This window comes from Mycobacterium sp. NGS58 (genome assembly GCF_059812385.1).
Map to the genome: position 1 here is coordinate 57672 of NZ_JCALCO010000003.1, position 57671 is coordinate 115342.

The window sequence follows — 57671 nt, forward strand, 5'->3', positions numbered from 1 at the left end:
CACCAGCGGCGACAGCGCCCTGTTCTTCGTCGGCGTCCTGCTGGTCGGGCTGCTGGGAGGCGTTGCCCCGGCGGTGGTTTCGGCGGTGCTGTCCAGCCTGTTGCTGAACTATTTCCTGACCGCGCCCCGACACACGTTCACCATCGCCGAGCCCGATGCGGCGGTCACCGAACTGGTGCTGCTGCTGATCGCGGTCGCGGTCGCCGTCCTGGTCGACGGCGCCGCCAAGCGCAGCCGCGAGGCCCGGCGCGCCTCGCAGGAGGCCGAGCTTTTGACCCTGTTCGCGGGGTCGGTGCTGCGGGGGGCCGATCTCGAGACGCTGCTGGAACGGGTACGAGAGACCTACTCGCAACGCGCGGTCAGCATGCTTCGTGGACCCAGCGAGGAGGAGCGCGGCGACGGCAGGAGGGGTGACGTGGTCGCGTGTGTCGGCAGGGATCCGTGCGTCACCGTCGATTTGGCCGACACCGCGATCGAGGTAGGTGACGACGAGTTCTGGATGTTGTTGGCCGGCAGGAAGCTGTCCGCGCGGGACCGCCGGGTATTGGGCGCGGTGGCCAAGCAGGCCGCGGGTTTGATCAGACAGCGTGAGCTCGCCGAAGAGGCGAGCCGCGCCGAGGCGATCGTCCGGGCCGACGAACTTCGGCGCTCGCTGTTGTCGGCGGTCAGCCACGATTTGCGCACGCCGCTGGCGGCGGCCAAGGTCGCCGTCTCCAGCCTGCGCGCCGAGGACGTCGCCTTCTCCCCCGCCGACACCGCGGAATTGCTTGCCACCATCGAGGAGTCGATCGACCAGCTGACCGCGCTGGTCGGAAACCTGCTCGACTCATCGCGTCTGGCCGCCGGGGTGATCCACCCGGAGCTCAGCCGGGTGTATCTCGAGGAGACCGTGCAACGGGCCCTGGTCAGCATCGGCAAGGGCGCCACCGGGTTCTTCCGGTCCGCGATCGATCGAGTCAAGGTCGACGTGGCCGACGCCATGGTGATGGCCGACGCGGGGCTGCTTGAACGGGTGCTGGCCAACCTGATCGACAACGCGCTGCGCTACGCACCCAACTGTGTGGTCCGGGTGAACGCCGGCCGGGTGGGTGATCGCGTGCTGATCAACGTCATCGACGAAGGCCCCGGGATTCCGCACGGGGCCGAAGAACAGATCTTCGAAGCGTTTCAACGACTCGGGGACAACGACAACACCATCGGTGTCGGCCTGGGAATGTCGGTGGCGCGGGGCTTCGTCGAAGCGATGGGCGGGACGATCACGGCCACCGACACCCCGGGCGGCGGGCTGACCGTGATCGTGGATTTGGCTGCGCCACAGGCGGTGGATGCGTGATGACCCGCGTGCTGGTGATCGACGACGAGCCGCAGATCTTGCGTGCGCTGCGCATCAACCTGTCTGTGCGGGGCTATGAGGTGATCACCGCGTCCAGCGGTGCCGGCGCATTGCGCGCGGCCGCCGAGCACAAACCCGACGTGGTGATCCTCGACCTCGGCCTGCCCGACATCTCCGGCATCGAGGTGCTGGCCGGTCTCCGCGGCTGGCTCACCGCACCTGTGATCGTGTTGTCGGCGCGCACCGATTCGTCGGACAAGGTCGAGGCGCTCGACGCCGGCGCCGACGACTATGTGACGAAACCCTTTGGCATGGACGAGTTCCTGGCGCGGCTGCGGGCGGCGGTGCGCCGCAACACCGCCGCCTCGGAGCTGGAGCAGCCGGTGATCGAAACCGAATCGTTCACCGTCGACCTGGCCGCCAAGAAGGTCACCAGGGACGGCAGCGAAGTCCACCTCACCCCGACCGAATGGGGAATGCTCGAGGTCCTCGTCCGCAACCGCGGCAAGCTGGTCGGCCGCGAGGAACTCCTCAAAGAGGTGTGGGGCCCGGCGTACGCGACCGAAACGCATTACCTGCGTGTATATCTCGCGCAGCTGCGCCGCAAGCTCGAGAATGACCCGTCGCACCCCAAGCACCTGCTCACCGAGTCGGGCATGGGGTATCGCTTCGAGGCGTGAGCATCATCGGCCGTGCCCGCGCGTTCCGGAATGCACCACGGGCGTCGTGCCACCGGCTCCGTCCGACCCGCTGCATCCCACCTGCTGCGTCCCACCCGCTGTGTCCCACCCGCCACTTTGACCTCCGCGCAGTTGGGTTAGTCACGTGCCCGCCTCATAGCGACAACCGGGCGGCCTCGCGTAATGCCAGCACGCGCTGATGGATTCGATGTTCGGTGCCGCGCGGCATGTACCCGGGCCCGTACCGGCCCCGTCCGAGTCTCCGCACCCTGCCGCGTTCGATCTCCCACCGCAACGCATCCGAGATCGCCTTCGATGGTCTTCCGCGCACCCCAAAGCTGTGCCATTGCAGCGCGTCGATCAATTCGGCGATGGTCGCCGGCCCATGCACCGCCAGTTGCATCGAGAGCACGTAGCGCAATTCAATTCCGCGAAGGTTCATCCCCGGACGGTCGCACACGGGTACGACACCGCCGAAGTTGTCGCTACGAGGCGGGCTAAAGGTGTGCCCACTGTTCTAGAGGCCGGTGTGGCGTGTGTGATCTATTCGACGACGGACAACACGATGCCGTCCAGGATGTCGTGCTCGCTGACCATCAACTCGTCGATGCCCGCGCGGGCGCGCAGCTCGCGCGCCAGCTCCTCGACCACGATCGCGCCCCCGCCGATCACATCGGCCCGGCCCTCGTGCATCGGCGGCAGCGCCGCGCGCTCGGCGCGCGTCATGCCGATCAGCCGTTCACACACCGACAACAGGTCGTGGCCGGGAACGCGCGAAAGATGAATGGCCGCAGAGTCATACGCCGTCATGTTACGGGCCAGCGCGGACAACGTGGTCATGGTCCCGGCCAGTCCGACCCACGTGTTCGCGCCCTCGACGGGCACCACCCCCAGCGCAACCTCGAGTCGTTCGCGCACCACCAGGCGCGCCGTCGCGACCTCCTCGGGCGTCGGCGGGTCGGAATGCAGGCAGCGTTCGGTCAGCCGGACGCAGCCGATGTCGGCCGAGTAGCTGGCCGTCACTCCGCCTTCGACACCGGCGCCGACCGCGATCTCGGTGGAGCCCCCACCCAGGTCGACGACGACGAAAGGTCCCGCCGCACTGTCCAACTCGCTGACGGCTCCGCGGAAAGAAAGCTCGGCCTCTTCGGCGCCGGTAATCACCTCCGCCACCGCTCCGGGCAGCACCGCACCCAGCACCTCGGCCGTCATCGCAAAGAAGGCGTCGCGGTTGGCGACATCGCGGGCGGCGGATGTCGCCACCATTCGCACCCGCCGCACGCCGTGCTCGTCGATCAAAGCCGCGTAATCGGTGAGCGCCGCGCGGGTGCGCGCTATCGCTTCCGGCGCAAACTCACCGGTCGCGTCGACACCCTGACCCAGCCGCACGATCCGCGTCTCCCGATGCACCTCGCGCAGCCGGCCACTATCGAACTCGGCGATCAGCAACCGGATTGAGTTGGTACCGCAGTCGATTCCCGCCAGCCTGCCGTTCACCACTGGCCTGCCACCAAAATGCCGTCCATCGCGGGCTCGCCCGCCAGGATCGCCAGCGCCTCGTCGCCGAACGGATTGACGCCGGGGCCCTTGGCCAGCGAATGGGCGATCAGCACGTGCAGACACTTGACCCGGTCGGGCATTCCGCCGCCGGAGAAGGTGGTCCCCAGTGATTCGATCGCGTCTCGTTCTGCCAGATACGACTCGTGGGCGCGCCGGTAGGCGGCGGCCAACTCGGCGTCCCGCGCGAGTCGCTCGGTCATCTCGCGCATCAACCCGGTGGTCTCCAGCCTGCTGGCGGCGGCCGTCAGCGCCGGATGGGTCAGGTAGTACAACGTCGGAAACGGCGTGCCGTCAGGCAGTTTCGGCGCGGTCTTCACCACGCCGGGTTCACCATTGGGACAGCGGTAGGCGATGTCGAGTACCCCGCGCGGCTCGCGCCCGAGCTGGCGCGCCACCGCTTCCAGGTCGGCATGCTCAGCCACCGGGACCCGGGGGATTCGGGGCGGGTGCCGGACCGGGCGATCCCGGTTCGGCCGGAGGCGGTGGTGGCGCAGGCGAATTGGCCGGTGGCAGGTGCGGGGCGTCGGCGATGGTGTGCCACAGCGATGTGTACCAAGGATCGCCGTTGGCCGGCTTCGCCGACGGGGATCCCGGCTGCGTGGGTTCGGCAGCCGACGGCGGAAGCTGAACCTGGAATGGGATGTCTCCGGGCTTGACGAATCCGAGCCGCTCGCGGGCCTGCGCCGCAATGTAGGCCGGGTCAGCGAGTTTGGCCTTTCGCTGCTCCAACTCCGCGACCTGGCTGCGCAGCGCAGCCTCGGTGGCGGCCAGCTGATTCATCTCGGTGCGCTGAGCAAAGTAGGTGCGGACCGGTCCGGCGATGGTCAACGTCAGCACACAGACCACCGCCGCGAGCACCGCCGCGCGGCGCGCCGTGAAGCCCAGCCGTTGCTCGGAGCGCTGCTCAACGGATTCGGCGGCTTGGCGCGCGATGGGTTCGACGACATGCTCTTGCTGCGTTCGGGTGGGGGTCCGGCCGGCCTGGTTCGCGGTGGGCGACGTCCGCGAAGACGGCTTGGAGGACGGCTTGGCGGTGCGACGGCCCCGACCCGAATCGCCGGCCTTCCCCGGGCGGGATGCCGGGGAGCGCCGCTTCGAGTCGGACCGTTTCGCGTCAGCCATGTCAGCCGTTGAACGTCAAGCTATTTCGCCTCCACGGCGTACCGGGGGAAGGCCAGGTCACCGGCGTAGCGGGCGGCGTCACCGAGCGCCTCTTCGATTCGCAGCAGCTGGTTGTACTTGGCGACACGCTCGCTGCGGGCCGGCGCGCCGGTCTTGATCTGCCCGCTGCCGACGGCCACCGCCAGGTCGGCGATCGTGGTGTCCTCGGTCTCGCCGCTGCGGTGGCTCATCATCGTGCGATAGCCGCTGTGGTGGGCCAGCGCGACAGCGTCCAGGGTCTCGGTCAGCGTGCCGATCTGATTCACCTTGACCAGCAACGCGTTTGCGACGCCCTTGTCGATGCCCTCTTCCAGCCGCTCGGGATTGGTGACGAAGATGTCATCGCCCACCAGCTGCACCCGCTCACCGATCGACGCGGTCAACGTCACCCAGCCGTCCCAATCGTCTTCTGACAGCGGGTCTTCGATAGACACCAGCGGGTACGAGCCGAGCAGACCGGCGTAGAACTCCGCCATCTGCTCGGCGGTGCGGGTCGCGCCCTCGAACTTGTAGCCGGTCCCGTCGGTGAAAAACTCGGTGGCGGCCGCGTCGAGGGCCAGCGCCACGTCGGCGCCGAGCTTGAAACCGACCGACTCGATGGCGCGGCTGATCAAATCCAGGGCCGCGGTGGTGCCCGCGACGTCGGGGGCGAAACCGCCCTCGTCGCCCAGGCCCGTGCTCAGACCCTCCTTCTTGAGCACCGACTTCAGCGCGTGATATACCTCGGCGCCCCAGCGCAGCGCCTCGGCGAAGCTGGGCGCGCCGATCGGCGCGACCATGAACTCCTGGATGTCGACGGCGGTGTCGGCGTGCGCGCCGCCGTTGAGGATGTTCATCATCGGCACCGGCAGGATGTGCGCGTTCGGACCGCCGAGGTAACGGAACAGCGGCAGCTCGGCGGAATCGGCAGCGGCCTTCGCCACGGCCAGGGACACACCCAGGATCGCGTTGCCACCCAGCCTCGACTTGTCGGGCGTGCCATCCAGGTCCAGCAGCGCCTGGTCCACCAACCGCTGATCATCCGCGTTCAGGCCGATCACCGCGGGACCGATCTCGTCCAGCACGGCCTGCACCGCTTTCCGCACACCCTTGCCGCCGTAACGCTCTCCGCCGTCGCGCAGTTCGACGGCCTCGTGCTCACCCGTCGACGCGCCGGACGGCACCGCCGCGCGGGCAAAGGTCCCGTCGATCAGGGCTATCTCGACCTCGACTGTCGGGTTACCGCGGGAATCGAGGATCTCGCGGGCCCCGACCTGCTCGATAATCGGCACTGAGTTCTCCTTGCCTAGACTTGCCCGGTCGCCGGTGCGTGCTTTCGCCGGTCAGCGATACATCCTGCTACAGCGGGTGACCCTTCGCGTAGGCGGTTGCCCAATCGCGGACCGCCCGGGCGTAGACACCGGAGTTGTTGTAGGCGCGCAGCGCGGTGATCCAGCCGCGGGGGGTTCCGAGATCCTTTCCACGCCAACACAGATAGCCGGCCGCCGCGAGGGCGGCGTCGTCGATGTTGTCCGGGCTGACCCGGCCGTCATTGTGAGCGTCGACACCATAGAGCCGCCAAGTCTCCGGGATGAACTGCATCGGCCCCATGGCGCGCGTCACGCCGTCCCCGTCGGTGACCGCTTCCTCGCTGTCGACGATGCGCAGGGTGCCGCCGCTGCCGTCGAGGCGGACGCCCCGAATCGGGGGGCTCACATCGCCGTTGGGGGCCAGTCGCGCGCCGCGATAGGTGCCGTGGTGACTCTCGACCTGGCCGATGCCGGCCAGCGTGGTCCAGGCGATGTGGCATTTCGGGTTTTCGACTTCGGCGACGCGGGCCGCGTAGGCATAGGCCTCGAGCGCGATCACCGGGATCTCCAGCGCCGCCGACCGCTGCGCCGCCCACTCGCGCAACTGATCCGCGGGCCGGCCGCTGGCATGGGTGTCGACCGCCGGCACCGGATCCCCGGCCGGCGGCGGGACGCCGTCGGGAATGAACAGGCTGAGCTGCCAGGTACAGCTAGAGGCCAGCACGATCGCGGTCGCGCCGATCACGGCGGCCGCGCGCATCCAACGCCTCGGCGACACCATGCTTTCCTGAGCTCCCCTAAACTCGCCTGCACCAACTTCCGCCACACCATCGTCCCATGCGTTCGGCGGCTACCCGGTTGACGCGGGCCTCGACGCACCGAACCCTCGCCGGCCTCAGCTAATCATTGGTTAGCTGCTGGTCGCCTTGGCTAGCGCGCCCAGACCGGTGCCGACCACGGGAATTCGCAACCTCATCCACGATATTACCGACCCCACAACGGCAAATTCGGCAAACATTTCGGTGATCGCTCGCAGCGACGGGCGAAAGTGTGAAATTAGGCGCGGCGGGGCCGCGGTAAGGGCGTTGCCGTTCGGTCAGCTATCACCCGCCGCGGCGTCGGCGCTGGACTCCACCTCGACCAAGTCGGGGTCGGCCGCACCGTCGTCGTCGGCCACCGACTCCTGCGGCCGCTCGTCTACTGCCGCTGGGACCGCAGGCCAGTTCTCACGCCACTCCTCTTCGGAGATCTCGCCGAGCGGGGCCAGGTCGAACTCCTCGGGAACATCGGTGCCGCGGCGAGCGGCCGAGATCGTCCGCTCGACTTGGCGGACCGTCTCGACGAAATCCAGAACGGCGGCGCGCAGGGCACTTTCGGCATCAACATCGGCCGACACTGAAATCGAACTGATCGCCTCGGGAATCAGGTCGGCCGGCAGGCCCGCTCTGCCGGCGCGCGCAATGACCTTCTGGGCCAACGCCAATGCGGGCTGCCCGGTGTGCACATCGTCCATCACCGATTTGCGTGGCTTTTCGGCCGCTTTGCGCTCTTCCCACTGGGCCAACTGTTCTTCGAGCGAAATAGATTGTCCCGCAAGCACTCCCGGCACCCGATTGCCCAGTTTGCGCATCAGGGTAGCGGCGACGTCGTCGATGGTGAAGGGGAACTGCGACGCGTCCTCGGCGATGCGGGCGTGGAACAGCACCTGCAGCAGCACGTCGCCCAGCTCTTCGCGCAACTGGTCGGCATTGCCGCTGCCGACCGCGTCCAGCAGTTCGTAGGTCTCCTCCAGCAGGAATCTGCGCAGGGAGTCGTGCGTTTGCTCGCTCTCCCACGGCCCGGCGGTGCGCAGTTTGTCCATCATCGCCACGGCATCGACCAGCCGTTCACCGCGCGGCGTCTCGGGCGCCGAGATCAGCCGGGCACCGGCCGCCAACCGGGCGACGACGGCGGGGTGGTCGCGGTCCGACGACAGCAGCACCGGGGCGTCTTCACCGGAGTGCACCGGGCGCGCCGCGGGCAGCGACCAGGGCACCGCGACGGGCATTTCTTCGGTGTATTGCACCTCACCGCTGATGTGCTCGATCGCTTCGACGGGCACCAGCGAGGGGCGGCGGGGGTCGAACAAGACGACGATCATGTGCGCCCCTCCTTCTCATCGCTTCGTCCCCCGCAAGCGGGCGGGGGTCCCCCCAGCCGCAGCGCGTTGAGAAGGAGTACCCCCACTGCGTCGTCGCGGGCGCTGATCATCGCTCACTTGCCATCGACGCAGGCAGTTCACTCGTTATACCAATGTCGGTCTGCGGTTTACCCTGCAGTGCCGTCACCAGGTTGGCCACCATCTGCACCAGCTCGACATCACGCAGCCGGGGTGCGCCGACCCCGCCGGCCCGCGGGATGGGAACCTGCACCGTCGACGTCGTGGCGCGGTAGCTCGCGGCCGGATACATCCGCTTGAGCCGCACCTGAGCGGAATCCGGCAGCGTCATCGGCGAGAGCCGCACGGTCGACGCCGACGCCGCCGACACCTCGGTGATGCCGGCGCCGCGGCACAGCAGCCGCAGCCGCGCCACCGCCACCAGCCGCAGGGCCGGTTCGGGCAGCGGCCCGTACCGGTCGATGAGCTCCTCGACGACCGCGTCGATCTCGCCGTCGGTGGCCGCCGCGGCCAGCCGCCGGTAGCCCTCCAGGCGCAGCCGGTCACTGGCGATGTAGTCCGGCGGCAGATGCGCGTCGACCGGCAGGTCGATCCGCACGTCCTTCGGCTCCTCGGTGGTGGTGACGGTCTGGCCGTCGGCGGCCGCCCGGTAGGCCTCCACCGCTTCGCCCACCAACCGGACGTACAGGTCGAACCCGACCCCGGCGACGTGCCCGGACTGCTCGACTCCCAGCACGTTGCCGGCGCCGCGGATCTCGAGATCCTTCATCGCAACGGCCATGCCCGCGCCCAGCTCGTTGTTCTGCGCGATGGTGGCCAGCCGGTCGTAGGCCGTCTCGGTCAGCGGCGAGTGCGGCGGATACAGGAAGTAGGCGTAGCCGCGCTCTCGGCTGCGGCCGACCCGGCCGCGCAGCTGGTGCAGCTGCGAGAGACCGAAGGTGTCGGCGCGCTCGACGATCAGCGTGTTGGCGTTGGAGATGTCCAGCCCGGTCTCCACGATCGTGGTGCACACCAGAATGTCGTATTCGCGGTTCCAGAACCCCTGCACCGTGCGCTCGAGCCGTTCTTCGGGCATCTGTCCGTGCGCGACGACCACCCGCGCCTCGGGCACCAGCTCCCGGATCCGGGCCGCCGTCCGGTCGATCGAGCTGACGCGGTTGTGCACGTAGAAGACCTGCCCGTCGCGGAGCAGCTCGCGCCGCAGGGCGGCCGCGACCTGCTTGTCGTCCTGCGGGCCGACGTAGGTCAGCACGGGATACCGCTCCTCGGGCGGCGTCAGGATCGTCGACATCTCGCGGATCCCGGCCAGGCTCATCTCCAGCGTCCGCGGTATCGGGGTGGCGCTCATGGTCAGCACGTCGACGTGGGTGCGTAGCGACTTGATGTGCTCTTTGTGCTCGACGCCGAACCGCTGCTCCTCGTCGACCACGACCAGGCCGAGGTCCTTCCACCGCACCCCGGTCTGCAGCAGCCGGTGCGTGCCGATCACCACGTCCACCGATCCGTCGGCCAGGCCCTCGATGACGGCCTTGGATTCGGCCGCGTCGGTGAACCGGGACAGGCCCTTGACGGTCACCGGAAATCCGGTCATCCGGTCGCTGAAGGTCTGCAGATGCTGGTCGGCCAGCAGGGTGGTGGGCACCAGCACGGCGACCTGCTTCCCGTCCTGGACCGCCTTGAACGCCGCCCGCACCGCGATCTCGGTCTTGCCGTAGCCGACGTCGCCGCAGATCACCCGGTCCATCGGGATCGGCTTTTCCATATCCCCCTTGACCTCGGTTATCGCGGTCAGCTGGTCAACGGTCTCGGTGTAGCCGAACGCGTCCTCCATCTCCGCCTGCCAGGGGGTGTCCGGGCCGAACGCGTGCCCGGGGCTGGCCTGCCGCTTGGCGTACAGCGACACCAGCTCGCCGGCGATCTCGCGCACGGCGCGGCGGGCCTTGGTCTTGGTGTTGGTCCAGTCGCTGCCGCCCAGTTTGCTCAGCGCGGGCGCCTGCCCGCCGACGTACCGCGACAGCTGGTCCAGCGAATCCATCGGCACGTAAAGCTTGTCCGATCCGCCGCCACGCTTGCTCGAGGCGTATTCGAGCACCAGGTACTCGCGCCGGGCGCCGCCGACGGTGCGCTCCACCATCTCCACGAACCGGCCGATGCCGTGCTGATCGTGCACCACCAGATCGCCGGCGGTCAGCGCCAGCGGATCAACGGTGTTGCGCCGCTTGGCCGCCAGGCGCTTGCCCTCGACGGCCGTCACCCGGCTGCCGGTCAGATCCGTCTCGGTGATCACCACCAACGAGGCGCCCGGGATGATGACGCCGTCGTGCAGCGGTCCCTTGAGCACACCGACCACGCCGGCCTTGGGCGCCGCACCGGATTCGAGCATGGCGGCGGGGGTGTCGCACTCGGCCAACCGCTCCACCACGCGATGCGCGGTCCCGGTGCCCGGCGCGACGACGACGGCGTAGCCGCCCGTGCTGACGTGCGCGCGCAGCATCGCGAAGATGCCGTCGATGTCGTGCTGGTGTCCCCGGGCCGACGGCGCCGAGCGGATCTCCAGCTCTACGGCCGACTCGTCGGACAGCTGGCTCAGCGTCCACCACGGATGCCCGCCGCGAGCCGCCGCGGCTCGCACCTCATCGAGTTCGGCGAAACCCGATCCGCCGAACTGCGCTACGTCGACCGGGGCGTCAGTACCCAGCGCGGCGACCGACCACGATGCTTCGAGGAATTCGCTGCCGGTCTTGATCAGGTCGGCGGCGCGGGTGCGGACCTTCTCCGGGTCACAGAGCAAGACCGGTGTGCGCTCGGCCAATTGGTCGGTCAGCAGCACGTGCTCGCCGGGCCGAAGCACCGGCAACAGCGCCTCCATGCCGTCGACCGCGATGCCCTCGGCGATCTTGGCCAGCATGTCGGTGACGCTGCCGGTGATGGCGGGCTCGGTGGTGCGGTGCCGCGCGGCCAGTTCGGCGGCGCGCTCCCGCACCTCATCGGTCAGCAGCAGTTCGCGGCAGGCCACCGCGATCAGGGTGTCGACCTCGATCTCGGGGATCGAGCGCTGGTCGGCGACCGAGAACATCCGCATCTCGCTGACCTCGTCGCCCCAGAACTCGATGCGCACCGGGTGCTCGGCGGTCGGCGGGAAAACGTCGAGAATGCCTCCGCGCACGGCGAATTCGCCGCGCCGGCCCACCATGTCCACCCGGGTGTAGGCCAGCTCGGCGAGCCGGGTGATCACGCTCTCGAATTCGATCTCCGCGCCAACGCTCAACGTGACCGGCTCCACCAGCCCCAGCTGCGGCGTCATCGGCTGCAGCAGCGAGCGCACCGCGGTCACCACCACCCGCAGGGGCGGACCCAGCCGCGGGTCGTCGGGATGGGCCAGCCGGCGCAACACCGTCAAACGGGCGCCGACGGTATCGACGCCGGGCGAAAGTCGCTCGTGCGGCAGCGTTTCCCACGACGGGAAGACCGCGACGGCATCGCCGAAGACACCGCGCAGTTCAGCGGTCAAGTCATCGGCTTCGCGCCCGGTCGCGGTGACTACCAGCAAAGGACCCAACCGCGCCAGCGCACTGGCGACAAACAGCCGTGCGCTGGCTGGACCCACCAGGTGTAATTCGGCCGGCGAAGCGGCCGCGCTGTCGATCAACTGCTGGAAGGTCGGCGCGGTGAGCGCCAATTCAACGAGCCCCGCGATCGGGGTTTCTGGGCGAGCAGCCCCCGGTGCGGTCATGATGAATTCCATTCTAGGGGCGGCACCGGACACACCGAACCCCGTCAAAATCGGGCTCGCTGCCGTCAAGAGAGCGTAAGGAGTGCACCACCGGGTTACCCGCGGGCGCACGTTGAATTCATGACATTGCTGGACATCCTGCCGTCACTCGGTCAGGCGGCTTCCGCGCGTTTCGATCCCGCGATCTGGCCCATCACCGCCCATCCCGACGAGGAGGGCAGGCTGTGCGTCGGCGGTGTACCACTGGCCGATATCGCAGACGAGTTCCACACACCGGCCTACGTCATCGACGAAACCGACTTCCGGCATCGCGCCCGCCGCTACCGCAAAACGCTGCGCGGCGTCGATGTGATCTACGCCGGGAAGTCGCTATTGAGCACCGCGGTCGCCCGCTGGGCCCGCGAAGAGGGCCTCGGCCTCGACGTCTGCTCCGGCGGCGAGCTGGCCGTCGCCCTCGCCGGTGGAGTCGACCCGGCACGCATCGTCATGCACGGCAACGCGAAATCGCCCGAGGAGCTGCGCGAGGCGGTGCGCGTCGGCGTGGGGCGCATCGTGCTGGATTCCGGCATGGAGATCGCCTACCTCGCCGGCCTGGCGCAGCGGCGCCAGCGGGTGCTCATAAGGGTGACCCCGGACATCGACATCCACGGCCACCGGGCCGTCACCACCGGCATCAGCGACCAGAAGTTCGGGTTCACGCTGCACGGCGACCGGGCCGACGTCGCGGCCCAGCGGGTGCTGTCGCACCCGATCCTCGACCTCGTCGGCCTGCACTGCCACATCGGCTCGCAGGTGTCCGACCCCGCCCTGTACGGGGAGGCGATCCACAGGATGATCGCCGCGATGGCCGACATCCGGGCCCGACACGGCGTCATCCTCACCGAGCTGAACATCGGCGGCGGGCACGCCGTCCCCTACGTCCCCGGCGATCGCGTTCTCAATCTCGAGCAGCTGGCCGACGTCATCGAGAACGCTCTCGACGAGGGCTGCGCCGCCGAGCATTTCCCGCGGCCGCAGATCGTCGTGGAACCGGGGCGGGCCATCTGCGGCCGGGCCGGGGTGACGCTGTACCGGGTGTGCTCGATCAAAACCCAGCCGGGTGGCCGCACGTTCGTCGCTGTCGACGGCGGCATGAGCGACAACCCGCGGGTGTCGCTGTACGGCGCGCAATACACGGCCGCGCTGGCCAACCGGCATTCGTTGGGACTCAAGCAGCGGGTCACCGTCGTCGGCCGGCATTGCGAGGCGGGCGACGAGATCGCCCGCGACGTCGAACTGCCGGCGGACCTGCATCCCGGTGACCTGCTGGCCGTGGCCTGCACCGGCGCCTACCACCACAGCATGGCGTCGAACTACAACATGGTCGGCCGTCCCGCGCTGGTGGCGGTCAGGGACGGGCGTGTCCGCGAACTGGTTCGCCGGGAGACCGTTGCCGACCTGCTGGCCCGCGACTGCGGCTAGTGGCGATCGCAAGCGCGGCGTAGCCGGGCGCAGCGGGTCGCCACCATCGGGTTAGCTGGTTACTCGTCCTGCAGCCGAGGATCGGCCTCCAGGTGGGTCAGCCCGTTCCACATCAGGTTGACCAGGTGGGCCGCCACCACTTCCTTCTTGGGCTCCCGCGTATCGAGCCACCACTGCGCCGTCATCGACACGGAGCCGACGAGTGCCTGGGCGTACAGCGGCGCCAGCCCGGGATCGAGGCCACGCCGGGAGAAATCGCCGGCCAGGATGGAGCTGACCTGGTTGACGGCGTCATTGAGCAGGCTGGAGTACGTGCCCGAGCTGATCGCCGCCGGCGAGTCGCGGATCATGATCCGGAAGCCGTCGGTGCGCTGTTCGACGTAGGTGAGCAGCGCCAGTGCCACCCGCTCGACGCGCACCCGGGACCGGTTGTTGGTCAGCGACGAGGTGATGCCGTCGAGCAGCGCCGACATCTCGCGGTCGACGACCACGGCGTACAGGCCTTCCTTGCCGCCGAAGTGCTCGTAGACGACCGGTTTGGACACATTAGCGCGCAGCGCGATCTCCTCGATCGAGGTGCCTTCGTAGCCGCGTTCGGCGAACAGCGTGCGCGCGATGCCGACGAGCTGTTGGCGGCGCTCGGTGCCGGTCATCCGCGCGCGCGGCGCCCGCGCTTCCTTCTCCACCTTGTCCGGGTCACGGTCCAGCACGGCCACGTCAATCAGCGTATCGGGCGTCCGGCGGTTCAGCGGCCGACAAGCGGCCTGCATCGTCGTCAGACTAAAGTCTTCATGGCGCGGTCGGTGTCAACCCGCCGCTCGCCATGGGTCAGCGATCCGTCGTGGTGTAATCGGCAGCACCTCTGATTTTGGTTCAGATAGTTCAGGTTCGAGTCCTGGCGACGGAGCTTCACATTGTCATTGCGAAATGTCTCGTTTTTTGCCTTCACCGCAGATGAAGTGACACGCTTGACGGCGTGTCGGCGCCTGCGCGCGCAGCGCGTGCGGGACATACCCGAAGAGGAGGGTTGATGTCGTCTCCCGGTGATACCGCGGTCCTGGTGCTGGCGGCCGGGCCCGGCACCCGGATGCGGTCGGACACCCCAAAAGTCCTGCACACCATCGGCGGGCGCAGCATGCTGGCCCATCTCCTGCACACCATCACCAAGGTGGCTCCCCAACACCTGGCCGTGGTCCTGGGCCACGATCATGAGCGCATCGCGCCACTGGTGGCCGACTGGGCCGACGCCCTGGGCCGTCCCGTCGAGGTCGCGCTGCAGGACCGCCCCCGCGGCACCGGCGACGCCGTGCTGTGCGGCCTGTCGGCGCTGCCCCCCGACTACGCCGGGGTGGTCGTCGTCACCTCGGGCGACACCCCCCTCCTCGACGCCGACACCTTGGCCGACCTGATCGCCACCCACAGCGCGGCCCCGGCCGCGGTCACCGTGCTGACCACGACGGTGAGCGACCCCAGCGGTTACGGCCGCATCCTGCGCACCCAGGACAACGAGGTGATGGCAATCGTGGAACACGCCGATGCCACACCCTCGCAACGCGAGATCCGTGAGGTCAACGCCGGCGTCTACGCCTTCGACACCGCGGCGCTGCGCTCCGCGCTGAACCGGTTGAGCTCCAACAACGCCCAGCACGAGCTCTATCTGACCGACGTCATCGCCATCCTGCGCGGCGACGGCCTGGCCATCCACGCCCGCCACGTCGACGACAGCGCCCTGGTGGCCGGCGTCAACAACCGCGTCCAACTCGCGCAGTTGGGCGCGGAACTGAACCGCCGCATCGTCGCGGCCCACCAGCTGGCCGGCGTCACCATCGTCGACCCCGCGACCACCTGGATCGACGTCGACGTCAGCGTCGGGCGCGACACCGTCATCCAGCCCGGTACGCAGCTGCTCGGCCGGACTCAGGTCGGGAGTCACTGCGTCGTCGGCCCGGACACCACCCTGACCGACGTCAGCGTCGGCGATGGCGCCTCGGTGGTGCGCACCCACGGCACCGCGTCGTCGATCGGTGCCGGCGCGACCGTCGGGCCGTTCACCTACCTGCGGCCCGGGACCGTGCTCGGCGACGACGGCAAGCTCGGCGCGTTCGTCGAGACGAAGAACGCCACCATCGGCACCGGCTCCAAAGTGCCGCACCTGACCTACGTCGGGGACGCCGACATCGGCGAACACAGCAACATCGGCGCGTCCAGCGTGTTCGTCAACTACGACGGCGAATCCAAACGGCGGACCACCATCGGTTCGCACGTGCGCACCGGCTCGGACACCATGTTCGTGGCGCCGGTGACCGTCGGCGACGGCGCCTACACCGGAGCGGGCACGGTGGTGCGCGACGACGTCCCGCCCGGAACGCTGGCGGTATCCGCGGGTCCGCAACGCAACATCGAAGGTTGGGTGCGCCGCAAGCGCCCGGGCAGTGCGGCCGCGCAGGCGGCTGAGGCCGCCGAGAAAGCCGCCGGTCAGAGCGCCCCACAGGTCTCCGACGCCGGCCAAGCACCAGAAGCCGAATCGACACCGTGAATTTGCTAGCTGGCAACCCGGCCATCGTTCCGTACGATTCGCTTCGTACGATGGGGCCTTCCATCCCCCACCCCGATTTGGCGAGGGCAGTGCGTTGAGCCACGACTGGACCGATAACCGCAAAAATTTGATGCTTTTCTCCGGCCGCGCGCATCCGGAGCTGGCCGAGCAGGTGGCCAAAGAGCTCGACGTCCACGTCACCGCACAGACCGCGCGGGAGTTCGCCAACGGCGAGATCTTCGTGCGGTTCCACGAATCGGTGCGCGGCTGCGACGCTTTCGTCCTGCAGTCGGCCCCCGACCCGGTCAACAACTGGCTGATGGAACAGCTGATCATGATCGACGCCCTCAAGCGGGGCAGCGCAAAGCGGATCACCGCGGTCATGCCGTTCTACCCGTACGCCCGGCAGGACAAGAAGCACCGCGGCCGCGAGCCGATCTCGGCTCGGCTGGTTGCCGACCTGCTCAAGACGGCCGGCGCGGACCGGATCGTCACCGTCGACCTGCACACAGACCAGATTCAGGGCTTCTTCGATGGACCCGTCGATCACATGCGCGGGCAGAACCTGCTGACCGGCTACATCCGCGACAACTACCCCGACGGCAACATGGTGGTCGTCTCCCCCGACTCCGGCCGGGTACGCATCGCCGAGAAATGGGCCGACGCGCTGGGCGGCGTCCCGCTGGCCTTCATTCACAAGACCCGCGACCCGCGGGTGCCCAACCAGGTGGTGTCCAACCGCGTCGTCGGTGAGGTGCAGGGACGGACCTGTGTCCTGATCGACGACATGATCGACACCGGTGGCACCATCGCCGGCGCGGTCAAGTTGCTGCGCGACGAGGGCGCCGGTGACGTGATCATCGCGGCAACGCACGGCGTGCTCTCCGATCCGGCCGCCGAGCGCTTGGCCGCCTGCGGCGCCCGGGAAGTGATCGTGACGAACACCCTGCCCATCGGCGAGGAGAAGCGTTTCCCCCAGCTGACGGTCCTGTCCATCGCGCCCCTGCTGGCCAGCACCATCCGCGCGGTATTCGAAAACGGTTCGGTCACCGGGCTGTTCGACGGAGACGCCTAGATGGCGGCCAAGCCAGACGACGCCGTTATCTTCCACAACCCACGCTGCAGCACCTCCCGTAAGACGCTGGACCTGCTGCGCGACAACGGCTTTGAACCCACCGTGGTCGAGTACCTGAAGACTCCGCCGTCGCGCGCCGAGCTGGTGAAGATGATCCGCGAAGCGGGCGTCGACGTGCGCACCGCGGTCCGCAAGCGCGAGTCGCTCTATGAAGAGCTGAATCTCGCGGAGGCGAGTGACGACCAGTTGCTCGACGCCATGGCCGAACACCCCATCCTCATCGAACGACCCTTCGTCGTCACGCCGAAGGGCACCCGGCTGGCCCGCCCGATCGACGCGGTCCGCGAGATTCTGTGAATCGGCCCTGCCGCCTGCTGACCGCTGCCGCGATGGTTGCGACGGCGTGCTTCGCCGCGGGTTGCGCGCCAAAACCGCCTGACTATCAATCGATCTTGTCGACGACGTCGGCGGCCACGACAACCAAGCCGGCGGAGAAGCCGGTTCCGCTGTCGCAGTATCTGCAAAGCATCGGGGTGACCGGAGAGCCGGTGGCGCCGGGATCGCTGCCCGACCTGACCGTGTCGATCCCGACTCCCCCGGGCTGGTCGCCGTTCACCAGCCCGAACATCAGCCCGCAAACCCTGATCATCTCGCAGGGCGGCAAGTTCCCGACGGCGCGGCTGGTGGTGTTCAAGCTCAACGGCGACTTCGACCCGGCGCAGGTCATCAAGCACGGCAACGACGATGCGCAACTGTTCGAAAACTTCAAGCAGCTGGACGCCTCGGGCGCGCCCTACAACGGCTTCCCCTCGTCGATGATCCAGGGCAGCTACGACCTCGAGGGCGGCATGCGGCTGCACAGCTGGAACCGCATCGTCATCGCGACGGGCTCACCGCCCGCGCACCAGCGTTATCTGGTGCAGCTGACCATCACCGGGTTCGCCAATCAGGCGGCGGCGCAGTCGAGCGACATCGACAAGATCATCCACGGATTCGTCGTCGCGGCGAAGTAGGCAATCGACCACCTTGCCCCTGGGCGGTCCGGCGCGCCTCGCGATTAGTGTTGTCTGCCATGACTGGCTGGACCGCCGCAGACCTACCGTCGTTCGCCGAACGAACCGTCATCATCACCGGTGCCAACAGCGGGCTGGGCGCCGTGACCGCCCGCGAGCTGGCGCGACGAGGGGCCACGATCGTCATGGCCGTCCGCGATATCCGCAAGGGCGAGACCGCGGCCCGTCGGATGGCCGGCCAGGTCGAGGTGCGCGAGCTCGACCTGCAGGACCTCTCGTCGGTGCGCCGGTTCGCCGACGGGGTGGGCCAGGCCGACGTGCTGATCAACAATGCCGGAATCATGGCCGCCCCCTTCGGGCTGACGGTCGACGGCTTCGAGACCCAGATCGGCACCAATCACCTCGGTCACTTCGCGCTGACGAACCTCTTGCTGCCCAAGCTGACCGATCGGGTGGTGACGGTGTCGTCGATGGCGCACTGGCCGGGAAGCATCAACCTCGATGACCTGAACTGGCAGAACCGGCGCTACTCCCCATGGCTGGCCTACAGCCAGTCCAAGCTCGCCAACCTGTTGTTCACCAGCGAGCTGCAGCGCCGTCTCACCGCCGCCGGTTCCCCGCTGCGCGCGCTCGCCGCCCACCCCGGCTACTCGCATACCAACCTGCAGGGCGCCTCCGGCCGCAAGCTGGGTGACACGCTGATGTCGGCGGTCACGCGGGTGGTCGCCACCGACGCCGATTTCGGCGCCCGGCAAACCCTCTACGCGGCGTCGCAGGATCTGCCGGGCGACACCTTCGTCGGCCCGCGATTCGGTCAAATCGGCCGCACGCAGCCGGTCGCGCGCAGCCGGCGTGCCCGGGACGCGGCCACCGCGGCCGCGCTGTGGTCGCTATCCGAGCAGCTCACGAAGACCCAATTTCCCCTCTGAAGTGCAAATGCGCTAGCCTGACCGGGCGTCACGGCGAGGGTGACTGGCTGGCCAGCACCGTTATCGACGGAGACCGACGAATCGTCGCGACCCTGGCCGTGCCCCGAAACACAGGCGAGCACACAGGAGCGACAAGATGGCCAAACAAGCACTCAACCAGTTGAAGGTCGCGGTCCGCGGCGAGACCGGCAAGGGTGCGTCGCGGCGTGCCCGCCGCGACGGCAAGATCCCGGCCGTCCTCTATGGCCACGGGTCCGCCCCGCAGCACCTGGAGTTGCCCGGCCATGACTTCGCGGCGGTGCTCCGGCACGCGGGCACCAACGCGGTGCTGACCCTCGACATCGAGGGCAAGGAGCAACTGGCGCTGACCAAGTCGCTCGACATCCACCCCATTCGACGCACCATCCAGCACGCCGACCTGCTGGTCGTGCGTCGCGGCGAGAAGGTCGTCGTCGAAGTCCGCGTCGTCATCGAAGGCGACGCCGTGCCCGGGACCCTGGTGACCCAGGACGCCAGCACCATCGAGATCGAGGCCGACGCCCTGTCGATTCCCGAGCAGTTGACCGTGTCGATTGAGGGCGCCGAGCCCGGCACCCAGTTCTCGGCCGGACAGGTCACCCTGCCCAAGGGCGTCAACCTGATCTCCGACCCGGAGACGCTGGTGGTCAACGTGGTCACCGCGCCGACGGAGGAGGAACTGGCCGAAGAGGGCGCCGGCGAGGTCACCGAGGAAGCAGCGGCGGCCGAAGGCGAGGAGGGGGCCGAGGCCGGCGAAGAAGAGGCCGCCGACGCCGAAGCCGAGTCCGAGTAGGCGGATCACAACGTGGCCGAGCCGTTGCTGGTCGTCGGCCTGGGCAATCCCGGAGACAACTACGCCAGGACCCGGCACAACGTCGGGTTCATGGTTGCCGACCTGCTCGCCGCGCGGATGGGTTCGAAATTCAAGGCGCACAAGCGTTCCGGCGCCGAGATCGTCAGCGGCCGGCTCGCCGGTCACCCGGTGATCGTGGCCAAGCCGCGCTGCTACATGAACGAATCCGGCCGGCAGGTAGGCCCTTTGGCGAAGTTCTACTCGGTGACACCGGGCGACGTCATCGTCATCCACGACGATCTGGACTTGGACTTCGGGCGTATCCGCCTCAAGATCGGCGGCGGCGAGGGCGGCCACAACGGTCTGCGTTCGGTCGGAAACGCTCTGGGCAGCAAGGACTTTCAGCGTGTTCGGATCGGAATCGGCCGTCCGCCCGGACGCAAGGATCCGGCGGTGTTCGTGCTGGAGAACTTCAGTGCCGCTGAACGCGCCGAGGTTCCCACCATCTGCGAGCAAGCAGCGGATGCCACCGAGTTGCTGATCGAACTCGGGCTAGAGCCCGCCCAGAACCGCGTCCACGCCTGGTAACGAGCGGCGACGCCGGACTCTAGGTGACCAGGTCCAGCGACGTGGACCGGCGCAGCTTGCCCGACGGCGTCTTCGGGATGGTCCCCGGGCCGAGCACCACCACGTTGCGCGGCCGGACGTCGACCTCGGCCACCACCTCACGGGCGACCCGGTGCTCGATGCGGCGCACCTCCGCCTGGTCCTGGAAGGCGTTGGACTCCACGGCCACGGCGAACGTTTCGCGGGAATGGCCGGCGTCCAGGCGTACGGCGACCGCGCAGCCGGGCCGCACACCCTCGACGCGGCAGGCGGCGCGCTCGATGTCGGTGGGATAGATGTTGCGGCCCGCCATGATGATGACGTCCTTGACGCGGCCGCACACCACCACGTGGCCTTCCTCGGTCAGGTAGCCGAGGTCACCGGTGTCATACCAGCCGTGCTCGTCCTGCGCCGAGATGAAGCCGCCCATGGTGAGGTAGCCGGGCGTCAGGGACTCACCGCGCAGCTCGATGACACCGACGCCGCGCGCCGGCATCACCTCGCCGTTCTCGTCGATGATGCGCGCCTCGAGGTCCTTCAGCAGCGGACCGAGCGTGGCCAGCCTGCGGGTGTTGCCCTTGGTGGCCGGTACGGCCCGGCGCAGGGCGGCCAGCAGGTCGGCGTCGACCTCGTCGACCACCAGACCGGCGTTGCACTCCGAGAACGACACGGCCAGCGTGGTCTCTGCCATGCCGTAGGCCGGCAGGATCGCCGACGGCCGCAGGCCGAACGGCTTGCCCGCATCGAGCAGGTCTTCGACGTCGGCGGGTTCGACGGGCTCGGCGCCGGACAGCGCGAACCGCAGGGTCGACAGGTCGAAGTCGCCGGGCTTGGCCTGGCGGCGCAGCCGCTTGGCCAGCAGCGCGTAGGCGAAGTTGGGCGCCGCGGTCATGGTGCCCTTGTACTTGTCGATGAGCTTGGCCCACAGCAGCGTGTCCCGCAGGAAGTCCATCGGGGTGACCTTGACCAGCTCGGCTCCGAAGTACATGGGGATGGTGAGGAATCCGACCATGCCCATGTCGTGGAAGCAGGGCAGCCAGCTGACCATGACGTCCTTATCGACGTCGTACTGGGCGCCGATGAACATCGCCTCGGCGTTGGAGTAGATGTTGCGGTGGGTGATCTGCACCGCCTTGGGAGATCCGGTGGATCCCGACGTCAGCTGCATCAGTGCGAGCGCGTCTTCGCCGACCTCGACGGGATCGATCGGCTCCGCCGCGAGCAGATCGGCGACGGTGAGGACGTGGATGCCCTTCTCCTCCAGGACCGGGATGGCCACCAGGAAGGGCTCCGAGACGACGACGGCCTTCGCCTCGATCATGCCGATGACGTTCATGGTGTCCTCGGCCCATACGGCCAGGTCCGTGCGTGGCGTGGGCTGGTGCAGCATGGTGAGGCTCGCCCCGCGCATCCAGAGGCCCTGCGCCGTCGGCGCGATCTCCACTGGATAACCGGCGAGCACACCGACCGCGTCCCCGGGCCCGATGCCCGCCGCGGCCAGGCCACCCGCGATACGGCGCGCGCGTTCGTGGACCTCGCCCCAGGTGTGGCGGACCGGTTCGTGGGGTTCACCGGTGACCATGCCCGTCGTCACGGACCGGGCATTGCGGTACATCTTCTCGGTAAACCTGCTCACAAAGTCCTCCTCCGTTGCAGCCCTCGTACCAACGCCCCGGATTTCATGGTCCGCCCGGCCGGTAGCGCTTCGCCGCAAGCACGCCAACACAGTTGGGCGGCGGTTAGGTCTCGGATCGGTGATGCGCCCGCGTCCGCCGCAATCCGGCGGCGTTCGGTCGCTTCATGAGCGCGAAACGGGCCCGAGAAACCGTGGCGGGTCCGATTCGCCGATCGTCCGCCGGAATGCCCGGCGCACGATCGAACTATGTGATCCTGCTCAACGCCTCCCGCCACCGCGTCATCTTAAACTCCTCTTAGGGAAGCGCCAAACCAACGCACACGAGTGGGAAAAAATTCACACTTCGGTGGGTGTGGGCACCACGCGCGCGCCCACGACCGGCCCACTGGCGACCCGCACCGTGCGGCACACACCCGCCCCGGACACCTCGGTGCCGATGTCGACCGCGGCGGCCGCCGACGAGCACAGGAAGGCGCACGTCGGGCCCGAACCGGACACGATGCCCGCCAGCGCCCCGGCCTGGACACCGGCCCGCAAGGTCCGCCGCAGGGCTGGGCGCAGGCTCACCGCGGCCGCCTGCATCTCATTGCCCAGCAGGGGCGTCAGCTGCTCGGCGTCGCCGGCGGCCAGGGCGGCCAGCACCGGCCCGGGAGCGGGCAGCCGGGGCGGATCCCCCGCCTCCCGCAACCGGTCCAGTTCGGCGAAGACGGCCGGGGTCAGCAGCTCACTGTCGGCGAACGCCAACACCCAGTGGAAGGTGTTGCGGGACAACACGGTCGCCAACTCCTCACCGCGGCCGGTGCCCAACGCCGTCCCGCCGTGCAGCGCGAACGGCACGTCACTGCCCAAACGGGCGGCCAGCGCGCGCAGATCGCGGCGGGGCACGTTGAGTTCCCACAGCGAGTTCATCGCGACCAGCACGGCCGCCGCGTCGGCGCTGCCACCGGCCATACCGCCGGCCACCGGAATGGTCTTGTCGATCATGATCGACACGTCCGGCGCCCGGCCGACGTGTTCGGCCATCAGCTCGGCGGCCTGCCAGGCGAGGTTGCGTTCGTCGGTGGGCAGCGTCTCGGCGCCCTCGCCGACGATCTCGAGCGAGAGCACATCCGCGTTACGAACCGTCACCTCGTCGAGCAGCGAGACGGCCTGGAAGATGGTGTTCAGCTCGTGGTAGCCGTCCTCGCGGCGGTCACCGACCGCCAGGTAGAGGTTGACTTTTCCGGGCACCCGGACCGTGACCGAGCCGGTGGGAACCCACTGCGCGGCGGTGTTGCCATCAGACGCTGACACCGCAGCAGACTATCGCTGCTACCGGCCGATCACACGCAACGGTGCCCAGGTGCCCCGCCGTCAGCCGGCCGAGGCCTGCCGCTCGGCGGCGGGTGCCGTCGTCTCCGCGGTGCGGTGGGGCCGATCGGCGGATCGCTGCCACAACCGCACGAAGTCGTCGATGGAGAGCGTCTCGCCCCGGCGGGCGGGGTCGATACTGGCGGCCAGCAAGCGATCCGCGGACTCGTTGCCCGAGCCGGCCCAGTCCACGAACGCATTGCGACATGTCTTGCGCCGCTGCCCGAACGCGATGTCGACCAGTTCGAACACCTGGCGGCGGAAGGCTTCGTCGGTGGGCCACGGCGAGGTCGCGTACCGGTCGATGCGAACCAGCCCGGAGTAGACACGGGGAATCGGCCAAAAGACGGTCGGCGAAACCGTGCCGCAGCGACGAACCCGACCGAAGAAGCGCACCTTGACGCTGGGCACGCCGTATTCCTTGCCGCCCGGCTCGGCGGCCAGGCGCTCGGCGACCTCGGCCTGCACCATGACCGTCACGGTGTGGATGGACGGGAACTCGGCGAGCAGGTGCAGCAGCGCCGGGACGGCGACATTGTAGGGCAGGTTGGCGACCACCGCGGTCGGCTGGACGGCCAGCTCGTCGCGGCGAAGGGTCAGAACGTCGCGGTTGACCACCGTCAGGCGCTGGCTCTCGCTATTCGAGTGCTCGGCGACGGTGTGGGGCAGCCGTTCGGCCAGCACCGGATCGATCTCGACGGCGGTGACGGGCGAGCCGCGGTCGAGCAGTGCCAGGGTCAGCGATCCCAGACCAGGCCCGACTTCCAGGACGTGATCAAGAGGGCTTACCCCGGAGGTCGAAACTATCCGGCGCACCGTGTTGGCATCGTGGACGAAATTCTGGCCGAGGGATTTCCGTGGCCGAAATTCAAGTTCTTTCGCCAGCCGCCTGATCTCGGTACGTCCGAGTAGCCGAACGGTCAGCGTGCACCAGCTCTTCCGCTGCACACTGGCCACGCGCCCCAACCCTGGCGCTCTCGGGTCACCTCGGCAACGGTGATCTGCTCCTCGCGGGTGGCGAGGTCGGCGCGAGAGGCGAACCGCAAACCGCCGTTACGCTCCCACGTGCCCTGGTCGAACTGCACACCGCCGTAATACCCGTTTCCGGTGTTGATCGCCCAGTTTCCGCCGGCCTCGCAGCTGGCGATCGCATCCCAGATCGAGCCGTCGCTGACCGGAGGCACCTCGGTGCCGGGCTTGGTGCCGATGCGGACCACCGAGTCGCGGGCGGGCGTGATCACCGTGTTGGCGATCGGCAGCCGACCGGTCTCGACGCCGTTGACGGTGGCCACCGAGAAGGTCACGTCTTGGGTGCCCGGGCTGCCCGGATCCTCGACGACCTGACGGCTGATGTTCATGCCCGGGTCTTCGATGCGACGGGCGTTGGGTGGCAGCGGGATCCGCTCGGTTACCTGCTGGATCCGGTTGCGGGTCACCTGGACTTCCATCCCGTCGACGATCGGCATGGACGCGGGGGGCGTCACCTGGTCGCTGTCGAGCAGCGGTGCGCCCGCGGCGCTCAGCAGGCCGGCGACGTTGGGTGCCGCCAGGTGCACGTTGCGGACCACACCGGCGTCGTTGATGCGGACGGTCTTGGCGCTGACGACGGGCAGTGCCATTCCGGCCAGCGGAACGCGGCTGCCGCGGTTGGCCGCGGCCGGCGCGGTGTCGGTCATCGCCAGCTGGGCCAGCGCCTCGTCGACAGTGGATGCGGTGGTCCACACCTGCTTGGTGTCATGGCCGTCCAACGAGATCTGCAGCGGGCGGCTGCGTCGCAACACGATTTTGCCGGCGTCGTGCACCGCGACATCACCTGCGGGATACAGGTCGTCACGTTCGTCGATGACGAAACCGTTCTCTTGGACGACGTCGATCACCCGCGACTTCATCGTGGTCACCTGCATCGCGACCCCGTCGACGGTCAATGTCACCGTCTTGCAAGCCGATACCGCGTATCCGCCCGCGAATGCCAGGACTACCAGCAGTCCTCCGACTACGAGCCGCAACATCGGCGAAGGATTCTGATGCAGTCTTGTCAATACATTCAACGCGCGCTACCCAACCCTCAACAACCCACTCATTCAGCAGCAAGTCACAAATTAAGGGCCCATAGGGCCCAACCGTTCGATCACAAGACGGTAACGAACCGGTCAAGGTTGGGCAACTCCGACGCAGCGACTTCAAACCAAATCGCCTGGTCGTTTACCTCACACTGTGACCAATCCGTACACCCGCGCAGCATTGCCCGTCGTTATCGCCGCCAGCTCTTCCGGGTGACGACCCACCAATTCGGCGATCGCCCGAACAGTATAAGGAAGGCAATACGGCTCATTCGCCGTGCCCCGGTACGGATGCGGCGTCAAGAATGGCGCGTCGGTCTCCACCAGCAGCTGCTCCGGCGGTATCAACGGAATGGCTTCGCGCAGGGCATGCGCGTTGCGGAAGCTCGCGGTGCCGGACAGGCTCAGCAGCCACCCGGCGTCCACGCAGCGGCGGGCCATGGCGGCGTCCGAGGAAAAGCAGTGAAAGATCACTGCGTCCGGGGCGCCCTCGGCCGCCAGCACGTCGAGGACCTCGGCGTCGGCGTCGCGATTGTGGATCATCAGCGGCTTGCCGCTCCGCTTCGCCAGGTCGATGTGCCAGGCGAACGCCTCGCGCTGCACGGCCGGCTCGGCGCAGCCATCCAGACGGCCGGGCCAATACAGGTCCAGACCGGTCTCGCCGACCGCCACCACCCTGGGATGGGCCACCAGTCGTTCTATTTCGGTGCGGGCGGCGTCGTCGAGGGCGCCGGCGCGGGTCGGGTGCAAAGCCACCGCGGCGTAGACCCGCGGGTCCCACTCGGCGGCGCGCGTGACCCAACGCGCCGAATCGAGGTCGTCGGCGATGGTGACGACCGCACCCACGCCCACCGCCGCAGCCCGGTCCACGATGGCCCGCACGCCCTCTGCGTCGGCGGCGCCGCACGCATCCAGATGGGTGTGCGCGTCGACGAGTGGGCTCAAAGGCTCGGGGGCCGGCGGCGGCTGACGTTTGGAGCTCACGCGCACACAATAAGGTGCCCACAAATAAGGTTGAGGGCGATGAGGCCCTATTACGTCACCACCGCGATCACCTATCCGAACGGCGATCCGCACATCGGACACGCGTACGAGTACATCGCGACGGATGCGATCGCGCGGTTCAAGCGGCTCGACGGGTTCGATGTGCGGTTTCTGACCGGCACCGACGAACACGGCCTCAAGATGGTCGAAACGGCCGCGGCCGAGGGCATTCCGACGGCCGAGTTGGCCAGGCGCAACTCCGATGTGTTCCAGCGCCTGCAGGAGCGGTTGAACATCTCCTTCGACCGGTTCATCCGTACCACCGATCCCGATCACCACGAGGCGTCCAAGGAGATCTGGCGCCGGATGTCGGCGGCCGGTGACATCTACCTGGACACCTACGCGGGCTGGTACTCGGTGCGCGATGAACGCTTCTTCGTCGAATCGGAGACCAAACTCCTCGATGACGGCACCCGCCTTGCCGTGGAAACCGGCGCCCCGCTGACGTGGACCGAGGAGCAGACCTACTTCTTCCGGCTCTCGGCGTATACCGACAAGCTGCTGGCCCACTACGAGGCCAACCCGGACTTCATCGCGCCCGACGTGCGGCGCAACGAGGTGGTCAGCTTCGTGTCGGGCGGCTTGCGCGATCTGTCCATCTCGCGCACTTCGTTCGACTGGGGTGTGCAGGTGCCCGAGCATCCCGACCACGTGATGTACGTCTGGGTCGACGCGCTGACCAACTATCTGACCGGGGTCGGCTACCCGGACACCGAATCCGAGCGGTTCCGCCGCTATTGGCCGGCCGACCTGCACATGATCGGCAAAGACATCATCCGATTCCACACCGTGTACTGGCCGGCGTTTTTGATGTCGGCCGGAATCGAGCTGCCGCGCAGGGTTTTCGCGCACGGCTTCCTGCTCAATCGCGGCGAGAAGATGAGCAAGTCGGTGGGCAACGTCGTCGATCCGATCGCTCTGGTCGACACCTTCGGCGTGGATCAGGTGCGCTATTTCCTGCTGCGGGAAGTTCCGTTCGGGCAGGACGGCAGCTTCAGCGAAGACGCCGTCGTCACCCGGATCAATTCCGACCTGGCAAACGAGCTGGGCAACCTGGCCCAGCGGTCGTTGTCGATGATCGCCAAGAACCTCGACGGGGTGGTTCCCGAGCCCGGTGAGCTGGTAGCGGCCGACTCCGAGTTGCTCGCGGTGGCCGACGGTTTGATGGACCGGGTGCGGGCCAGCTTCGACTCCCAGGCGATGCATCTGGCGCTGGAGGCGATCTGGCTGATGCTCGGCGAGGCCAACAAGTATTTCTCGGCGCAGCAGCCGTGGGTCTTGCGCAAGAGCGAATCCGAGGCCGACCAGGAACGGTTCCGTACCGTCTTGTACGTCACCTGCGAGGCGGTCCGTATCGCCGCGCTGCTGGCCCAGCCCGTCATGCCGGAATCGGCCGGCAAACTGCTCGATCTGCTTGGGCAACAGCAAGACCAGCGAGCATTCGCCGCCGTCGGCACGCGGCTGACGCCCGGCACGGCGCTACCCGCCCCCGCGGGCGTGTTCCCGCGCTACCAGCCGGTCACCGAGCACGACTGAGCAGAACGAACACAGTCGGCGAAGCCTGAATCAATTGCGCCACAATGCTTTTGGGATCGCAATAAGGCAGTGACTCTCGACGCCGCAGGTCACTGACCGTTTGCGCTGCCCGCGTCGCTCGGAATGTCAAGTGTGGCAATCGGATACATGCCGGAGCCGTCGCGGCCATCTCGCGCCAGCGCCATCGGGGCGTAGTTCACGACGTGGGATGCGCCCGGTACGTGCTGTTGCCATTCGACGGCGGCGCGCAGCGTGTAATGGCCGGGCGCCAGGCCCGTCACGTCCAGGTGCACCGACTCGCTGGCCGACTCCGCGATCGGCTCCTCGCGTGACTGACTGGATTCGTCGTGGACCAGCGTCTTGAGATTGACCGTCGCGGGCAGACTTCGAACCACCGCGCCCGAGAAGTCGACCAGCTTGTAGCCGGGCACCCAGTGCTCGGTGGCCGCCGCCGAGCCGTAGTTGGTCCAGTCGACCGAGATCATTGCCACCTTGCCCTGGATCGATTGCGATCCCGGCCTTGCCTCGACCGAATACCGGTAGCCGGCCGAGGTATTGGCCTGGCTCCACAACTGAAACAGCTTTGAGTCCATCGCGGACGTCGCATCGCGGTCCGGGAAGTCGGCGCTCGAGGTCATCGACACGTGATACCGGATGACGTCGTGCAGTCCCTTCTCGTAGTAGGACCGCGCATCGGCTCCGCTGGGCAATCGGCACCACTGGCTGATCACGAGTGCGGTCATCAGCCGCTGCTTGATCGCGTTGACGACCGCGTCGTTGGACCGGACGTACTGCGAGTCATTGGCCTCGGCCCATTCCGGCAACGGGGCCTGCACGCCGAGGCAGTCGGCGCGGATGCCGACCGGTGCGGCCACTTTCTTGGCGACGTCGTCGGCGAACAACTGGCGGACGATCTCCGGATTCTGTGGCGCCACCACCAGTTGGGTGTGGGGGAAGGCATTGACGTTGGCGGCCACCAGCTGGGCGATGGAGGCTTTGGTGACGGTCTGGTCGCGAAACTGGCTGTAATAGCCCAGCTTTGCGGTGCTGTCGTCGGGGGTGGGGCCCGCCGCGCCCAGCGAATCCCGCAGATACGCGAGCTGGTTCTGGCCGAAGTCTCCGTAGCCGGAGAACTCGAACATGGACAGGCGCTCGTCGCCGTCATAGCGGCGGCCGAGCGCGGCCAGCAGCTGGCTGACGCCATTGAGGTAGTCGGGGTCGTTGAAGTTCGGCACCACCTGGGTGACGCCCGGGGTGGCACTGGTAGCCGGTGCGGGGTAGCTGGCCGCCGACGGGCGTAGCCAGTCCGGAATCGCGATGTTGGTGTTGTCGGCGTAGGAATCGTTGCAGCAGGACTTATAGACGTACACGCCCAGGGTAAGGCGCATGTTGCGGGTGCCGAGCTTGGCCAGCGCGTCATCGATGGAGCTGAAATCGAACTTGCGGTCATCGGGCGCATCCGGTGGCAACGTGCGCGGATCGACGGGCTGCAACTGCCGCCACGAGACACGCAAGCTGGCGTCGTAGGACGCGGGCCAGGCGGAGTAACGCTGTTGCGCCGAATTCCCTTGCGGGAAGAGCGGATTCAGCATTTCCTCATACTGGCCACGCAAGGGGTTGGGTATCTCCTGCGCGGTGGGCGGGATCGCCGGGCTGACCATTGCCGACAGCGGCCCGGGGTCGCCCTTACCGCCGCATCCGCTGAGCGCCACCGCCGCGCACACGACAGCGGCCAGCGCGCGTTTCCTCCCTGAGCACACCATGATGGCGTCAGACCGCGCCCGGCGACCACGGGCCGCGAGGCCCGCGCGACTGCGCCGCTGCCGGCGCGGCGCCGGGCCCAGTCAAAACGATCGTCGTCGTCAAGGTTGCTTCTCCCAATACACACCGATGCGCGTGCAAGTGGCCCCGTATTTCGCGCGTTCCAGTGGTGCGTGCATCCGGCCCGGGGCTGGCCACGAATTGGCGTAGCGCAGCGTATCATGCGCGTTTCGGCATAGCTTCGCCGCAGCTCAGCGGGGGTGCGCGCGCAAAACCACCCGCACCGCGCGCCGGCGGGTAGTGAGACGGGTCACAATCGAGGTCACGCCTGTCACGCTCGGCGGCTCTGTGGTGTCTCAAGGGCACAGGTCCTCACGAAAAGGAGACAGCCATGACCGAGGTGGCACGCGAAAGAACCCATGTGGTCGTTGTCGGCGCCGGATACGCCGGGACACTGGCGGCCAACCATTTGCGCCAGCGTCCGGACATCGACATCACCGTGGTGAATCCGCGACCGGTGTTCGTCGAGCGAATCCGGTTGCACCAGTTGGTCGCCGACACCGGCGCGGCGACTGCCGATTACGCGACGCTGCTCGGCGAGGGAATCCAGTTGATCGTCGACAGCGTGGATCACATCGAGACCGCGGGCCGGCGGGTCCTGCTGGCCTCGGGCGCCGCGCTGAACTACGACTATTTGATCTACGCCGTCGGAAGCACCGGTGTCACCGCGTCGACGGTGCCCGGCTTCGCCGAATTCGCGCATTCGGTCGCTGATCTGGAAAGCGCGCAGCGGCTGCACTACGCGCTCACCGATCTGCCGCTGCCCGCGCCCATCACCGTGGTGGGCGGCGGATTGACGGGCATCGAGACCGCCTCCGAACTGGCGGAGGGCGGCCGCCCGGTGACCCTGGTCTGCGGCCCGGTGCTCGGGCCGTCGCTGAGCAGGCGGGGCCGGCGTTCGGTGGCCAAACACCTGCGAGGCCTGGGTGTCAACGTGCTGGAGTCCGTGGCGGTGGCGCAGGTGCGCTGGGATGAGGTGGTGCTCACCGACGGCGTGGTGCTGCCCAGCGCGGCGACCATCTGGACGGCCGGCTTCGCGGTGCCGGATCTGGCCGCGCGTAGCGGCCTGCACACCGACCCGATGGGCCGGTTGCTCACCGACGAGACGCTCACCAGCATCGACGACGAGCGTGTCGTCGCCGCGGGTGACGCCGCCGCGCCGTCCGGTCAGCCGTTGCGGATGAGCTGCCAGGCCGCCGGCCCGATGGGTGCCCAGGCCGCCAACACCGTTCTCAGCCGCATCGCCGGCGACACCCCCGCGGCGCTGAGCCAGGCGTTCGTCGGGCAGTGCATCAGCCTGGGGCGCACTCATGCCACCGTGCAGTTCTCCCGCACCGACGACACCCCGGTGAACATGTTCCTCGGCGGCCGGGCGGCGGCCACGGTCAAGGAGGCGATCTGCAAGGGCACGGTGTGGTCGATCCGGCGGGAGGCGGCGAAGCCCGGTTCGTACCGCTGGATCAAGGGCGGCAAGCGGCCCGCGCAGTTACCCGCGGACGAGGAGGTCGCCGCGCGATGACGCAAGCACCGACCGGCAGCGAGCACGCCGAACGGTTCACCCTGCTGCGGCCACTGCTGTTCACCATCGCGTACGAGATGCTGGGCTCGGCGACCGAGGCCGACGACGTCTTGCAGGACAGTTATCTGCGGTGGGCGGCGGTCGACTTGGCGACGGTGCGCGACACCAAGTCGTACCTGGCCCAGCTGGTCACCCGTCAGGCGCTGAACTCGCTGCGGGCCGGTGCTCGCCGGCGCGAGGACTACGTGGGGCCGTGGTTGCCCGAGCCGCTGTTGCTCGACGAGCAGGATGCCTCGGCCGACGTCGTTCTGGCGGAGTCGATTTCAATGGCGATGCTGGTGCTGCTGGAGACATTGAGTCCCGACGAGCGAGCCGTGTTCGTGCTGCGCGAGGTGTTCGGTTTCGACTACGGCGAGATCGCCGAGGCGGTGGGCAGGCCGGCGCCCACCGTGCGGCAGGTCGCGCACCGGGCCCGCGAACACGTGCGGGCCCGGCGCAAGCGCTTCGACTCGGTCGACCCGGAACGCAACGCCGAGATCACCGCACAGTTTCTGGCCACGGCGGCCGGCGGTGACGTGGAGGCGCTGATGACGATGCTCGCCCCGGACGCCACCTGGACGGCGGACAGCGGCGGCGTGGTGAGCGCCGCCCGCCGGCCGGTGGTGGGCGCCGACAAGGTCGCCCGCGCGATTGCCGGCCTGATGCGCCGGGCAACGGCTCTGGGTGCGATGCGGGTGGAGATGGTGACGTGCAACAGCGCGCCGGCGGTGCTGCTCTACCTCGGCGAACAGCTCGAGGGCGTGATCACGCTGGAAATCGCCAGGGACAAGATCACCAACTTCTATGTGATGCGCAACCCCCAGAAGCTGGCCGCGCTGGCCACCGCCCGCGACATCAGCCGCGGCTGAGCCATGCGGGCACCGCGGGTGCGAAACGCCGCCGCTCTGTCAAGCTAGGGCTGTGCGAATCGACCCGCTCGGCGACCTTGGCGCAGCACCCCGGGTGCTGAGCGCCGTGGGTGACGCGACCCGCCGGCTCGGTCTGCCGCCGCCGGCCGCGCTGACCGGCGAGTGGTTCGGCGCCCTTGCGGTGATCGCGCCGAGCCTGTCGGTGCGCCCGGTGCATGCGCACGACGTGTTCGCGGTCCCCGCGCCGCGGACGCCGGAGCCGCACGCGGTGGGCGGCGGCTGGATTGGTTACCTGTCCTATCCCGACCCCGGCGCCGACGCGCAGCCCAACCGGATCCCCGAGGCCGCCGGTGGTTGGACCGACTGCGTGCTGCGCCGCGACCGCGACGGTCACTGGTGGTACGAGAGCCTCTCCGGCGCGCCGATGCCGCACTGGCTCACCACCGCGCTCGCCGCCCCGACGGCCGCGGCGCGCGAATGCCACATCGATTGGGGCATCGCCGACCGGGCCGCACATCGTGACGGGGTGCTGGCGTGTCTGGAAGCCATCCGCGCCGGCGAGGTCTACCAGGCCTGCGTGTGTACGCAGTTCACCGGCACGGTCACCGGCGCCCCACTGGACTTCTTCATCGACGGCGTCGCGCGCACCTCCCCGGCCCGGGCGGCCTACCTGGCCGGCGCGTGGGGTGCCGTGGCGTCGCTGTCGCCGGAGCTTTTCCTGCGGCGGCGCGGCACCCTCGTCGCGTCCAGCCCGATCAAGGGCACGTTGCCGCTGGATGCCTGGCCGTCTGCGCTGCGCGCGTCGGCCAAAGACGTGGCCGAGAACATCATGATCGTCGACCTGGTGCGCAACGACCTCGGCCGGGTAGCGATCGTCGGCACCGTCACGGTGCCCGAGTTGTTGGTGGTGCGGCGCGCCCCTGGCGTGTGGCACCTGGTGTCGACGGTGTCCGCGCAGGTTCCCGCCGAGCTGGCGACGTCGGCGCTGCTGGACGCCACCTTCCCACCGGCTTCGGTCACCGGGACGCCCAAACACCGTGCCCGTCAACTTCTTTCGCAGTGGGAACCGAATCGCCGTGGAATATATTGCGGCACAATTGGATTAGCTTCACCCGTGGCCGGTTGCGAGTTGAACGTCGCGATCCGCACCGTCGAATTCGACGCCGCGGGCGGCGCGGTGCTGGGTGTCGGCGGCGGGATCACCGCCGACTCCGACCCCGACGCCGAGTGGGCCGAATGCCTGCATAAGGCGTCCCCCATCGTCGGGCTGCCGTCCATCGCCGCGGTGAGCCCGGCCGGCTGACCGAGCGGCCTCAGTCGCGTCGCGACCGCAGCACCGCGTCGTAGAGCTGTCGTGAACGCACCCCCGGATAGGCGGCGGCCACCTGACCGCACGCGTCCTTGATGCGGGTGCCGTCCGCGACCAGTTCCTCGACCTCGGCGACCAGCGACGGCAGGTCGGCGCTCGGGGTGGCGCCGGCCAGCACGACGGTGATCTCGCCGAGCACACCGTCGGCGGCCCACGCCGACAGTTCGTCGAGGGATCCGCGGACCACCTCCTCGTGCACCTTGGTCAGCTCCCGGCAGATCGCCGCACGACGTCCGCCGCCGAGCCGCTCGACCGCGTCGCGCAGGCAGGCGGACAACCGGCGTGGCGATTCGAAGAACACACAGGTGCGCCGCTCGTCGGCCAGCGAATCCAGCCAGGTCCGCCGCGCCGCCTTCTTGCGTGGCGCGAATCCCTCGAAACAGAATTTCTCGGCCGGCAGACCGGACAGGGCCAGCGCGGTCGTCACCGCCGACGGCCCCGGCAGGCATCCCACCGGCAGGCCCGCCTCGACACACGCCGTCACCAGCCGGTAGCCGGGGTCGCTGATCAGCGGCATCCCGGCGTCGCTGACCACCAGCACCGTCGCGCCGGCGCGGATCGCCTCGACCACGGACTCCGCCCTGGCGTTCTCGACTTGGTCGAACATGCTGATCACCCGCCCGGTGATCCGCACGTCGAGGGCCTTGGCCAGGGTGCGCACCCGACGGGTGTCCTCCGCGGCCACCACGTCGGCTCGGGCCAGGGCGTCCAGCAGGCGGGGGGAGGCATCCGACGGCTGGCCCAGTGGGGTCGCGCCCAGCAACAGGCGGCCGGTGGTCATGACCGACAGCCTACGATCGACGTGATGACCGCCCCGCCCCGCGAATCCCCCTTGGACATCCAGGGTGCCGAAGAGGAGCGCGTTGTGCCCGTCGTCAGCGCCGGGCCGCTGGTGCCGGTGGCCGACTTCGGGCCGACCGATCAGATCCGCGGCTGGGTGGTCACCGGGGTGATCACGCTGCTCGCGGCGGTGACCCGGTTCCTGAACCTGGGCTCGCCCACCGACGGCGGTACCCCGGTCTTCGACGAGAAGCACTACGCGCCGCAGGCCTGGCAGGTCCTGCACAACCACGGCGTGGAAGACAACCCCGGGTTCGGCCTGGTCGTCCACCCGCCGGTCGGCAAGCAACTGATCGCCCTCGGCGAGGCGATCTTCGGCTACAACGGGATCGGCTGGCGGTTCACCGGCGCACTGCTCGGCGTGGTCATGGTGGCGCTGGTGATGCGGATCGTCCGGCGGATCAGCCGCTCGACGCTGATCGGCGCGATCGCGGGCGTGCTGGTGATCTGCGACGGCGTCAGCTTTGTGGCCGCGCGGACCGCCTTGCTCGACGGCATTCTGACGTTTTTCGTGGTCGCGGCGTTCGGCGCGCTGATCGTCGACCGCGACCAGGTGCGGCAGCGAATGCACGTCGCGCTACAAGAGGGCCGCAACGCCGAGACGGTGTGGGGTCCACGGCTGGGTGTGCGGTGGTGGCGTTTCGGCGCCGGGGTCCTCCTCGGATTGGCTTGCGGCACAAAGTGGTCCGGCCTGTATTTCGTGCTGTTCTTCGGTGCCATGTCGCTGGCGTTCGACGTGGCCGCGCGGCGTCAGTACCATGTGACCCGGCCTTGGCTGGGAACCTTGCGGCGCGACCTTGCCCCGACCGCGTATGCGCTGGCGGTCATGCCGGTGCTGGTGTATCTGGCCAGCTACGCGCCGTGGTTCGCCTCCGAGACCGCCATCGACCGGCACGAGGTGGGACAGACGATCGGCGCCCATTCGATTGTGCCAATGCCCGACGCCATCCGATCGCTGTGGCATTACACCGCCAAGGCGTTCCAATTCCATGCGGGCTTGACGAATTCCGCGGGCAACTACCACCCCTGGGAATCGAAACCGTGGAGCTGGCCGATGTCGTTGCGGCCGGTGCTCTATGCCATCGACGAGCAGAACGTCGCCGGTTGCGGCGCCCAATCGTGCGTCAAGGCTGAGATGCTGGTGGGCACCCCGGCGATGTGGTGGCTCGCCGTGCCCGTTCTCGTTTTCGCGTTATGGCGCATGCTCGTGCGCCGAGACTGGCGTTACGCCGCGGTGCTGGTCGGTTACTGCGCGGGCTGGCTGCCCTGGTTCGCCGACATCGACCGGCAGATGTACTTCTTCTACGCCGCGACGATGGCGCCGTTCCTGGTGATGGCCATCGCGCTTATCTGCGGCGACATTCTCTACACGCCGGGCGCCCCACCCCGGCGGCTGCGGCTACGGCCGAATTCGGAGCGACGGACGCTGGGGCTGATCGCCGTGTGCTGTTATGTCGCCTTGGTGGTGACGAACTTCGCGTGGCTGTTCCCGGTGCTCACGGGTCTGCCCATTTCGCAGCAGACGTGGAACATGGAGATCTGGCTGCCCAGCTGGCGCTAGTCGGTTCTCCGCGAAACCGCAGCCAGCGACGGCCCCGCTCGGGAAACGCGTTGCCAGTTGCACTTTCGCGGCGTGGTCACAGCAGGTCGCGGGCGACCGGGCAGGACATGCACCGGGGCCCGCCGCGGCCGGTACCCAGTTCGGATCCCGCGATGGTCAGCACTTCGATGCCCGCGTCCTGCAGCCGAATGTTGGTCTGCACGTTGCGTTCGTAGGCGATTACCACGCCGGGCGCGAGCGCCAGTGTGTTGTTGCCGTCGTCCCACTGCTCGCGTTCGGCGACGATGGGATCCAGGCCCGTGTCGATGACCCGCAGCTTGTCGATCCCCATCGCCTTGGCCGCCGCGTCGAGGAACGGGGCCTCGTCACTGATGGCGACCCCGTCTGACGTGCGCGCAATGGTGAAGGCCGCCAACGAGTCGACGATGTTCGCGTACATCACCACCGTGTCGGTGTCGACCATCGTGCACACCGTGTCCAGGTGCATCTGCGCGCGCCGCTGAGCGATCGGCACCGCGAGCACCGTGCTCGCTAGGTCGTCGTCAAACAGGCTGCGGGCCAACGCTTCCGCGCCGGCGGGAGTGGTCCGCTCGCCGACGCCGACCGCGACCACGCCGGGCGCCAGCAGTAGCACGTCGCCGCCCTCGACGGGCGCGGTGCGCGACTCGTAGGCACGCCGCACGCCCGTGAACCGGGGGTGATGGGCGTAGATGAGATCGGTCAGCGACGCCTCGCGGGTGCGGGCGCGCAGCGCCAGCGTCGGGATGACCACCCTCTGGCCGATCCAGATCGACGAGTCGCGGGTGAACACCAGGTTGGGCAGCGGATCGATGACGAAGTCACCGCCGTGATGCATGCGCAGCACCAACGACACGTCGGTCCTGGTGTCCGAAGGCAACTCGTTGAACGTCATGCCGGCCATCAGCACCTGCGCCAGCCGCGCCGGCTCGAGTCCCCGCAGATGTGCCGAAAGTTCTTGAGCCAGAGGCACTCCGAGCCGTCGCGCGTCGACAGCGGCCGCGACGCCCTGCATCCGTGCGGCTCCGCTGTGCGTCAGCGCCTCGGTGAGCAGGTCGGACAACTCCAGCACCTCGATGCCGCGCGACCGCAGCAGCGCGGAGAACTGGTCATGCTCGTCTTGCGCGCGGGCGACCCACGGCAGGCCGTCGAACAGCAGCTGGTCGACGTTGCGCGGATTCAGGCGAAGCAGTTCGGCGCCGGGGCGGTGCAAGATGACCACGCGCAACGCGCCGACCTCGGAATTGGTGCCCAGCTCGACAACACCCACGGCTCAACCGTAGCGGCGCCCGGCCGCGTGGTCTCGCCACACGCCAGTCGGCGGCCCCACCTGATCGAACGGATGTGCGATAAACTCGCATCCGTGGAGATCGCGGTCCAAGGCTCCCTGTTCCAGCACACCGAGCGCAGACAACTCGGCGACGGCGCGTTCATCGAGATCCGCGCCGGCTGGCTCACCGATGCCGATGACCTGCTGGACGCGCTGCTTTCGGCGGTGCCGTGGCGCGAGGAGCGCCGACAGATGTACGACCGCGTCGTCGACGTGCCGCGGCTGGTGAGCTTTCATGACCTGGCCGTCGACGAGCCGCCACACCCGGAGCTGGCCCGGCTGCGGCGTCGGCTCAACGACATCTACGCGGGCGAGCTGGGTGAGCCGTTCACCACCGTCGGGTTGTGTTGCTATCGCGACGGCTCGGACAGCGTGGCCTGGCACGGCGACACCATCGGCCGCAGCAGTACCGAAGACACCATGGTCGCGATCGTCAGCCTGGGCGCCACCCGCTCCTTCGCGATGCGCCGCCGCGGTTGCGGCCCGTCCCTGCGGCTCCCCCAGGCGCACGGCGATCTGCTGGTGATGGGCGGGTCGTGCCAACGCACCTGGGAGCACTCCGTGCCCAAGACGACGACGTCCGTCGGCCCGAGGGTGAGCATCCAGTTCCGCCCGCGCGGCGTGCGCTAGGGGCGACCGCACGGTCAGGTGCGCACCGCCGTCACAGCTTTGACGAGTAGGTCGCGTGCCCGCTGGGTGTCCACCGGTGCGACCGGCTGATCGGGAACCACCAGCGAGTTGGCGATGACGATTACCTGATAGTCGCCGAATGCGGCCGAATAGTCATACAGTTCGCCGGTGCGCGCACCCCCCGGTGTCAGCGCCTGCATGACGCGGTGCACGCCCAGCGTGCGGGTGCTCTCTATCTGCGGCACCTCCACCACCTGGACGCCGCCCCGCATCTGCGGCCCGGTGAAGGTCACCTTCGCACAGTCCTTCCCAGGGTCGTTGAGCGGCAACGCTTTTGAGGTCTCCAGCGCGATCACCACGAACCGATTGCCACGACCCTCGGCGCTGACCGCGGACATGTTGCCCTGCAGGTCCGCCGGCATGTCCGGCCCGGCCGCGACTTTCGCGCAGTTCGCGGGGTCGAACGTCAACCCGTCGGGCAGTTTTCGGCCGGCCAGCAGTTTGGGATCGATTCCCCGTTCGCTGATGTCGCTGAGCTTGTACTCGGGTCCGAAGCTGGACTTCACGTCGACAACCTTGTTGATGTCGACCTTCGCCTGGTGAGTGCTCGACGAGCAGCCGGCCAGGACGCAGACGGCCACGACCGCGCACAAGATCTTGGACATCGTGGCCAATCTACCCAAGCAGGGAGCTCAACTGCGCAACGTAGACACCGTTTTGGCGAGCAGATCCGCCGCGAATTGCGGCGGCAGCACCGGAAGCGCCGAACCCGGATCAGTGGTCAGGGTGGTAAACGCGTAGTAATTGCCCAGATACGCGGTGAATGTGTACGTCCGCGAATCTATTTCAGTGCCCGACTCGACGGATGACTTGACATCGGCCACCATTCCGACCGTGTCGGCGCCATCGACGTGCGGCGCGTCGGTGAGGTGGACGTGTGCGGCGGTGCGCCCCGCGGTCTCCGACCACTGGGCGCACGCGGTAACCAGGTCGCCCGGCAGATCCACGGGCCCTGGCAAAGCCACCACCACCGCGTCGACGATGCCGCCGCTCCCCGATGCCGAGACGCCCTGCGCCGACTGGTCGCGCCCGTTCCCGGGGTCGGCCAGTGTCCCGCACTTGGCGGGCTTGGCCTGCCGGTCGTCGCGCAGGCCCCAAATCACCCGTGGGGAAGCGGTACTGGGGATTCCGGTGGTCACCTCGTAACCGGGCGGCAGGTCGCGAAGGACCCGTTTGATGTTGGCGGGGTTGACGGCAACGACGCTCGCCGGAGCGGGTTTCGTGGAACTGGCCGACGGAGCGCGTGCGGGTGAGTGGCCGCACGCAGCGATCGCCGACGTGAGCACCCCAAGTAGCGCCGGACCAATCCAGAACGGCCGCATGAGGAGTTGATAACACAGGACGCGACGGCGCCCGCGGTCCCACGCCACGCGGTTTCAGCCGACCGCCGCGATGACCTGCCGGGCCACGCGCCTGATCTGCTCGGCCTCCTCACGCCGCAGGTGGCGCGGGTGCGGCACGTCGATCACGGTCGAGATCACGCCGACGTCTTCACGCTGCCAGACGGCTCCGTAGCGGTCCATGATCGCGCGCATCGGTCCATTGTCGGAAAGCATTCGCGCGGAGAACCTTTCGACACCATCGACCTCCGCGGCGATGGACAGCGCGCTGATCAAAAAGGTGCCGATGCCCCGACCCTGATAGGCGTCGGCGACGGTGAAGGCGATCTCGGCGACGGTCGGGTCGCTCTCGTCGCGCACGAAGCGCGCGTCGGCCACCGGGTCGCTGCCGTCGGTGACCACCCACACAAAGTGATCGACGTAGTCGACCTCCGACAGGTAATGCATCAATGCGGGAGTGGGAAGCCGCGGGGTCATGAACCGCCGATACAGCGTGTCGCTGGAGAAGTAGATATGTCCGTGCACGGTGCGCTCACTGTCGCCGGGCAGGACCGGCCGCAGCAGCAGGAGCGTGCCGTCACGCACGCGGATCGGGGTCGGCGTGATGAACGCGGCGAGACGCTGGCGCACGGTGCGCAGTAACCGCGGCATGATGTCGGGGATGTGCACCATGCTGGCGAAGGCCCTGGTGTCACCGATCCAGCCGGTCAGCGGTTCGGCGGTGGTCACCGTCGCGGTCCGGGGAATGTCACGCAGCAGGGCGATCTCGCCGACGATCATCCCGGGGAAGGCATGCTCCACGATCACCGCGCCGTCGTCGCCCACATGTTTGATCTCGGCGCTACCGGAAGAGATGAGCAGGAACGAGACGGCCTGCTCCCCCTGCCGCATCAGCACCTGGCCGGCCGGGGCGCGCAGTGGCTGCAGGCGGGCCGCCAATGGCGCAAGGTCTTCGGCGGGACATCCCTGGAAGATGTCCATCGTCGCCAGTTCGTCCACCCGCGCGCCGGTCAGTCCGGCCACCGCTATAGACCGCCGCCCGCAGCATCGCGATACCGCTCTGCGCGTCGCGGTGATGCCATGACCTGCCCGCCTGCTTGCCGTCGTCTGCCGCGCCGGGCCGAACCCCCCGGGATGCGGTCGGATGTTGCCAGGTTATGAGCACGGTCGCGGCTCGGGCAAGGATGCGCGGGTGACTTGTGCAATCGGGGCGGTCCACTTGCAAGCAGCTGCGCACTTCGCGGCGCGGAACATGGCGTCAGGCGATCTTTTGACTCCGCTCCCGAACGAAATCAACGATGATCGCTGCCATGTCGTCGAGCGCACGGCGGGCGATGACCTCGTACCCGTGGGTGCTCAGCGTGGGCAGGCACAGTAGGCCGGCGCGCGCGGTCAGGCCGTAGGCCTTGGCGTGCGAGGCGTCGGATTCGAAGGCGCCCAGCGCGGCCGGCTGCGGCGATAGCTCCAGGTCGGTCGCGATTTTCAGCAGCCGGTCGGCAACCTCTTTGTCGTAGACGCAGAGGGCGTCGCTGTAGCCGATGATCGGGCCGCCGGTGACGCTGGTGTTGTATTCGCGTTCGGTGGGGCCGACCTCGAGGGCCAGGGTGAGGTCGCCGGGCAGGTGGGCACTGGCGTAGGTGCCCCCCACCCCGCCGATCTCCTCATTGGTGGTGAACACGACGTAGACATCGTCGGCGGGTCGTTGCCCACGCTCGTGCAGCAGACGTGCCGCTCGCAGCAGGGCGGTCATCGCGGCACGGTCGTCGAGGAAGTAGGCGCCGACGTAATCTCCCATCTCGACCAGATCCCGCTTGCTGCGCTCCACGCACACCCGCGTGCCCGCATGCACTCCGGCGTCGGCCAGTTCAGCGGCGCTGCGCCCGGTGAAGACGTACACGTGCTGCCAGTCCAGCGCTTTGTCACCCTGATCGGGTTTGGTCTCCCAGATCCGCGGGCTCTCGATGGTGGTGTGCTCGGAGCCGAGAGTCAGTACGGCGGTGAGAGTTTCGTTGTCACCGAGCACCGCGACCGGGCCCAGGCCGAAGTTGCCCGGGTACATGACTCCCAGCTGCGTCAAATGCAGTGTGCCGTCGAGTTCTACGCGCTTGACGATCATCGATATTTCGTCCATGTGCGCCATGACCCGCGTTGCGGTACCGGGTTCAGACGTCGTGCGGCGGCGGTGGTTGTGTGCTCCGGCATCGGCGGCCGCGGGGTCGGCAGCGATGTATCCGATCAAGTTTCCGGCGTCGTCGGTCCACATGTCATCGACGACAGGTTCCAGTTCGCGGGCACACACCGCGCGCACCGCGTCCTCCTGGCCGGGCGGGCCATAGGTCCCGACGAGTTCTTGCAGCAGGTCGTCGGTGGAGTCGTGCGCCATGAAGTCCTCTCTTCATCGGTTTCAGAGGATCAGTACCCGCGTTGGCGTGGGGCTACCCAACGTTAGGCGAGCGCGACGCCCAGTTCCCGGGCGAACACCTTGATCATGTGCTGGACGGCGATTTCGTTGCGTCCGATGATCATGTGGTCGTGCTGACCGTGCCGGACGCCCTCGCCGCACTGGGGCAACATGGCGAAGTCCTCGTCGCGCACGGCCGCGTGCACCCCTTCGTAGACCGCGTCGTAGGCCGCTCTCATCTCGTCGGTGGTGGCCGGGGTGCGGCCCATCCAACTGTGGCGGACCGTGCAGCGGGTGGGCTCACCGGCAGGCAACATGTCGATGATCTCCACCCCCACCGGGCTGTTGGCGAGGATGAGATTGGGATACACCCAATAGATCACCCCCATGTTCGCTGAGGGGTCGAGCGACGCCGCGGGGTCCGCTTCTGCATTAGTGATCCAGGTGAATGGAAACCCGATGCGGTGGTGCCTGCCGAACTCGTCGTAAACCATGGTGTTGGCCAGGGTGTTCTGCCCAATGAGGCTCTCGCCGTGCACGTAGGGGAAGTGGTATCCCTCGGCGAAGGCTTCCAGGGCGCCCTTCCACGACACGTCGGAGGTGAATTCGCGCTGCGTGTGGTAGCCGTAGGACTCGTAGTTCCACAGCGCCAGTTCGGTGCCGAAGTCTCCGAGGTGCGCGTCGAGGTCGATGGTCGCGCCGGCGGTCAGCACCGCCCAGATGAAACCGTGCCGCTCCTCGGAGGGCAGTTCCACCAGGCCGTAATCCTTGGGGTCGACCGAATCGAAGCCGGCCCTGCCGGGGATGGTGAACAGTTCGCCGGTATTGCGGTATGTCCAGGCGTGGTACGGGCAGACGAACCGCGAGGCGTTGCCCGAGCCGCAGGCCGGCATCGCGCCGCGGTGCCGGCAATAGTTGAGCAAAACGTGGCTGGTGCCGGACCGGTCGCGCGTGACGAGCAGCGAATCGCCCAGCACCGAACGGACCACATAGTCGTTGATGTTCGGCACCTGCGCCGACGGGACGATGGCCAGCGGCACCCTGCGCAGGATCTGCGATTCCTCGATCTCGGTGAGCTTGGGGTCCCGGTAGTAGTGCAATGGCACCCGCAATTCTCGCTCGGCCAGGTCGGTCGTCTTGGCCAGGGCGTGGCGCAGGCCCCGCAACGTCAGCGTCTCGTCGGTCCCGCTCACCGGTTTGTCGATCGTCGTCACCGCGGTCTCCTTCTCCTTTTGGGGGACCATACAATCAATACTGTTTGTATTGTCAAGGCCGGTGCCCCGCGTGTGCGACGATCACGCCATGCGCCGGCACGGCTGGTCGGGCGACATCCCGGCCGACGACGACGAGGCGGTCGCGCGCATCCTGACCGCGGCGCGCAGCGCCATCGACGCGCGCGGGACAGTGAGCGTCTCCGAGGTCGCGTCTACGCTCGGCGTGACGCGGCAGACGATTTACCGGTACTTCCCCACCCACGAGGCACTGTTGGGTGCTACGGCCCTGTCGTCAGTGGACGGATTCCTGGATCGGCTTGCGGCGCAACTGGGTTCGATCACCGACCCGACCGACGCGGTGGTTGAGGGTATCGCCTACACCTTTGAGGAACTCGCGCACGACAAGTACCTGAGCCTGGTGTTCCAGCCCGGCAAGGCCAGCGCGTTCACCGCGGGTGTCACGTCCGACATCGCCATCTCGTTCGGCCGGTCGATCCTGCAGCGATTCGACATCGATTGGGGCGCAGCGGGATTCGCTGAGCGCAGGCTCGGCGAACTGGTCGAGATCATGCTGCGCACCCTACAGTCGCTCATCGTCGACCCGGGCCGTCCACCGCGCACCGGACGCGAGCTGCGACGGTTCCTGGAAGACTGGATCGCGCCGTCGGTGCGGGCCCACGCCGCGGTCGACCGCTGATTCGTCAGCCCACGTCGTCCGGGTCCGCCAAGGAGATGACGATTTGCGACGGCGTCGGTCCGCCCTGGTGCAATTGGTAGTGCCCGCCGGCCAGCGCTTGGCGGGCCGGCTTGCTGGGCACCAGATGCGGAAAGTCATAGGTGGTGATGGTCAGGCGCAGTCGGTGGCCCGCGGCGATCAACGCGGCTGTCGGAAAGATCTCCACGTCGTAGCGGGTCACCTCCCCCGGCACGACCGGCTGGGCGGCCGATCGGGTGCTGAGGTGCTGCGGCCGCAACACGGTGCCGTCGGGCAGGTACCACGTGCGGTCGTGGTCCAGCTTCCGGTGCGAACCCAGCAGCGCGCCCTGGGTCAGCGGGCGGCTGGCGCCGTTGGGGTCGACCGCGTCGAGGTGGGCGACCCACACGGTCTCGGTGGTGTTGGCCGTGGCGTGGATGGTCAGCGCGATCGGCCCTACCACCAGCTTCGCCTCGCCGAACGGCTCGGTGGTGAAGGTCAGCGCGCCGCGCTGCAGGCGGCGGTTGTCCTGGTCGTAGCGGATGCTGCGGCCGCGCTGGGAGAACATGAAGCTGTTCAAGCCCAGCGACCACTGCTCCAGGCTGCGACCGGACGCAGGCCCGCGCGCCACGTAGGTCAGTGGCGCCATGGTGGTCTCCAACGGGACTTCCGAAGTCAGCCGGCCCGGGTCGGACAGGTAGAAGCGGGTGGGCGTCGCCTCGGCGAGCGGATAGTTGTCGGCGCGATACCACTGTGAGCTTCCGATCGCCTGAAACGTCAACGGCTTTCCGCCGATTGCCGCCTCGGCGTCGCCTTTGAGCCAGTGGTCGAACCAGCGCAACTGCAGCGCCTGCAGGTGCAGTCCGCCGTGGTTCGACACGTGATACCACGGACCCATCATCAATCGGATCCGATCCGACACCGGCTGGCCGGGTTCCATCGGTGCGTCGTCCGGACGGCCGGCGGCCGCGTTCTGCAGCGCCGCGTAGTTCAGCGGCGCCCCGCGTTGGAACGCGTCGTGCCACCCGCCGACGAGAAAGGTCGCCACGCCGTTGGCGGCGATTCGCGAGAGCACCAGCCCCGGGCTCATCGCATCCCAAAACGGGCCGTCATACGCGGTTTCGCCGCCGGCGACAACCTCGGCGATCAGGGGCCGGAAGTAGCGCCGCTGGTCGCGTCCGCGCTGGCGCACCGCGGCGAGGCCGCCGGAGCGCGGACGCGCATGACCCCCACGGGCGAGCCACTCCAGCGTCGGGTTGACCACATTGAGCAGCGTGTAGACGGACCCGTAGCCGCGGACCGCGTGCAGGTGCGGGACGCCGCCCATGGTGGCCGCGTCCCGGTAGAAATCGCGGGCCGCCATCACCGGAAAGATCGCTTTGAGCGGCGAGTCCGGGCCTACGGCCGCCGCGGTGAAAAGCTGGTTGATCGCTAGGTAGGACAGCCCCACCATGCCAACCCGACCGTTGCCGTTGGGCAGCGTGGACGCCCACCGCACCAACTCCACTCCGTCCTGCGTCTGCCGTTCGCCGCACATCTCGAACGAACCGCCCGAGGATCCGGTACCGCGGACGTCGACCATCACCTCGATATAGCCGCGTTTGATGAGGTAAGGAGCCGCGCCGCCGCCGATCTGCGCGGCCGGCGGGGGTGCCTTCTTGCCGTAGGGCGTGATCGAGAGCAGCACAGGAAACGGACCCGCAGCGGGCTGGCCGGTCTCGGGCACGGTCGGGTAATGGATATCGGCCCGTAGGTCGACCCCGTCCGTCATCGGCACCGCGACGTTGTGACGCACTCCCACGCCGTACGTCGCCGGGGGCGGCGTCCACTCCGGCGTGAACGGGGACGGACTGGTCTCGCGCACGCGTCGCCTCCCGGGCGCGCGCCTCAAACGCCGAATGGCTGTCCCAACGTTTTCACCACGGTCGAAAGACGATCGAGTTTCCGTCCATCTCGCCATCGGCAATTCCCCCTGAGGCTCGCGGCTGCACTGCCGCGAATTACTCCAAGAACTTAGAGCAACCATCCCCGCGGGACTTAGGGGCATCGCGAACGGCATCGCCCCCTCGCGTACTGGGCAATCAAGGCCGCGCCCATCGCCTTCGACGGCTGACGGCCGTTGACTCAGGCCGGTGAACCGTAAAGACCGATTTGATATCGACTACTGCGCGCTACTTCTGTTCACAAAGTCCACATATTTAACATCACGCGATGCAGGACTTGTCGGGAAATGTGCGCCTCCCGCGATCACGCGCTATTTCCCGGCGCGACGCAATGCGATACGCCATCGCTATGTCTGCGCTGCCAGGGTTGTATGCGGCATCGGCAAATATCACCGTCCCTGCGTCGGCTGCCGCCACTCCCAAACTGATCGACTTCGCCATGCGCCAGGTTTCTGCGGAGCAAATTCGAGCCGCTGGCTATTCCGGCGTCATCAACTACGTGTCGCTATCGCGTCCCGGTTCGTCCATGGGCGCAAAGCCGATCACCCGGCCTTACGCAGAGCAGTTGACCGCAGCCGGGCTGATGATCGTCAGCAATTACCAATACGGCAAGCCGGGCGGGACAGCACCATCGGATTTCAAACGCGGGTTCGAGGGCGGCGTCGCCGATGCTCGCACCGCCTGGACGCTCCATAGCGCGGCGGGTGGCGGTCAGAGTGCCCCGATTTTCTTCAGCGTCGACGAGGACATAAACCACGACACCTGGACCAATTTGGCACTCAAGTGGTTTCGCGGAATCAATTCGGTCCTGGGCGTCCAGCGCACCGGCGTCTACGGTGGTATCGATGTGTGCCGATGGGCCGCCGCGGACGGCGTTATCGGCAATTCGCGCACCCCGGGCCACCGGTGGGCCTGGCAGACGCGGTCCTGGTCCCGCGGCCAGATCGAGCCCGCCGCGGTTCTCTACCAACGCGTGGTGAGTACGGCGTCGAACCCTGGACCAGTCGTCGGAGGACTCGAAGTCGACGTCAACGACGTCCTTGCCGCGGACTGCGGTCAGTGGAACCTGCACTCCTGAGCGCCGATGACTGCGACCTCGGTCAGGAAGCAGCTCCCCCGAGCAGGCGTACTCGGGCCGCTGCGACGACTGCCTCGGCTTCCGCGATTACTGCTTCTGCCTGCGCTGCCCTGGCTTCGATCGCGGCTTCTGCCGTTTCGGCCTCTGCCGCTTCTGCCTCTGCAGCCCCGGCGCGGCAAGCCGCGTTTCCGCGTGTCACGGCCAGTGCACAAGCCAACGCCCCGGCGCAGGCTACGACGGACACCACCGGCCCCGCTGCGGCGGTGACGATGAACGCAAAGGAAAAGCTCAAAGCAGCGAGCCGAAAAAGCCTTCTCACCATCATGGACGTTAAGTCGGCTGATATCGCATTTACGTTACCCGGGACCCGCAGGAGATCGGGCCTTCGCGACCATGCGCAGACCGGCTTCCCGGTGCTGGCGTGGGCCGCTGCATCTCCGGTTTTCCCATGCGTGCCTAAAGCGTCGCGCCTGCCTTGCGCACCCGTCGTGACCGAATACGTCGAACGCCGATCAGCTGCGGTCAGATAATGCTTCTAGCTGTATGGATCTTTGTGGAGCTAAGGGGAATCGAACCCCTGACCTACTCGATGCGAACGAGTCGCGCTACCAACTGCGCCATAGCCCCTGACCGCTAGCAGGCTACCAGCCGCGGAACCAACCGCCGAACTGCGAGCGCTATTCGCCGACGGCGCGCGGCAAGTCCCGGGGCCAACCGAAGGTCCGCATCGCCATGGCGTAATCCAGGTGCTCGAAGACGGGATCCTCGTCGTCGATTTCCAGGACGACCGCGCCGGGGCGGCGCAGCCGCGACGGGATCACGTCGTAGTCGCGGTCGTAGGCGTTTTCCACGCCGAGTCGCGCCCGCGCCATCCGCTTCATCCGGCGGTGACGCACCTTCTCCTCGATGCGGGTCTGGCGGCGTAGGTAACCCAGGTAGAGCAGGGTGATCGCGGTGGCGGTGCCGCACACCCACCAGGCGGTCGGCGAGACCTTGAAGGCCGTGGTGGCCGAGCCGATCAGGACGAGCGCCATCGCGATCAGGACCTTCTTGCGGAAGGCGTACTTGCGGGCGCTTACCGCGGCGGCGGTCTTCGTGTCGAACCGGCGCCGCCGCGAGGCGTTGCGTGGCATCGGCGCCGCCGCCTCCTCGTCGGCGTCGTCACCCTTGGCCGCGGGCTCCAAACCGGATGAGTCTTCGACGTACTCGTAGCTGTCCTCGTCCTTGTCCTCGTCCTCGTGTTTGGCGACGGCCTCGGTGTCGACCTCTTCTTCCTCGATGGGCTCGATGTCGGCCGTATCCGCCTCGGCCGCAGCATCGACACCCGCTGGGAGTACGTGGGAGTCCTCGACGACGTCGACATCGAGGTAGTCGGGTTCGGTGGCCTCGGCGACGGCCATTCGCATCACGACCGGCCGCCGGCGGCTCAGCTCGTCGGTGTCGGCGTCGTCGTCCACCTCGTGGTCGCGGTCTTCACCCTCGGAGAGTTCGTCGCGCTCCTCGTCGAGATCGGCGTCGGCCGACTCTTGCGGCGGCGTCCAGTCGGGGTCGCTGCGATGCCCGGCCGCCGGACCGCTGCGCTTGATCAGCCGCGAGTTGCCCCCGCCGTTGAGGACCCGGGTCGCCAGCGCGACGTCGCTGGTGCGGCGCACCGCGTCGCGTTTGCTCACCAGCATCGGCACCAAGACGAACAGCCATAGCACCACGAGCGATATCCACAACAGTGACTGCGGGATACTTGGCATGCTGACCTGCTCTCTTCGGTGTCCATCCCCCGCGAAGCCGTCTGTGGCCAACGCGGCCGGGTCGTACCGACCAGGACAATTACACACCTGTAATTTGCCTCTCACAAGCACCACGAGTCACTCGTGTCGCGTCAGTCCCAGCACGGCAACGATTTGGACTCCCCGGCGAAGCCGCGAAAGCCTCCGGATGGGACGGCCAAGCCCGGGCCTCTCGGCGAAGGCGATTACACCCAGCTGGCGTTACCGGCTCGGACCAGCGTCGATGCCACCGATCCGCTCACCTCTTCGGCGGTGATGGCCATCAGCAGATGATCCCGCCATGACCTGTCGACTTCCAGGTAGCGCTGCAACAGGCCTTCCTGGCGGAAACCGACTTTCGCCAGCACGGCACGGCTCGCGGCGTTTTCCGGGCGCACGGTGGCCTCGACCCGATGCAACATCACCGGCCCGAAGCAGTGATCCAGTCCCAGCGCCAAGGCCGCGGTGGCCACGCCTCCGCCGGTGGCCGACTGCGGCACCCAGTAGCCGATCCAGGCCGAACGCAGCGCGCCGTGGGTGACGTTGCCGATGGTCAGCTGGCCACAGAACCGGCCGTCGAGTTCGATGACGTAGGGCAGCATCCGCCCCTGCCGCGCCTCGGCACGCAGACCAGAACACAAGGCCGGCCAGGCCGCCACCGCATGGCGAGTCGTCCAATCGCCCTCGGAACTGGGCTCCCACGGTTCCAGATGCGCACGATCGGCCAGGCGGATCCGGCTCCACTGCGCGCCATCGCGCAGCCGCACCGCCCGCAACCGGACAACGCCGGCCGGCACCCGCAGCGGCCCGACGCTCATGGGCCAACCTGGATGACGGGAATTGGAGCGCAACAGGTTCACCGGGTATGCAGTCGATTCGCTCAGCCGCGCTGAGCCAGAAAGGCTACGTCGACGATTTCGCCGGTGCGGATCTGTTCGGCGCCGCTGGGCACCACGACCAGACAGTTCGCTTCGGCGAGGGTGGCCAGCAGATGCGACGACGCACCGGGACCGCCACCGAGCGCCTGCACCAGATACTCGCCGCTGTCCTGGTCGCGCATCAGCTGACCGCGCAGGAAGCCCTTGCGCCCGGCCACCGACGTGATGGGCGACAGCGTGCGCGCCTGCACGATGCGGCGCATCGGCTGCCGTTTGCCCAGCGACAAGCGAATCAACGGGCGCACCATCACCTCGAAAACTACGAGCGCGCTCACGGGATTGGCCGGCAACAGGAACGTCGGCACACCCTCGCGACCCAGCTGCCCAAACCCCTGGATGGACCCCGGATGCATCGCGACCCGCACGACCTCGAGCTCGCCGAGCTCGGCGAGCACCTGGCGCACCGCCTCGGCCGCGGCGCCCCCAACCGCACCGGCGATCACGATCACCTCCGCGCGATTGATCTGGCCCTCGACGATCTCGCGGAGCTCGCGGGGGCCGCCGCTGACGATGCCGACGCGGTTGACCTCTGCGCCGGCATCCCGGGCCGCGGCCGCCAGCGCGTAGGAGTTCACGTCGTAGACCTGCCCGTTGCCCGGAGTGCGCGAGATGTCGACCAGCTCACCGCCTAGCGCCATGATCGTCACGCGGGGCCGCGGGTGCACCAGTACCCGTTCGCGTCCAACCGCGGCCAGCAGCCCGACCTGCGCTGCGCCGATCACCGTCCCGGACCGTACCGCCACGTCACCGGGCTGGACGTCATCGCCGGCGCGGCGCACATAGGCGCCCGACGGGGCGCCCCGCAGAATCCGCACCCGCTGCGTCCCGCCATCGGTCCACCGCAAGGGCAGGACCGCGTCGGCCAGGGTCGGCAGAGGGGCCCCCGTCTGCACGCGCACGGCCTGGCGCGGCTGCAACCGGCTGGGGGTGCGCGATCCGGCCTCGACGGTGCCCATTACCGGCAGCACCAGGCCCTCGCGCGCGTCGCCCTCGCCGGAATCGCCGAACGGGCCGGGCAGACTTTCGCTGCCCACCTCGCCGACGCCGAGCACGTCGACGCTGCGTACCGCATAGCCGTCGATGGCGGCCTGATCGAAGCCGGGCATCGGGCGTTCGGTCACCACCTCCTCGGCGCACATCAGCCCCTGCGCCTCGGCGATCGCCACACGTATCGGCCGCGGCGCCACCGCGGCCGCCGTGATCCGGGCCTGCTGCTCTTCCACCGAACGCACAGCGCGCCTCTCTGCCCTCAAACCCGGCGGGCGCCGCGCATCGGGCGACCCGCTCACTGCGCAGGCGGGGCATCCCCGCCCGGGACCGCTACGCGTTCCGCCGGCCCGCCGTCGTCCGCCAGCCGGGTCAGCGCCCGGCTTCTACTCGGCCAGGCCCAATCGCGCCACCAACCACTGCCGCAAATCCGGGCCGTAGTCGTCACGATCCAATGCAAAGTCAACCGCAGCCTTGAGGTAGCCGCCAGGATTTCCCAAGTCGTGTCGAGATCCGCGATGCACGACCACGTGCACCGGGTGACCCTCCTCGATGAGCAGCGCGATGCCGTCGGTGAGCTGTACTTCGCCGCCGGCCCCGCGCTCGATGCGGCGCAAGGCGTCGAAGATGGCGCGGTCCAGCACATACCGCCCGGCCGCGGCGAACAGCGACGGGGCGTCTTCGGCCTTTGGCTTCTCGACCATGCCCTTGACCTCGAGCACGTCGGGATTGCCGTCGCCGGCAATCGGCTCGACATCGAAAACGCCGTAGGCGCTGACCTCTTCGGGTGTTACCTCGATGGCGCACAACACCGTGCCGCCGTAGTGCGCCCGCACCTTCGACATCGTCCCCAGCACGCCGGTGGGCAGCACCAGGTCGTCGGGCAGCAGCACCGCGATCGCGTGTTCGTCGTCGGCCAGCCGCGACTCCACACAACCGATCGCGTGCCCCAGGCCCAGCGGCTCACTCTGCACCACGGACTCGACCTTGATCAGCTGCGGCGCGCGCCGGACCTTGTCGAGCATCGCCGTCTTGCCGCGCTCCTCCAGCGTGCTTTCCAGCACCAGGTCTTCGACGAAGTGCGCGACGACGCCGTCCTTGCCCTCCGAGGTGATGATCACCAGCCGCTCGGCACCGGCCTCGGCCGCCTCGGCAGCCACCAGCTCTATGCCCGGCGTATCGACAACCGGCAACAACTCCTTGGGCACCGTTTTGGTCGCCGGCAAGAAGCGGGTACCGAGGCCCGCGGCGGGCACGACCGCAGTGCGTGGCACCACCACGTTTGGGCTTGACATTGTTCACACGATAACCCGCGTTCACGCTGCCGAGTCGATGTGGCGCGTCGAAAGACCGGGCTGTCATGGTTGACGCATGGCGACCACCGGCAAAGCCGCCTTGCGCGACCACCTGCTCGCCGCCCGGCGTCAGGTTGCCGACGACGTTCGCGCCGCAGAGGCCCGGCAGGTATGCGCGCAGCTGGAGGCTCTGGACAGCATGCTGACCAGCGGCGGCACCGTCTGCGCCTACGTGCCGGTGGGCACCGAGCCGGGGTCGATCGAGATGCTCGACATGTTGCTGCGCCGCGCCGGACGTGTCCTGCTGCCGGTTGCGCGCACGACCGCCGACGACACTCCGCTGCCGCTGTCCTGGGGCGAATACCGGCCGGGCACCCTGACCACCGGGCGGTGGGGGCTGCTCGAGCCGCCGCGGCCGTGGCTGCCCGCGACGGCGCTCGCGCAAGCCGGCGTCGTGCTGGTCCCGGCGCTGGCCGTCGACCGCCGCGGTGTCCGGCTCGGCCGCGGCCGGGGTTTCTACGACCGCTCGCTGGGAGCTCGGGACCCACGCACGCGGCTGATCGCGGTCGTCCGGGACGCCGAAGTGCTCGACGAATTACCGGCCGATCCGCACGACGTCCCCATGACCCACGCCCTCACACCGCGACAGGGATTGATCGATCTCGCTGGCCAATGACATTTCGGGAATGAGTCATGTCACGTGGCGGTTCTAGCACTTGAGACGCTAGAGTGCTAATCAGTTTGCAATCATCCGGAGGTTTTTGTGCCGACTTACAGCTATCAGTGCACCGAGTGCGACGATCGCTTCGACATCGTGCAAGCCTTCACCGACGACGCGCTCACCACGTGCAAACGCTGCGCCGGCCGGCTGCGCAAGCGCTTCAACTCCGTCGGCGTGGTGTTCAAGGGCAGCGGCTTCTACCGCACCGACAGCCGCGAGTCGGGCAAGAAACCGTCGAGTTCGAGCAACGGCTCCTCGACGAGCGACTCGGGATCGAGCAGCTCCGCATCCAGCGACAAGTCCGGCTCCGGCTCGAGCGAGAAGTCCAGCTCCAGCTCGAGCGACAAGTCGAGCAGCACCTCGTCGCCGTCGACGGCCGCCGCAACCAGCTGACGGTTATCCACACCGGCCTTGCCGGCCGTGCGCCCGAGTGCCGGGTTGCGCCTACCGTTGCGGCGTGGGCGAATCTTCGCTGAACCCAAGCCTATTGAACCGGCTGTCGCTGTGGCTGCGCCCGGACTGGACTCGCACCGTGGTCGCGCGTCGAGTCGTCGCGGGCGGCCTGGTCGTGCTGGCCGGGATCACGACGCTGCGCTCTCATCCCGCCGGTGACTACGCACAAGTCGTGGTGGCCGACCATGACCTCCGCCCCGGTGTCGGGTTGACTCCCGCCGATGTTCGGCTCGAAAAACGTTTGACTGCAACGGTTCCCGACGGGGCACGGGCCGACCTGGGCACGGTGGTGGGGTCGACGCTGGCCGGTCCGACACGACGCGGTGAGGTCATCACCGACGTCCGGTTGTTGGGAAGCCGGTTGGCGGAGGCCGCAATCGGGGCACAGGCGGGGCCGGGCGCCCGAATCGTGCCGCTGCATCTGGCCGATGGCGCCCTGATCGACCTCGTGCGGGTCGGTGACGTGGTCGACGTGCTGGCCGCGCCGGCCAGCGGCGCGCCGGACAACTCCCGCGCCACCCCCAAAGTGGTGGCCACCGACGCGGTGGTGGTGCTGGTATCGGCCAAAGAAAAGATTCAGGCTGCCGATAACGACCGCGTAGTGTTAGTTGCGCTGCCGGCTCGTGTGGCGAACGCGGTGGCAGGGTCGGCGCTGGGCCAGACTGTGACGCTCACCCTGCACTGAGTGACTGGCCGTTGTTGGTCTGCCAGCCGACAGCAAGCTCTGTCCAGTCCCAGAAAGGCGGTCTCCAATGCTCAAAGGGTTCAAGGAATTTCTGTCCCGGGGCAACATCATCGACCTGTCTACCGCGGTGGTCATCGGTACCGCTTTCACCGCACTCGTCACGACTTTCACCAACGCCATCATCAAGCCGTTGATCAACCGCATCGGCGTCAACCAAAAGTCCGACCTCGGCATCTTGCGGATCAGCATCGGCGGCGGTCAGACCATCGACCTGAACGAAGTCCTCTCGGCCGCCATCAACTTCGTGATCATCGCCGCGGTGGTCTACTTCCTGGTCGTGCTGCCGTACACCACACTGCGCAAACGCAATGAGGTGGAGCCGGCCGACGACGCACAGGTCGTCCTGCTCAAGGAGATCCGCGACCTGCTCGCACAGACGAACGGCGATTCGCCGGGCAAACACGGGAATGTGACCACGACGCCCCCGCCCGACTACGGACCCCGCGCCGAAGCCGAAAAGAAATAACTGACGCCTGGGTTGCGGCTTGGTCTGCAGCCGGCTTCGGCGCTAAATCTCCAGGCTCGACAGCTGCCCGATGATCTGGGCCGCCAGCGGGTTCAGCGTCGCCATCCCGTCGCGCACCGCATAGCGGGAGCCGGCCAGGTTGACCACCAGGGTGCTGCCGGATACCCCGGCCAGACCGCGTGACAATCCGGCGTCGATGATCCCCGCCGACAGTCCCGAACCGCGGATAGCCTCCGCGATGCCGAGGATTTCGCGGTCCAGGATCTCGCGGGTGGCCTCCGGGGTGACGTCGCGCGGCGTGACGCCCGTCCCGCCGACCGAGACGACCAGGTCGACCCCGCCGATCACCGCGGTGTTCAGCGCGTTGCGGATCTCGATCTCGTCAGCGGCGACCGCGACCACCCCGTCGACGACGAAGCCGGCCTCGGTCAGCAGTTCGGTTACCAGTGGACCGCTGTGGTCCTCGTCCCCATGAGCGGTGCGGTCGTCGACCACCACAACCAGAGCCCGGCCGACGACCAATTCCGCACCCGTTGCCATGGGTGCAACCGTATATCCGAGCTCAGACAATCCTGGCGCCGAGGGTTCGTCCACTCTCACTACTGATCCGCCTTTCCGAGGGTGACCGGCAACGTCCGACTGCCGCCACCAGCGGGATCCTGGAACGTCAGCGTGATCTTGTCGCCGGGTGCTTTGGACCGCACGGCCGCGACCAACGCGTCGGCGCTGTTGATCGGCCGGTCGTCGACCTTGGTGACTACCACGTTCTTGGGGACGCCCGCGGCCGCCGCGGCGCCGCCCGCGACGACGTCGACGACCTTGGCCCCGGGGGTGCCCTTGTCGTTCATCACCTGCACGCCGAGCGAGGCGTGTGACGCTTTGCCATTGGCGATCAGCTCATCGGCGATGCGCTTGGCCTGATCGACCGGGATCGCGAACCCAAGGCCGATCGAACCGCTCTGGGCGTCCGGCGAGTCGGCGCCCAGGGTGGCGATGGCCGAGTTGACGCCCACCAGCTGGCCGTTCATGTTGACCAGCGCGCCACCGGAGTTACCGGGGTTGATCGCGGCGTCGGTCTGGATGGCGTCCAGCACGGTGTTCTGATTGCCCGACTCGCCTGTGGTGGACACCGGCCGGTTCAGCGCGCTGACGATGCCGGTGGTCACCGTGCCCGACAGCCCCAACGGCGACCCGATCGCGACGACCGGCTGGCCGACGCGAAGGTCCGACGAGGAGCCCAACGAGATGGGTGTGAGCCCGGAGATGCCCTGGACGCGAATCACGGCGATATCGCTGGTCGGGTCCGCGCCGACCACCGTGAAGGGTGCGGTGCGACCGTCCGAGAAGGTCACCGTCGTCTTGGCCGTCGGGGCACCGGCACCGGCGCCGCCGGGGCCACCCGGTCCGCCGGGAGGCACGGGAGCCCCGGGCGGGCCTCCAGGCCCCTTGGGCGGACCCGCCGCGGCGGCGATCACGTGGTTGTTGGTCAGGATGAGCCCGTCGGTGGACAGGACGATGCCGGAGCCCTCTTCGGACGCCCGACCGATGTCGGTCTCGAGCATCACGACGCTGGGCACCACCTTGGAGGCGACTTGTTCGACGCTGCCGGGCGGCATGTTCGCGGCTGGAACGCTGGGCGCCGCCCCGATAACCCGACCGCCGCCGTTGCCCGTCGAGTGCGTGCCGAGCTCGACAGCGGTGGCCGCGGCACCGCCGATGCCGGCCGACACCACCGCGACGGCCAATGCGCCGACAACCAATAGGCCTGCGCGAGAACGCTTTTGGGGTTCCGGCGGGACGGGCATGCCGGGCGGCATGCCGGGAATCGGACCCGCGCCGGTGCCTCCCGGTATCGGGCCTACTCCGGTTCCCCCGGGAATCCGGCCCGGCCCGGTGTTACTGAAGGGTTCGTAGGGCGGACGGAACTGATTCGTCGGCGACGACGAGGCCTGCGACCGGTAGCGCCAGTCGTACTGCTGGTTGTACGGCTGCTGATGGCCCGGGGCATAACCCGGGGACCCCGCATGGCTCGGGACGGGCGCAGTCTGATTCGGCACGGGCGGGTAACCCGGCTGCTGCGGCGGTGGCGAATACCTCGGGTCATTCGTCATGTCGCTAAGTCGCTCTTCCTCTATCTCAGTGTTTCGGCAAGTCGACGGCTGGTTCAACAGTAGCCGCAGACCTACCTTGCCCGCGCGGACTGAGAGTCCACTGAGATAACGTTCGCTGGTTCCCTAGAGTTCGCTTCATCGCTAGCCGCCGCCTGGGTGGCGCCGGTCTCGGCGTCTACCTGGTCGGTTTGCGGCTCAGCGGCGGCAGGCGTGCCGTACGTCGGGGCGGGCAGGGGCCGCCCGGGCAGCAACACATAGAAGGAAGTGCCCGGGGGCTGGCCGCCCGGAACGGTGTCCTCGACGCGCAGCAGTCCCCCGTGGTTGAGCACCACCTTCTTCACGATCGCCAGCCCGAGTCCGGAACCCGGCATGGCGCGTGCCGTCGTCGAGCGGTAGAAGCGCTCGAACACCAGGCGACGTTCCTGCGGGGGAATGCCGGGGCCGTGGTCGGCGATCACCAGCTCCGCATGCGACGGGTCCAGCTGGCGCATCGTGACGCCGACGTTGCCACCGGGCGGGCTCCACTTGGCCGCGTTGTCCAACAGGTTCAAGACCGCTCGCGACAGCCCGGCGGCGTCGCCGTACACCTGCCACGGCGTCACGTTGACGTCGAAGTGAATGTCGTTGCGCCGCCGCCTGACTCGCTCCAGGCTGCGATCGATGACCTCGGACATGTCGACGGGCTCGTGCACCACCTGGCCGCCGTCGTCACGGGTCAGGTCCACCAAATCGCCTACCAGCGTTGACAATTCCTCGATCTGCGCGATGACGTCGGTGCGCAGGTCGACCATCTCCTGCTCGGGTAGGCGCGGCGCCCCCGGCTCCATCGCGGCCATCAGCAGCTCGACGTTGGTTCGCAGCGACGTCAGCGGCGTGCGCAGTTCATGCCCGGCGTCGGTGACCAGCCGCGCCTGCCGCTCCCGGGACTCGGCTAGCGCACGCAGCATGAGGTTGAAGGACTCTGTGAGCCTGGCCAATTCGTCACTACCGAACACGGGGATGGGTCTCAGGTCGTCGGTGCGCGCCACCCGCTCGGCCGCCTCCGTCAGGCGCGCCACCGGGCGCAGTCCGGCCCTGGTGACCATGCCGCCTGCGACCGCTGCGACCGCCACACCGACACCGCCGACGATCAGCAGCACCCAGCGCAGTCTGTTCATCACCGCCTCGGTGGGCTTGAGGCTCTTGGAGATTAGCAACGACGTGCCGTTCTGCAAGTGCACGGCAAGGATTCGCTGATCACCCGCGGTGCGCCGCGACATGAACAGGTCGCCGTGGATGACCGCTTTCTCCGGCGCACCGACCGGCAGGGTCTGACCCGGCTGCTGGGCGGTGTAGATCGCGTGACCCGGATTCACCAGCATGGCGTTGACGTCGGAATAGGCGGTGCCTTCGATGGCCTTGCCCGGATCGGCGGCCAGCGAGCCGCTGGCGATCAGCAGTTGCGCCCGGCTTTGCAGCTGGTTGTCGATGTCGCTGTACAGCGCCGCCGAAATCA

General features: G+C 68.2%; 52 protein-coding genes, 2 tRNA genes and 1 pseudogene (2 of these 55 cut by a window edge). 23 read left to right on the forward strand and 32 right to left on the reverse strand.

All coding sequences use genetic code 11. The annotated features are described in order from the left end of the window. On the forward strand, positions 1-1333 hold the 3' portion of the coding sequence (locus AC5Y4H_RS03890) for a DUF4118 domain-containing protein (RefSeq protein WP_499978734.1). Its footprint begins 1241 nt before the window's first position; 1333 of the gene's 2574 nt are visible here — the last part of the coding sequence; its start codon lies off the left edge, out of view; its stop codon occupies positions 1331-1333. After that, on the forward strand, positions 1333-2013 hold the full coding sequence (locus AC5Y4H_RS03895; RefSeq protein WP_499978736.1) for a response regulator: 681 nt from the start codon (positions 1333-1335) through the stop codon (positions 2011-2013). Before AC5Y4H_RS03890 ends, AC5Y4H_RS03895 begins: the two co-directional genes overlap by 1 nt. 154 nt (positions 2014-2167) lie before the next feature. Here the strand turns inward: AC5Y4H_RS03895 and AC5Y4H_RS03900 are convergent, their stop codons facing one another. The 9 genes and pseudogenes from AC5Y4H_RS03900 to mfd form a co-directional block, all read right to left on the reverse strand. Next, complete coding sequence (locus tag AC5Y4H_RS03900; RefSeq protein WP_499978737.1) at positions 2168-2455, reverse strand: hypothetical protein; 288 nt, start codon at positions 2453-2455, stop codon at positions 2168-2170. Between the two features lie 101 nt (positions 2456-2556). Further along, on the reverse strand, positions 2557-3513 hold the full coding sequence (locus AC5Y4H_RS03905; protein ID WP_499978738.1) for a Ppx/GppA phosphatase family protein: 957 nt from the start codon (positions 3511-3513) through the stop codon (positions 2557-2559). Then, entirely contained in the window at positions 3507-3995 is a 489-nt protein-coding gene (locus tag AC5Y4H_RS03910) for a DUF501 domain-containing protein (protein ID WP_499978740.1), read from the reverse strand. Before AC5Y4H_RS03910 ends, AC5Y4H_RS03905 begins: the two co-directional genes overlap by 7 nt. Further along, a complete protein-coding gene (locus tag AC5Y4H_RS03915) occupies positions 3988-4695 on the reverse strand; it encodes an FtsB family cell division protein (protein WP_499978741.1) in 708 nt (235 codons plus the stop codon). Before AC5Y4H_RS03915 ends, AC5Y4H_RS03910 begins: the two co-directional genes overlap by 8 nt. A 20-nt stretch (positions 4696-4715) precedes the next feature. Then, positions 4716-6005, reverse strand: coding sequence for a phosphopyruvate hydratase (gene eno / locus AC5Y4H_RS03920; RefSeq protein WP_499978742.1), 1290 nt, complete (start codon positions 6003-6005; stop codon positions 4716-4718). A gap of 67 nt (positions 6006-6072) precedes the next feature. Further along, complete coding sequence (locus tag AC5Y4H_RS03925; protein ID WP_499979145.1) at positions 6073-6801, reverse strand: lytic transglycosylase domain-containing protein; 729 nt, start codon at positions 6799-6801, stop codon at positions 6073-6075. Between the two features lie 318 nt (positions 6802-7119). Continuing rightward, positions 7120-8163, reverse strand: coding sequence for a nucleoside triphosphate pyrophosphohydrolase (locus tag AC5Y4H_RS03930; protein WP_499978743.1), 1044 nt, complete (start codon positions 8161-8163; stop codon positions 7120-7122). Next, a pseudogene (locus AC5Y4H_RS03935) lies at positions 8160-8264 on the reverse strand (hypothetical protein); the annotation flags it as partial. The pseudogene AC5Y4H_RS03935 and the gene AC5Y4H_RS03930, both read right to left, overlap by 4 nt. Positions 8265-8269: 5 nt before the next feature. Further along, positions 8270-11914, reverse strand: coding sequence for a transcription-repair coupling factor (gene mfd, locus AC5Y4H_RS03940; RefSeq protein ID WP_499978745.1), 3645 nt, complete (start codon positions 11912-11914; stop codon positions 8270-8272). A 120-nt stretch (positions 11915-12034) separates the two neighbouring features. Between mfd and lysA the strand changes: the two genes are divergently transcribed. After that, entirely contained in the window at positions 12035-13375 is a 1341-nt protein-coding gene (gene lysA / locus AC5Y4H_RS03945; RefSeq protein ID WP_499978746.1) for a diaminopimelate decarboxylase, read from the forward strand. 59 nt (positions 13376-13434) lie between these two features. On the opposite strand, the gene AC5Y4H_RS03950 is transcribed toward lysA, so the two are convergent. After that, complete coding sequence (locus AC5Y4H_RS03950; RefSeq protein WP_156656103.1) at positions 13435-14028, reverse strand: TetR/AcrR family transcriptional regulator; 594 nt, start codon at positions 14026-14028, stop codon at positions 13435-13437. A gap of 182 nt (positions 14029-14210) precedes the next feature. Between AC5Y4H_RS03950 and AC5Y4H_RS03955 the strand changes: the two genes are divergently transcribed. The 8 genes from AC5Y4H_RS03955 to pth all read left to right on the forward strand — a co-directional run bounded on the left by AC5Y4H_RS03955 (position 14211) and on the right by pth (position 20327). Next, positions 14211-14282, forward strand: a tRNA-Gln gene (locus tag AC5Y4H_RS03955). Positions 14283-14405: 123 nt separating this feature from the next. Beyond that, positions 14406-15911: a bifunctional UDP-N-acetylglucosamine diphosphorylase/glucosamine-1-phosphate N-acetyltransferase GlmU gene (gene glmU / locus AC5Y4H_RS03960; protein ID WP_499978747.1), complete on the forward strand. Its 1506-nt coding sequence runs from the start codon at positions 14406-14408 to the stop codon at positions 15909-15911. A 94-nt stretch (positions 15912-16005) separates the two neighbouring features. Then, positions 16006-16986, forward strand: coding sequence for a ribose-phosphate diphosphokinase (locus AC5Y4H_RS03965; RefSeq protein WP_499918417.1), 981 nt, complete (start codon positions 16006-16008; stop codon positions 16984-16986). Beyond that, a complete protein-coding gene (gene arsC, locus AC5Y4H_RS03970) occupies positions 16987-17343 on the forward strand; it encodes an arsenate reductase (glutaredoxin) (RefSeq protein WP_499978749.1) in 357 nt (118 codons plus the stop codon). It begins immediately after the preceding gene. A 32-nt stretch (positions 17344-17375) separates the two neighbouring features. After that, complete coding sequence (locus tag AC5Y4H_RS03975; RefSeq protein WP_499979148.1) at positions 17376-17999, forward strand: LpqN/LpqT family lipoprotein; 624 nt, start codon at positions 17376-17378, stop codon at positions 17997-17999. Positions 18000-18058: 59 nt separating this feature from the next. Next, a complete protein-coding gene (locus AC5Y4H_RS03980; RefSeq protein WP_499978750.1) occupies positions 18059-18928 on the forward strand; it encodes an oxidoreductase in 870 nt (289 codons plus the stop codon). 136 nt (positions 18929-19064) lie between these two features. Continuing rightward, entirely contained in the window at positions 19065-19739 is a 675-nt protein-coding gene (locus AC5Y4H_RS03985) for a 50S ribosomal protein L25/general stress protein Ctc (RefSeq protein WP_499978751.1), read from the forward strand. Positions 19740-19751: 12 nt separating this feature from the next. Then, positions 19752-20327 carry an aminoacyl-tRNA hydrolase gene (gene pth / locus AC5Y4H_RS03990; protein ID WP_499978755.1) on the forward strand — a complete coding sequence of 192 codons (576 nt, stop codon included), beginning with the start codon at positions 19752-19754 and terminating at the stop codon, positions 20325-20327. A 19-nt stretch (positions 20328-20346) separates the two neighbouring features. On the opposite strand, the gene AC5Y4H_RS03995 is transcribed toward pth, so the two are convergent. The 5 genes from AC5Y4H_RS03995 to AC5Y4H_RS04015 form a co-directional block, all read right to left on the reverse strand. Then, positions 20347-21981: a fatty acyl-AMP ligase gene (locus tag AC5Y4H_RS03995; protein WP_499978757.1), complete on the reverse strand. Its 1635-nt coding sequence runs from the start codon at positions 21979-21981 to the stop codon at positions 20347-20349. Positions 21982-22317: 336 nt separating this feature from the next. Further along, positions 22318-23274 (reverse strand): 4-(cytidine 5'-diphospho)-2-C-methyl-D-erythritol kinase, encoded by a 957-nt coding sequence (locus tag AC5Y4H_RS04000; RefSeq protein ID WP_499978759.1) that lies wholly within the window; start codon positions 23272-23274, stop codon positions 22318-22320. Between the two features lie 60 nt (positions 23275-23334). Beyond that, the gene (gene rsmA / locus AC5Y4H_RS04005; RefSeq protein WP_499978761.1) at positions 23335-24288 is read right to left on the reverse strand and encodes a 16S rRNA (adenine(1518)-N(6)/adenine(1519)-N(6))-dimethyltransferase RsmA; all 954 of its coding nucleotides are present in this window, start codon (positions 24286-24288) and stop codon (positions 23335-23337) included. Continuing rightward, positions 24252-25379, reverse strand: a complete 1128-nt coding sequence (locus tag AC5Y4H_RS04010) for a resuscitation-promoting factor (RefSeq protein WP_499978763.1) — start codon at positions 25377-25379, stop codon at positions 24252-24254. The genes rsmA and AC5Y4H_RS04010 overlap by 37 nt, the downstream gene beginning before the upstream one ends. Before the next feature lie 159 nt (positions 25380-25538). After that, entirely contained in the window at positions 25539-26381 is an 843-nt protein-coding gene (locus AC5Y4H_RS04015) for a TatD family hydrolase (protein ID WP_499978764.1), read from the reverse strand. Between the two features lie 33 nt (positions 26382-26414). Here AC5Y4H_RS04015 and metG point away from each other — a divergent pair, with 33 nt between their 5' ends. Beyond that, positions 26415-27971, forward strand: a complete 1557-nt coding sequence (gene metG / locus AC5Y4H_RS04020; protein ID WP_499978765.1) for a methionine--tRNA ligase — start codon at positions 26415-26417, stop codon at positions 27969-27971. 89 nt (positions 27972-28060) lie between these two features. Here the strand turns inward: metG and AC5Y4H_RS04025 are convergent, their stop codons facing one another. Continuing rightward, a complete protein-coding gene (locus AC5Y4H_RS04025) occupies positions 28061-29734 on the reverse strand; it encodes a hypothetical protein (RefSeq protein ID WP_499978767.1) in 1674 nt (557 codons plus the stop codon). Positions 29735-30123: 389 nt separating this feature from the next. On the opposite strand from AC5Y4H_RS04025, the gene AC5Y4H_RS04030 reads away from it, so the two are divergent. From AC5Y4H_RS04030 to AC5Y4H_RS04040, 3 genes are read left to right on the forward strand one after another with little or no spacing between them, the layout of a single operon-like run. Then, positions 30124-31311 (forward strand): NAD(P)/FAD-dependent oxidoreductase, encoded by a 1188-nt coding sequence (locus tag AC5Y4H_RS04030; RefSeq protein ID WP_499978769.1) that lies wholly within the window; start codon positions 30124-30126, stop codon positions 31309-31311. Next, the gene (locus AC5Y4H_RS04035; RefSeq protein WP_499978771.1) at positions 31308-32219 is read left to right on the forward strand and encodes an RNA polymerase sigma-70 factor; all 912 of its coding nucleotides are present in this window, start codon (positions 31308-31310) and stop codon (positions 32217-32219) included. Before AC5Y4H_RS04030 ends, AC5Y4H_RS04035 begins: the two co-directional genes overlap by 4 nt. A gap of 52 nt (positions 32220-32271) precedes the next feature. Further along, positions 32272-33522, forward strand: coding sequence for an aminodeoxychorismate synthase component I (locus AC5Y4H_RS04040; RefSeq protein WP_499978773.1), 1251 nt, complete (start codon positions 32272-32274; stop codon positions 33520-33522). A gap of 10 nt (positions 33523-33532) precedes the next feature. On the opposite strand, the gene rsmI is transcribed toward AC5Y4H_RS04040, so the two are convergent. Next, positions 33533-34369 (reverse strand): 16S rRNA (cytidine(1402)-2'-O)-methyltransferase, encoded by an 837-nt coding sequence (gene rsmI / locus AC5Y4H_RS04045; RefSeq protein ID WP_499978774.1) that lies wholly within the window; start codon positions 34367-34369, stop codon positions 33533-33535. Positions 34370-34393: 24 nt separating this feature from the next. On the opposite strand from rsmI, the gene AC5Y4H_RS04050 reads away from it, so the two are divergent. After that, positions 34394-35989 (forward strand): dolichyl-phosphate-mannose--protein mannosyltransferase, encoded by a 1596-nt coding sequence (locus AC5Y4H_RS04050; protein ID WP_499978775.1) that lies wholly within the window; start codon positions 34394-34396, stop codon positions 35987-35989. Between the two features lie 76 nt (positions 35990-36065). Here the strand turns inward: AC5Y4H_RS04050 and arcA are convergent, their stop codons facing one another. Then, positions 36066-37277: an arginine deiminase gene (gene arcA / locus AC5Y4H_RS04055; protein ID WP_499978777.1), complete on the reverse strand. Its 1212-nt coding sequence runs from the start codon at positions 37275-37277 to the stop codon at positions 36066-36068. 93 nt (positions 37278-37370) lie between these two features. Here arcA and AC5Y4H_RS04060 point away from each other — a divergent pair, with 93 nt between their 5' ends. Further along, positions 37371-37967 (forward strand): alpha-ketoglutarate-dependent dioxygenase AlkB, encoded by a 597-nt coding sequence (locus tag AC5Y4H_RS04060; RefSeq protein ID WP_499978778.1) that lies wholly within the window; start codon positions 37371-37373, stop codon positions 37965-37967. A 14-nt stretch (positions 37968-37981) separates the two neighbouring features. Here the strand turns inward: AC5Y4H_RS04060 and AC5Y4H_RS04065 are convergent, their stop codons facing one another. The 5 genes from AC5Y4H_RS04065 to AC5Y4H_RS04085 form a co-directional block, all read right to left on the reverse strand. Further along, entirely contained in the window at positions 37982-38632 is a 651-nt protein-coding gene (locus AC5Y4H_RS04065; protein ID WP_499978779.1) for a DUF5642 family protein, read from the reverse strand. 27 nt (positions 38633-38659) lie between these two features. Then, positions 38660-39349 (reverse strand): DUF5642 family protein, encoded by a 690-nt coding sequence (locus AC5Y4H_RS04070; protein WP_499978780.1) that lies wholly within the window; start codon positions 39347-39349, stop codon positions 38660-38662. Between the two features lie 54 nt (positions 39350-39403). Beyond that, on the reverse strand, positions 39404-40348 hold the full coding sequence (pat, locus tag AC5Y4H_RS04075) for an acetyltransferase Pat (RefSeq protein WP_499979150.1): 945 nt from the start codon (positions 40346-40348) through the stop codon (positions 39404-39406). 277 nt (positions 40349-40625) lie between these two features. Then, entirely contained in the window at positions 40626-41750 is a 1125-nt protein-coding gene (locus tag AC5Y4H_RS04080; RefSeq protein ID WP_499978782.1) for a M42 family metallopeptidase, read from the reverse strand. Positions 41751-41812: 62 nt separating this feature from the next. After that, a complete protein-coding gene (locus AC5Y4H_RS04085) occupies positions 41813-43012 on the reverse strand; it encodes an aromatic ring-hydroxylating oxygenase subunit alpha (protein WP_499978785.1) in 1200 nt (399 codons plus the stop codon). A gap of 58 nt (positions 43013-43070) precedes the next feature. Between AC5Y4H_RS04085 and AC5Y4H_RS04090 the strand changes: the two genes are divergently transcribed. Then, the gene (locus AC5Y4H_RS04090; protein ID WP_499979154.1) at positions 43071-43679 is read left to right on the forward strand and encodes a TetR/AcrR family transcriptional regulator; all 609 of its coding nucleotides are present in this window, start codon (positions 43071-43073) and stop codon (positions 43677-43679) included. A 4-nt stretch (positions 43680-43683) separates the two neighbouring features. Here AC5Y4H_RS04090 and AC5Y4H_RS04095 read toward each other — a convergent pair whose 3' ends face one another. Beyond that, a complete protein-coding gene (locus AC5Y4H_RS04095; protein WP_499979157.1) occupies positions 43684-45477 on the reverse strand; it encodes a CocE/NonD family hydrolase in 1794 nt (597 codons plus the stop codon). 410 nt (positions 45478-45887) lie between these two features. On the opposite strand from AC5Y4H_RS04095, the gene AC5Y4H_RS04100 reads away from it, so the two are divergent. Further along, entirely contained in the window at positions 45888-46697 is an 810-nt protein-coding gene (locus tag AC5Y4H_RS04100; RefSeq protein ID WP_499978788.1) for a DUF1906 domain-containing protein, read from the forward strand. Between the two features lie 554 nt (positions 46698-47251). Here the strand turns inward: AC5Y4H_RS04100 and AC5Y4H_RS04105 are convergent. The 5 genes from AC5Y4H_RS04105 to AC5Y4H_RS04125 all read right to left on the reverse strand — a co-directional run bounded on the left by AC5Y4H_RS04105 (position 47252) and on the right by AC5Y4H_RS04125 (position 51680). Further along, positions 47252-47324, reverse strand: a tRNA-Ala gene (locus tag AC5Y4H_RS04105). 50 nt (positions 47325-47374) lie between these two features. After that, complete coding sequence (sepX, locus tag AC5Y4H_RS04110; RefSeq protein WP_499978789.1) at positions 47375-48442, reverse strand: divisome protein SepX/GlpR; 1068 nt, start codon at positions 48440-48442, stop codon at positions 47375-47377. 224 nt (positions 48443-48666) lie between these two features. Next, positions 48667-49320, reverse strand: coding sequence for a GNAT family N-acetyltransferase (locus tag AC5Y4H_RS04115; protein ID WP_499978790.1), 654 nt, complete (start codon positions 49318-49320; stop codon positions 48667-48669). Between the two features lie 20 nt (positions 49321-49340). After that, a complete protein-coding gene (gene glp, locus AC5Y4H_RS04120) occupies positions 49341-50630 on the reverse strand; it encodes a molybdotransferase-like divisome protein Glp (protein WP_499978791.1) in 1290 nt (429 codons plus the stop codon). Positions 50631-50771: 141 nt separating this feature from the next. Next, positions 50772-51680, reverse strand: a complete 909-nt coding sequence (locus tag AC5Y4H_RS04125; protein ID WP_499978793.1) for a UTP--glucose-1-phosphate uridylyltransferase — start codon at positions 51678-51680, stop codon at positions 50772-50774. 76 nt (positions 51681-51756) lie between these two features. On the opposite strand from AC5Y4H_RS04125, the gene AC5Y4H_RS04130 reads away from it, so the two are divergent. The 4 genes from AC5Y4H_RS04130 to mscL all read left to right on the forward strand — a co-directional run bounded on the left by AC5Y4H_RS04130 (position 51757) and on the right by mscL (position 54065). After that, positions 51757-52356 (forward strand): 5-formyltetrahydrofolate cyclo-ligase, encoded by a 600-nt coding sequence (locus tag AC5Y4H_RS04130; protein ID WP_499978795.1) that lies wholly within the window; start codon positions 51757-51759, stop codon positions 52354-52356. An 87-nt stretch (positions 52357-52443) separates the two neighbouring features. Continuing rightward, complete coding sequence (locus AC5Y4H_RS04135) at positions 52444-52794, forward strand: FmdB family zinc ribbon protein (RefSeq protein WP_499978796.1); 351 nt, start codon at positions 52444-52446, stop codon at positions 52792-52794. Positions 52795-52858: 64 nt separating this feature from the next. After that, positions 52859-53539: an SAF domain-containing protein gene (locus tag AC5Y4H_RS04140; RefSeq protein WP_499978797.1), complete on the forward strand. Its 681-nt coding sequence runs from the start codon at positions 52859-52861 to the stop codon at positions 53537-53539. A gap of 67 nt (positions 53540-53606) precedes the next feature. Further along, on the forward strand, positions 53607-54065 hold the full coding sequence (gene mscL, locus AC5Y4H_RS04145) for a large-conductance mechanosensitive channel protein MscL (protein ID WP_499978798.1): 459 nt from the start codon (positions 53607-53609) through the stop codon (positions 54063-54065). 42 nt (positions 54066-54107) lie between these two features. Here mscL and AC5Y4H_RS04150 read toward each other — a convergent pair whose 3' ends face one another. The 3 genes from AC5Y4H_RS04150 to AC5Y4H_RS04160 all read right to left on the reverse strand — a co-directional run. Then, the gene (locus tag AC5Y4H_RS04150; RefSeq protein WP_499978799.1) at positions 54108-54605 is read right to left on the reverse strand and encodes a MogA/MoaB family molybdenum cofactor biosynthesis protein; all 498 of its coding nucleotides are present in this window, start codon (positions 54603-54605) and stop codon (positions 54108-54110) included. 59 nt (positions 54606-54664) lie between these two features. After that, the gene (locus AC5Y4H_RS04155) at positions 54665-56176 is read right to left on the reverse strand and encodes a S1C family serine protease (RefSeq protein ID WP_499978800.1); all 1512 of its coding nucleotides are present in this window, start codon (positions 56174-56176) and stop codon (positions 54665-54667) included. Positions 56177-56247: 71 nt separating this feature from the next. Further along, positions 56248-57671, reverse strand: the 3' portion of a protein-coding gene (locus AC5Y4H_RS04160; protein WP_499978801.1) for a HAMP domain-containing sensor histidine kinase. 148 nt of this gene lie beyond the right edge of the window; 1424 of the gene's 1572 nt are visible here — the last part of the coding sequence; its start codon lies off the right edge, out of view; the stop codon is at positions 56248-56250.

Bases quoted from the DNA above. Each gene is read 5' to 3' on its own strand.
- AC5Y4H_RS04065 (WP_499978779.1), bottom strand. From the start codon at position 38,632: ATGTCCAAGATCTTGTGCGCGGTCGTGGCCGTCTGCGTCCTGGCCGGC.
- AC5Y4H_RS04050 (WP_499978775.1), top strand. From the start codon at position 34,394: ATGACCGCCCCGCCCCGCGAATCCCCCTTGGACATCCAGGGTGCCGAA.
- AC5Y4H_RS04070 (WP_499978780.1), bottom strand. From the start codon at position 39,349: ATGCGGCCGTTCTGGATTGGTCCGGCGCTACTTGGGGTGCTCACGTCG.
- AC5Y4H_RS04025 (WP_499978767.1), bottom strand. From the start codon at position 29,734: ATGGTGTGCTCAGGGAGGAAACGCGCGCTGGCCGCTGTCGTGTGCGCG.
- AC5Y4H_RS03900 (WP_499978737.1), bottom strand. From the start codon at position 2,455: ATGAACCTTCGCGGAATTGAATTGCGCTACGTGCTCTCGATGCAACTG.
- mscL (WP_499978798.1), top strand. From the start codon at position 53,607: ATGCTCAAAGGGTTCAAGGAATTTCTGTCCCGGGGCAACATCATCGAC.
- AC5Y4H_RS03895 (WP_499978736.1), top strand. From the start codon at position 1,333: ATGACCCGCGTGCTGGTGATCGACGACGAGCCGCAGATCTTGCGTGCG.
- AC5Y4H_RS03950 (WP_156656103.1), bottom strand. From the start codon at position 14,028: ATGACCGGCACCGAGCGCCGCCAACAGCTCGTCGGCATCGCGCGCACG.
- mfd (WP_499978745.1), bottom strand. From the start codon at position 11,914: ATGACCGCACCGGGGGCTGCTCGCCCAGAAACCCCGATCGCGGGGCTC.
- AC5Y4H_RS04080 (WP_499978782.1), bottom strand. From the start codon at position 41,750: ATGGCGCACGACTCCACCGACGACCTGCTGCAAGAACTCGTCGGGACC.
- glmU (WP_499978747.1), top strand. From the start codon at position 14,406: ATGTCGTCTCCCGGTGATACCGCGGTCCTGGTGCTGGCGGCCGGGCCC.
- rsmI (WP_499978774.1), bottom strand. From the start codon at position 34,369: ATGACCACCGGCCGCCTGTTGCTGGGCGCGACCCCACTGGGCCAGCCG.
- AC5Y4H_RS04090 (WP_499979154.1), top strand. From the start codon at position 43,071: ATGCGCCGGCACGGCTGGTCGGGCGACATCCCGGCCGACGACGACGAG.
- AC5Y4H_RS04130 (WP_499978795.1), top strand. From the start codon at position 51,757: ATGGCGACCACCGGCAAAGCCGCCTTGCGCGACCACCTGCTCGCCGCC.
- AC5Y4H_RS03930 (WP_499978743.1), bottom strand. From the start codon at position 8,163: ATGATCGTCGTCTTGTTCGACCCCCGCCGCCCCTCGCTGGTGCCCGTC.
- AC5Y4H_RS04125 (WP_499978793.1), bottom strand. From the start codon at position 51,680: ATGTCAAGCCCAAACGTGGTGGTGCCACGCACTGCGGTCGTGCCCGCC.
- lysA (WP_499978746.1), top strand. From the start codon at position 12,035: ATGACATTGCTGGACATCCTGCCGTCACTCGGTCAGGCGGCTTCCGCG.
- AC5Y4H_RS03985 (WP_499978751.1), top strand. From the start codon at position 19,065: ATGGCCAAACAAGCACTCAACCAGTTGAAGGTCGCGGTCCGCGGCGAG.
- AC5Y4H_RS04150 (WP_499978799.1), bottom strand. From the start codon at position 54,605: ATGGCAACGGGTGCGGAATTGGTCGTCGGCCGGGCTCTGGTTGTGGTG.
- AC5Y4H_RS03980 (WP_499978750.1), top strand. From the start codon at position 18,059: ATGACTGGCTGGACCGCCGCAGACCTACCGTCGTTCGCCGAACGAACC.
- AC5Y4H_RS04085 (WP_499978785.1), bottom strand. From the start codon at position 43,012: ATGGTCCCCCAAAAGGAGAAGGAGACCGCGGTGACGACGATCGACAAA.
- AC5Y4H_RS04035 (WP_499978771.1), top strand. From the start codon at position 31,308: ATGACGCAAGCACCGACCGGCAGCGAGCACGCCGAACGGTTCACCCTG.
- AC5Y4H_RS03975 (WP_499979148.1), top strand. From the start codon at position 17,376: ATGGTTGCGACGGCGTGCTTCGCCGCGGGTTGCGCGCCAAAACCGCCT.
- metG (WP_499978765.1), top strand. From the start codon at position 26,415: ATGAGGCCCTATTACGTCACCACCGCGATCACCTATCCGAACGGCGAT.
- arsC (WP_499978749.1), top strand. From the start codon at position 16,987: ATGGCGGCCAAGCCAGACGACGCCGTTATCTTCCACAACCCACGCTGC.
- AC5Y4H_RS04155 (WP_499978800.1), bottom strand. From the start codon at position 56,176: ATGACGAATGACCCGAGGTATTCGCCACCGCCGCAGCAGCCGGGTTAC.
- AC5Y4H_RS04100 (WP_499978788.1), top strand. From the start codon at position 45,888: ATGCAGGACTTGTCGGGAAATGTGCGCCTCCCGCGATCACGCGCTATT.
- AC5Y4H_RS03915 (WP_499978741.1), bottom strand. From the start codon at position 4,695: ATGGCTGACGCGAAACGGTCCGACTCGAAGCGGCGCTCCCCGGCATCC.
- sepX (WP_499978789.1), bottom strand. From the start codon at position 48,442: ATGCCAAGTATCCCGCAGTCACTGTTGTGGATATCGCTCGTGGTGCTA.
- pat (WP_499979150.1), bottom strand. From the start codon at position 40,348: ATGGACATCTTCCAGGGATGTCCCGCCGAAGACCTTGCGCCATTGGCG.
- AC5Y4H_RS04030 (WP_499978769.1), top strand. From the start codon at position 30,124: ATGACCGAGGTGGCACGCGAAAGAACCCATGTGGTCGTTGTCGGCGCC.